60 protein-coding genes and 1 riboswitch (2 of these 61 cut by a window edge) are annotated in these 57,671 nt (G+C 41.6%); of the genes, 37 read left to right on the plus strand and 23 right to left on the minus strand.

All coding sequences use genetic code 11. The features are described 5' to 3' along the window. The 3 genes from FCL54_RS00885 to FCL54_RS00895 all read right to left on the minus strand — a co-directional run. Positions 1-964 carry the 5' end (the start) of a heavy metal translocating P-type ATPase gene (locus FCL54_RS00885; RefSeq protein ID WP_138122196.1) on the minus strand. 1,178 nt of this gene lie to the left of the window's left edge, so only the first 964 of its 2,142 coding nucleotides appear in the window; it begins with the start codon at positions 962-964; its stop codon lies beyond the left edge, outside the window. A 29-nt stretch (positions 965-993) separates the two neighbouring features. Beyond that, positions 994-1,311 (minus strand): ArsR/SmtB family transcription factor, encoded by a 318-nt coding sequence (locus FCL54_RS00890; RefSeq protein WP_138123201.1) that lies wholly within the window; start codon positions 1,309-1,311, stop codon positions 994-996. A 297-nt stretch (positions 1,312-1,608) separates the two neighbouring features. Continuing rightward, positions 1,609-2,409: a cytochrome c oxidase assembly protein gene (locus FCL54_RS00895; protein ID WP_171016617.1), complete on the minus strand. Its 801-nt coding sequence runs from the start codon at positions 2,407-2,409 to the stop codon at positions 1,609-1,611. 372 nt (positions 2,410-2,781) lie between these two features. Here FCL54_RS00895 and FCL54_RS00900 point away from each other — a divergent pair, with 372 nt between their 5' ends. Continuing rightward, the gene (locus FCL54_RS00900; protein ID WP_138122200.1) at positions 2,782-3,684 is read left to right on the plus strand and encodes a cation diffusion facilitator family transporter; all 903 of its coding nucleotides are present in this window, start codon (positions 2,782-2,784) and stop codon (positions 3,682-3,684) included. Positions 3,685-3,828: 144 nt separating this feature from the next. On the opposite strand, the gene FCL54_RS00905 is transcribed toward FCL54_RS00900, so the two are convergent. Further along, on the minus strand, positions 3,829-4,953 hold the full coding sequence (locus FCL54_RS00905) for a 5-methyltetrahydropteroyltriglutamate--homocysteine S-methyltransferase (RefSeq protein WP_138122202.1): 1,125 nt from the start codon (positions 4,951-4,953) through the stop codon (positions 3,829-3,831). A gap of 339 nt (positions 4,954-5,292) precedes the next feature. Here FCL54_RS00905 and qoxA point away from each other — a divergent pair, with 339 nt between their 5' ends. From qoxA to qoxD, 4 genes are all read left to right on the plus strand, one after another. Then, the gene (gene qoxA, locus FCL54_RS00910; RefSeq protein ID WP_138122204.1) at positions 5,293-6,225 is read left to right on the plus strand and encodes a cytochrome aa3 quinol oxidase subunit II; all 933 of its coding nucleotides are present in this window, start codon (positions 5,293-5,295) and stop codon (positions 6,223-6,225) included. A 61-nt stretch (positions 6,226-6,286) separates the two neighbouring features. Then, the gene (qoxB, locus tag FCL54_RS00915) at positions 6,287-8,230 is read left to right on the plus strand and encodes a cytochrome aa3 quinol oxidase subunit I (RefSeq protein WP_138122206.1); all 1,944 of its coding nucleotides are present in this window, start codon (positions 6,287-6,289) and stop codon (positions 8,228-8,230) included. Between the two features lie 2 nt (positions 8,231-8,232). Beyond that, complete coding sequence (qoxC, locus tag FCL54_RS00920; RefSeq protein ID WP_138122208.1) at positions 8,233-8,829, plus strand: cytochrome aa3 quinol oxidase subunit III; 597 nt, start codon at positions 8,233-8,235, stop codon at positions 8,827-8,829. Between the two features lies 1 nt (position 8,830). Beyond that, positions 8,831-9,115: a cytochrome aa3 quinol oxidase subunit IV gene (qoxD, locus tag FCL54_RS00925; RefSeq protein ID WP_138122210.1), complete on the plus strand. Its 285-nt coding sequence runs from the start codon at positions 8,831-8,833 to the stop codon at positions 9,113-9,115. Between the two features lie 156 nt (positions 9,116-9,271). On the opposite strand, the gene FCL54_RS00930 is transcribed toward qoxD, so the two are convergent. From FCL54_RS00930 to FCL54_RS00950, 5 genes are all read right to left on the minus strand, one after another. Then, positions 9,272-9,523 (minus strand): hypothetical protein, encoded by a 252-nt coding sequence (locus FCL54_RS00930; protein WP_138122212.1) that lies wholly within the window; start codon positions 9,521-9,523, stop codon positions 9,272-9,274. Positions 9,524-9,897: 374 nt separating this feature from the next. Next, positions 9,898-10,560 carry a transcriptional regulator gene (locus tag FCL54_RS00935; RefSeq protein WP_138122214.1) on the minus strand — a complete coding sequence of 221 codons (663 nt, stop codon included), beginning with the start codon at positions 10,558-10,560 and terminating at the stop codon, positions 9,898-9,900. Positions 10,561-10,793: 233 nt separating this feature from the next. After that, entirely contained in the window at positions 10,794-11,996 is a 1,203-nt protein-coding gene (locus FCL54_RS00940) for a cytochrome P450 family protein (protein ID WP_138122216.1), read from the minus strand. Positions 11,997-12,176: 180 nt separating this feature from the next. Continuing rightward, the gene (locus FCL54_RS00945) at positions 12,177-12,812 is read right to left on the minus strand and encodes a redox-sensing transcriptional repressor Rex (protein ID WP_138122218.1); all 636 of its coding nucleotides are present in this window, start codon (positions 12,810-12,812) and stop codon (positions 12,177-12,179) included. Positions 12,813-12,945: 133 nt separating this feature from the next. Continuing rightward, positions 12,946-13,278 carry a helix-turn-helix domain-containing protein gene (locus tag FCL54_RS00950; protein WP_138122220.1) on the minus strand — a complete coding sequence of 111 codons (333 nt, stop codon included), beginning with the start codon at positions 13,276-13,278 and terminating at the stop codon, positions 12,946-12,948. A 277-nt stretch (positions 13,279-13,555) separates the two neighbouring features. Between FCL54_RS00950 and FCL54_RS00955 the strand changes: the two genes are divergently transcribed. The 4 genes from FCL54_RS00955 to kynA all read left to right on the plus strand — a co-directional run bounded on the left by FCL54_RS00955 (position 13,556) and on the right by kynA (position 19,053). Then, positions 13,556-14,383, plus strand: coding sequence for an ERF family protein (locus tag FCL54_RS00955; RefSeq protein WP_246055097.1), 828 nt, complete (start codon positions 13,556-13,558; stop codon positions 14,381-14,383). 288 nt (positions 14,384-14,671) lie between these two features. Then, positions 14,672-16,576, plus strand: coding sequence for an ABC-F family ATP-binding cassette domain-containing protein (locus tag FCL54_RS00960; RefSeq protein WP_138122222.1), 1,905 nt, complete (start codon positions 14,672-14,674; stop codon positions 16,574-16,576). A gap of 261 nt (positions 16,577-16,837) precedes the next feature. Continuing rightward, the gene (gene kynU / locus FCL54_RS00965; RefSeq protein WP_138122224.1) at positions 16,838-18,118 is read left to right on the plus strand and encodes a kynureninase; all 1,281 of its coding nucleotides are present in this window, start codon (positions 16,838-16,840) and stop codon (positions 18,116-18,118) included. Positions 18,119-18,201: 83 nt separating this feature from the next. After that, complete coding sequence (kynA, locus tag FCL54_RS00970) at positions 18,202-19,053, plus strand: tryptophan 2,3-dioxygenase (protein ID WP_138122226.1); 852 nt, start codon at positions 18,202-18,204, stop codon at positions 19,051-19,053. Between the two features lie 148 nt (positions 19,054-19,201). On the opposite strand, the gene FCL54_RS00975 is transcribed toward kynA, so the two are convergent. Beyond that, positions 19,202-19,987, minus strand: a complete 786-nt coding sequence (locus tag FCL54_RS00975) for a SurA N-terminal domain-containing protein (protein ID WP_138122228.1) — start codon at positions 19,985-19,987, stop codon at positions 19,202-19,204. A gap of 517 nt (positions 19,988-20,504) precedes the next feature. Next, positions 20,505-21,281, minus strand: coding sequence for a TerC family protein (locus tag FCL54_RS00980; protein WP_138122230.1), 777 nt, complete (start codon positions 21,279-21,281; stop codon positions 20,505-20,507). 222 nt (positions 21,282-21,503) lie between these two features. Here FCL54_RS00980 and FCL54_RS00985 point away from each other — a divergent pair, with 222 nt between their 5' ends. The 3 genes from FCL54_RS00985 (at position 21,504) to FCL54_RS00995 (ending at position 23,043) form a co-directional block, all read left to right on the plus strand. Further along, positions 21,504-21,791 carry a GNAT family N-acetyltransferase gene (locus FCL54_RS00985; RefSeq protein WP_138122232.1) on the plus strand — a complete coding sequence of 96 codons (288 nt, stop codon included), beginning with the start codon at positions 21,504-21,506 and terminating at the stop codon, positions 21,789-21,791. 109 nt (positions 21,792-21,900) lie between these two features. Continuing rightward, the gene (locus FCL54_RS00990) at positions 21,901-22,179 is read left to right on the plus strand and encodes a YrhK family protein (protein ID WP_138122235.1); all 279 of its coding nucleotides are present in this window, start codon (positions 21,901-21,903) and stop codon (positions 22,177-22,179) included. Between the two features lie 207 nt (positions 22,180-22,386). Then, complete coding sequence (locus FCL54_RS00995) at positions 22,387-23,043, plus strand: SIMPL domain-containing protein (RefSeq protein WP_138122238.1); 657 nt, start codon at positions 22,387-22,389, stop codon at positions 23,041-23,043. Positions 23,044-23,077: 34 nt separating this feature from the next. Here FCL54_RS00995 and FCL54_RS01000 read toward each other — a convergent pair whose 3' ends face one another. Beyond that, positions 23,078-23,515 (minus strand): RrF2 family transcriptional regulator, encoded by a 438-nt coding sequence (locus FCL54_RS01000; RefSeq protein ID WP_138122241.1) that lies wholly within the window; start codon positions 23,513-23,515, stop codon positions 23,078-23,080. Positions 23,516-23,709: 194 nt separating this feature from the next. Between FCL54_RS01000 and hmpA the strand changes: the two genes are divergently transcribed. The 3 genes from hmpA to FCL54_RS01015 all read left to right on the plus strand — a co-directional run bounded on the left by hmpA (position 23,710) and on the right by FCL54_RS01015 (position 26,347). Further along, a complete protein-coding gene (gene hmpA, locus FCL54_RS01005) occupies positions 23,710-24,939 on the plus strand; it encodes an NO-inducible flavohemoprotein (RefSeq protein WP_138122244.1) in 1,230 nt (409 codons plus the stop codon). Positions 24,940-25,046: 107 nt separating this feature from the next. After that, positions 25,047-25,376 carry a hypothetical protein gene (locus FCL54_RS01010; protein ID WP_138122246.1) on the plus strand — a complete coding sequence of 110 codons (330 nt, stop codon included), beginning with the start codon at positions 25,047-25,049 and terminating at the stop codon, positions 25,374-25,376. A 65-nt stretch (positions 25,377-25,441) separates the two neighbouring features. Beyond that, complete coding sequence (locus FCL54_RS01015; RefSeq protein WP_425467080.1) at positions 25,442-26,347, plus strand: acetamidase/formamidase family protein; 906 nt, start codon at positions 25,442-25,444, stop codon at positions 26,345-26,347. Positions 26,348-26,602: 255 nt separating this feature from the next. On the opposite strand, the gene FCL54_RS01020 is transcribed toward FCL54_RS01015, so the two are convergent. Next, positions 26,603-28,144 (minus strand): BCCT family transporter, encoded by a 1,542-nt coding sequence (locus tag FCL54_RS01020; protein WP_138122249.1) that lies wholly within the window; start codon positions 28,142-28,144, stop codon positions 26,603-26,605. Positions 28,145-28,284: 140 nt separating this feature from the next. On the opposite strand from FCL54_RS01020, the gene FCL54_RS01025 reads away from it, so the two are divergent. Continuing rightward, complete coding sequence (locus FCL54_RS01025; RefSeq protein WP_138122251.1) at positions 28,285-28,779, plus strand: GNAT family N-acetyltransferase; 495 nt, start codon at positions 28,285-28,287, stop codon at positions 28,777-28,779. An 87-nt stretch (positions 28,780-28,866) separates the two neighbouring features. Here FCL54_RS01025 and ade (FCL54_RS01030) read toward each other — a convergent pair whose 3' ends face one another. The 8 genes from ade (FCL54_RS01030) to FCL54_RS01065 are packed head-to-tail and all read right to left on the minus strand — an operon-like array spanning position 28,867 to position 37,506. Beyond that, entirely contained in the window at positions 28,867-30,615 is a 1,749-nt protein-coding gene (ade, locus tag FCL54_RS01030; RefSeq protein WP_138122254.1) for an adenine deaminase, read from the minus strand. 52 nt (positions 30,616-30,667) lie between these two features. Next, on the minus strand, positions 30,668-32,035 hold the full coding sequence (locus tag FCL54_RS01035) for an NCS2 family permease (protein WP_138122257.1): 1,368 nt from the start codon (positions 32,033-32,035) through the stop codon (positions 30,668-30,670). A 38-nt stretch (positions 32,036-32,073) separates the two neighbouring features. Then, on the minus strand, positions 32,074-32,391 hold the full coding sequence (locus FCL54_RS01040) for an XdhC family protein (RefSeq protein ID WP_138122259.1): 318 nt from the start codon (positions 32,389-32,391) through the stop codon (positions 32,074-32,076). Continuing rightward, entirely contained in the window at positions 32,388-33,200 is an 813-nt protein-coding gene (locus tag FCL54_RS01045; RefSeq protein WP_138122262.1) for an XdhC family protein, read from the minus strand. Before FCL54_RS01045 ends, FCL54_RS01040 begins: the two co-directional genes overlap by 4 nt. Positions 33,201-33,208: 8 nt before the next feature. After that, the gene (locus FCL54_RS01050) at positions 33,209-35,539 is read right to left on the minus strand and encodes a xanthine dehydrogenase family protein molybdopterin-binding subunit (protein WP_138122265.1); all 2,331 of its coding nucleotides are present in this window, start codon (positions 35,537-35,539) and stop codon (positions 33,209-33,211) included. Next, positions 35,529-36,413 (minus strand): FAD binding domain-containing protein, encoded by an 885-nt coding sequence (locus FCL54_RS01055; protein ID WP_138122268.1) that lies wholly within the window; start codon positions 36,411-36,413, stop codon positions 35,529-35,531. Before FCL54_RS01055 ends, FCL54_RS01050 begins: the two co-directional genes overlap by 11 nt. 11 nt (positions 36,414-36,424) lie before the next feature. Continuing rightward, positions 36,425-37,015 (minus strand): nucleotidyltransferase family protein, encoded by a 591-nt coding sequence (locus tag FCL54_RS01060; RefSeq protein WP_138122271.1) that lies wholly within the window; start codon positions 37,013-37,015, stop codon positions 36,425-36,427. Next, positions 37,012-37,506 carry a (2Fe-2S)-binding protein gene (locus FCL54_RS01065; RefSeq protein ID WP_138122274.1) on the minus strand — a complete coding sequence of 165 codons (495 nt, stop codon included), beginning with the start codon at positions 37,504-37,506 and terminating at the stop codon, positions 37,012-37,014. Before FCL54_RS01065 ends, FCL54_RS01060 begins: the two co-directional genes overlap by 4 nt. A gap of 309 nt (positions 37,507-37,815) precedes the next feature. Then, a riboswitch (purine riboswitch) is annotated at positions 37,816-37,914 on the minus strand. A gap of 172 nt (positions 37,915-38,086) precedes the next feature. On the opposite strand from FCL54_RS01065, the gene FCL54_RS01070 reads away from it, so the two are divergent. The 19 genes from FCL54_RS01070 (at position 38,087) to FCL54_RS01160 (ending at position 53,845) form a co-directional block, all read left to right on the plus strand. Continuing rightward, positions 38,087-38,443 carry a Na-translocating system protein MpsC family protein gene (locus FCL54_RS01070; protein WP_138122277.1) on the plus strand — a complete coding sequence of 119 codons (357 nt, stop codon included), beginning with the start codon at positions 38,087-38,089 and terminating at the stop codon, positions 38,441-38,443. A 255-nt stretch (positions 38,444-38,698) separates the two neighbouring features. Beyond that, complete coding sequence (locus FCL54_RS01075) at positions 38,699-40,030, plus strand: nucleobase:cation symporter-2 family protein (protein ID WP_138122280.1); 1,332 nt, start codon at positions 38,699-38,701, stop codon at positions 40,028-40,030. An 83-nt stretch (positions 40,031-40,113) separates the two neighbouring features. Further along, positions 40,114-41,589: an allantoinase AllB gene (gene allB, locus FCL54_RS01080; RefSeq protein ID WP_138122282.1), complete on the plus strand. Its 1,476-nt coding sequence runs from the start codon at positions 40,114-40,116 to the stop codon at positions 41,587-41,589. Positions 41,590-41,604: 15 nt separating this feature from the next. Then, positions 41,605-42,195, plus strand: a complete 591-nt coding sequence (locus FCL54_RS01085) for a cysteine hydrolase family protein (protein ID WP_138122284.1) — start codon at positions 41,605-41,607, stop codon at positions 42,193-42,195. Continuing rightward, positions 42,176-42,766 (plus strand): UbiX family flavin prenyltransferase, encoded by a 591-nt coding sequence (locus tag FCL54_RS01090; RefSeq protein WP_246055098.1) that lies wholly within the window; start codon positions 42,176-42,178, stop codon positions 42,764-42,766. The genes FCL54_RS01085 and FCL54_RS01090 overlap by 20 nt, the downstream gene beginning before the upstream one ends. Further along, on the plus strand, positions 42,763-44,100 hold the full coding sequence (locus FCL54_RS01095) for a UbiD family decarboxylase (protein WP_246055099.1): 1,338 nt from the start codon (positions 42,763-42,765) through the stop codon (positions 44,098-44,100). The genes FCL54_RS01090 and FCL54_RS01095 overlap by 4 nt, the downstream gene beginning before the upstream one ends. Positions 44,101-44,129: 29 nt before the next feature. Further along, positions 44,130-44,393: a BMC domain-containing protein gene (locus FCL54_RS01100; protein ID WP_171016619.1), complete on the plus strand. Its 264-nt coding sequence runs from the start codon at positions 44,130-44,132 to the stop codon at positions 44,391-44,393. 16 nt (positions 44,394-44,409) lie between these two features. Beyond that, entirely contained in the window at positions 44,410-45,393 is a 984-nt protein-coding gene (locus FCL54_RS01105) for a hypothetical protein (protein WP_138122290.1), read from the plus strand. A 50-nt stretch (positions 45,394-45,443) separates the two neighbouring features. After that, positions 45,444-45,821, plus strand: coding sequence for a BMC domain-containing protein (locus tag FCL54_RS01110; protein WP_138122292.1), 378 nt, complete (start codon positions 45,444-45,446; stop codon positions 45,819-45,821). A 23-nt stretch (positions 45,822-45,844) separates the two neighbouring features. Further along, on the plus strand, positions 45,845-46,129 hold the full coding sequence (locus FCL54_RS01115) for a BMC domain-containing protein (protein WP_138122294.1): 285 nt from the start codon (positions 45,845-45,847) through the stop codon (positions 46,127-46,129). Positions 46,130-46,131: 2 nt separating this feature from the next. Then, a complete protein-coding gene (locus FCL54_RS01120; protein WP_138122296.1) occupies positions 46,132-46,860 on the plus strand; it encodes a hypothetical protein in 729 nt (242 codons plus the stop codon). A 12-nt stretch (positions 46,861-46,872) separates the two neighbouring features. Next, positions 46,873-47,151 carry a EutN/CcmL family microcompartment protein gene (locus FCL54_RS01125; protein ID WP_138122298.1) on the plus strand — a complete coding sequence of 93 codons (279 nt, stop codon included), beginning with the start codon at positions 46,873-46,875 and terminating at the stop codon, positions 47,149-47,151. A 3-nt stretch (positions 47,152-47,154) separates the two neighbouring features. Then, positions 47,155-48,963 (plus strand): adenine deaminase, encoded by a 1,809-nt coding sequence (ade, locus tag FCL54_RS01130; RefSeq protein WP_138122300.1) that lies wholly within the window; start codon positions 47,155-47,157, stop codon positions 48,961-48,963. A gap of 18 nt (positions 48,964-48,981) precedes the next feature. After that, on the plus strand, positions 48,982-49,665 hold the full coding sequence (locus FCL54_RS01135) for a cyclase family protein (RefSeq protein ID WP_138122302.1): 684 nt from the start codon (positions 48,982-48,984) through the stop codon (positions 49,663-49,665). A 52-nt stretch (positions 49,666-49,717) separates the two neighbouring features. Continuing rightward, complete coding sequence (locus FCL54_RS01140; protein WP_138122304.1) at positions 49,718-50,341, plus strand: DUF1989 domain-containing protein; 624 nt, start codon at positions 49,718-49,720, stop codon at positions 50,339-50,341. After that, positions 50,341-51,510, plus strand: coding sequence for a M20 family metallopeptidase (locus tag FCL54_RS01145; protein ID WP_138122306.1), 1,170 nt, complete (start codon positions 50,341-50,343; stop codon positions 51,508-51,510). The genes FCL54_RS01140 and FCL54_RS01145 overlap by 1 nt, the downstream gene beginning before the upstream one ends. Continuing rightward, on the plus strand, positions 51,507-52,844 hold the full coding sequence (locus FCL54_RS01150; protein WP_138122308.1) for a 5'-deoxyadenosine deaminase: 1,338 nt from the start codon (positions 51,507-51,509) through the stop codon (positions 52,842-52,844). The genes FCL54_RS01145 and FCL54_RS01150 overlap by 4 nt, the downstream gene beginning before the upstream one ends. Positions 52,845-52,962: 118 nt before the next feature. Further along, entirely contained in the window at positions 52,963-53,349 is a 387-nt protein-coding gene (locus FCL54_RS01155; protein WP_138122310.1) for a hypothetical protein, read from the plus strand. Between the two features lie 13 nt (positions 53,350-53,362). After that, entirely contained in the window at positions 53,363-53,845 is a 483-nt protein-coding gene (locus FCL54_RS01160; RefSeq protein ID WP_138122312.1) for a hypothetical protein, read from the plus strand. A 6-nt stretch (positions 53,846-53,851) separates the two neighbouring features. Here the strand turns inward: FCL54_RS01160 and FCL54_RS01165 are convergent, their stop codons facing one another. Further along, on the minus strand, positions 53,852-54,517 hold the full coding sequence (locus FCL54_RS01165) for a helix-turn-helix domain-containing protein (protein ID WP_171016620.1): 666 nt from the start codon (positions 54,515-54,517) through the stop codon (positions 53,852-53,854). Further along, positions 54,501-55,073: a sigma-70 family RNA polymerase sigma factor gene (locus FCL54_RS01170; RefSeq protein ID WP_246055100.1), complete on the minus strand. Its 573-nt coding sequence runs from the start codon at positions 55,071-55,073 to the stop codon at positions 54,501-54,503. Before FCL54_RS01170 ends, FCL54_RS01165 begins: the two co-directional genes overlap by 17 nt. A gap of 174 nt (positions 55,074-55,247) precedes the next feature. On the opposite strand from FCL54_RS01170, the gene FCL54_RS01175 reads away from it, so the two are divergent. Both FCL54_RS01175 and FCL54_RS01180 read left to right on the plus strand, forming a co-directional pair. Further along, complete coding sequence (locus FCL54_RS01175) at positions 55,248-57,059, plus strand: cation:proton antiporter family protein (protein WP_138122316.1); 1,812 nt, start codon at positions 55,248-55,250, stop codon at positions 57,057-57,059. Positions 57,060-57,168: 109 nt separating this feature from the next. After that, positions 57,169-57,671, plus strand: the 5' portion of a protein-coding gene (locus tag FCL54_RS01180; RefSeq protein WP_138122318.1) for a hypothetical protein. It continues 25 nt past the right edge of the window; only the first 503 of its 528 coding nucleotides appear in the window; its start codon is at positions 57,169-57,171; its stop codon lies off the right edge, out of view.

Raw genomic sequence — 57,671 nt, forward strand, 5'->3', positions numbered from 1 at the left:
CTGAAATGACCATGATTAAAGGTGTGTAATACTTTGAAAATCGGTTTATAAAAAGCTCCGTTGGCGTTTTTGTATCCTGGGCTTCTTCTACAAGGTGCAGTATTTTTGCCAGTGAGGAATCTTCATAAGCCTTTGTAATCTGGACTTTTAAAACTCCTTCGTTATTAATGCTGCCTCCAAACACTTCTTCGCCAACTTGTTTTTCAACAGGCATCGACTCACCAGTAATAGCTGCTTCATTTACAGAGCTAGTGCCGGATACAATGGTACCATCTGAAGGGATTTTTTCTCCCGCCCGTACCAAAACAGTATCATTTATCTTTAACGATTGAATAGATACTATCTTTTCCTGTCCATCCTGTATAATAGTAGCTTCTTTTGGAGCGATATCCAGTAGTTTTTCCATCGATTTTCGGGCTTTTTCCATCCCGTAACCTTCAAGTAATTCATTCAATCCAAACAGGATCGCAACAAGGGTTCCTTCCTTCCATTCCCCGATCGACACTGCTCCGATTAAAGCGATCGTCATTAATGTTTCGATATTAAATTTTAACTGAAAAAGATTTTTTATCCCTTTTAGGAAAGTCTGGTATCCGCTTAGTGCCATCGCTAATAAATAAAAGATTGCTAACGATGCATCTACTTTACTTTCCGTGAAAATGGCCGCTAAAAAGATAGCTGTTGAAATAGACAGTAAGAGGATAAGCGTTTTTTGATTACCGTGGTCGTGATCGTGTCCGTGGTCATGACCATGATCGTGATTCTGCTTCTCTTTAACAAGGGATGCATTATCTGATGCGAGGATCTTTTCTACTTCATCCAACTTTATGTTGTCATCTACTTTCAACTTGCCGGAATTATAGCTTAGTTTAGCAGATTCGCCGTTCTCGAGTTTCTTTATCTGATCTTCGAGGTCCTGGGCACAGTTCGGGCAAGACAGTCCTTGCAAACGGTATTCCTTCATAACCCTGAGTGCCTCCTTTCTGTCATCTTTTAGTCGTGAAGTGCATGGTCGATCGATTGGTTCAGTAGTGACAAAACGTGTTGATCTTCAGGAGAGTAGTAAATCGATGTACCGGCTCTTCGGAATTTCACTAATCGGAGATTTTTCAAGAATCTTAACTGATGTGAAACGGTTGACTGACGAAGAGAAAGATCTTCCGCGATTTCGTTAACAGAGCATTCCTTTTGTGACAATAAGAAAAGAATGCGGATTCTTGTAGGATCCGATAATGCTTTAAATGTTTGAGAAACCATAAATAAGGTTTCTTCATCAAGTTCTTTTAACTCAATGGTTGATTTTTTTTCCATATTTTCGTTATTTTCCACTGGATTAACTCTCCTTTTATAAAGGTATGCACTTAATGTAATATATGTTCATCTGTTCATATTGTTTCTATCGTAAATGTTACTGGAGATATTATTGCTTGTCAATGGATCAGATAACATAAAGGAAAATTGCAATCGCCAGTATCTGGATTTTCCAAACGAATACAGGATAATCAAAAAAATCCGCCTCATACAAGGTGATTTTTCATTTTAATAGTTTTAGTTTGAAGAAATCGCAACTTCCAATATGGTTAAAAAAGGAAGGAAACACTTCTATACTTATTTTCCTTCCAATTTAACGTTTTCCATACGCTGCTCGTAAACTTTCATTTCTGATGTTACAGATTCATCCTGGCGCTTTTCTTTTTTAGCCCACTGGAAAAAAATGATTCCTAATGCTGTTCCATAAACAATTTCCTGAATGATTTTCATTATGATCCCAGCTGCTTGTTGATCATCAAGTAACTGAAAAACAGAAAACACTCTTGGTGCATTTAGATAAGTCTCATACAATATATCTTTGGCAAAAATGATTAAGGCACATGCGGGTGTTAACAGTACACCAGCAGCAAAGATATATCCAAGCTTTTTTAGATTTGATATCTCATTTAGCTCAGGGAGAGGGGTGACAAGCGGCCACCAAAATAAAAATGCCAATAGCAGTAGGACATAAAAAGCAACATTCATTAGCAGCATGTTATTCATAAGGTAGTCAAAGATTGCTGGCACGTGATAAAAGGAAAACACCGCATTGAATAAAACGACAGACACTAGCGGAAAAGTGAAAAATGAAAACACTTTTTTTACAGAATGCTTTTTTAGTATCGGATCAAAGAAAGGTTTTGGTAAACTAAGTAAAATTAACGGAGGAACAATTAAATAAACGATGGCCATGCTCGTCATATGAAAACTAAATAAATAGTGGCCATACGCTTTTAATGGGCTTCCTTCAGCAATAAAGTAAAATACTAAGGCAATTGCAAAGAGAACTTTGCGTCTTTTTACAGTTAGAAAAGCATTTGAATAGCTTTTAGTGTACTTATTTAACGTTTTGAAATAAATGAATCCTAATAGTATCAAAATAACTAATAAATATGGGTTCCATAAGTCAAAGAAGGTTAGTGGATGATTAATGGTAACTCTCTCCTTTCAATAAAATAACTTATATGCACATATTATCATATATAGGTGGTCGTTGGGAGGGTACTAAAAGAGTAGGGTAAAGATTTTAATCTATTTTTCTGTAAGTAGTTAATTAAATTTCCGTAGTGATCAGCAGTAACTTACGCCGCATTTCATCTCTCATGCGAAGCTTTTTAGGCAACAAAGTATGCGAAAAGAGCCATTTAAATTAAAACAGGTTACTGTTTAAAAAAGTATGAATACATGCTCATCTATGGATTAAAGATTGGTTTTATTGGGGAATAGTATAGGTGAGGGAGGCGAGATGAAATGGGAGCAGAACATGATCATTCTCATAATGCAAACAAACGGACATTATTAATTAGTTTTCTACTAATTGCAATCTTTATGGTGGTAGAAGTCATCGGAGGCATTGTTACAAACAGTCTAGCGTTACTATCAGATGCTGGTCATATGCTTAGCGATGCTGTAGCACTTGGACTCAGCTTACTTGCATTTGCATTAGGGGAAAAATCTTCAGATGCTAGTAAAACCTTTGGATATAAGCGTTTTGAAATTCTGGCTGCATTTCTAAATGGGATAACTTTGCTGGGGATCTCTATATATATTTTCTGGGAATCCTATAACCGGTTCATTACTCCTCCAGAAGTAGCCAGTACTGGTATGTTGATCATAGCCTTGATCGGCTTTGGCATAAATATTCTTGTCGCGTTTATAATGTATAAAGGCGGAGATACTTCAGAAAACATCAACTTAAGAAGTGCGTTTTTACATGTCCTGGGTGATTTACTGGGTTCAGTTGGAGCGATTGTAGCAGCTTTGCTAATTATGTTTTTGGGGTGGAGCTATGCAGATCCAATCGCAAGTATAATAGTAGCCATTCTTGTACTTGTTAGCGGTTGGCGCGTAACTAAAGAGTCTGTTCACGTTTTAATGGAAGGCAAGCCTTCAAGCGTCGAAGTGGAGAAAATAGAGAAGGCTTTATTGAATATTGATGGGGTAAAAGATGTCCATGATCTTCATGTATGGACAATTACATCCGACTTTCCAAGTTTGACATGTCACTTAGTCATCATAGAAGAAGAGCGCCAAAATGACATTTTAGAAAAAGCAACGGAATTGTTACAAAAGGACTTTAACTTAAAACATACTACTATCCAGGTTGAAGTCGAAGGAACTATTCTCCATCAAGAATGCGAATACTGTCATTAAAGCGTTTACCTACCTTAGAATCTTCAGTTTTTTGGCTAACTCCTATATTTATACATTTTAAAGGAAGCACCGGTACTTACTGATGCTTCCTTTTTGCAATGGTTTTGTTAATTCTTGCAAGACTAGCTTAAAAAGTTGATGGTCCTATTTCCAAATATCCCTCGCTATATTTACAACATGCTCCAACTTGGCCCATTGTTGTTCTTCTGTTAATAAGTTTCCTTCCTCAGTAGAAGCGAATCCACATTGTGGGCTTAAGTTTAGCTGGTTTAAGTCAACATAGTGAGAGGCTTCCTCTATCCGCCGCTTGATTTCATCCTTATCTTCCAGTTCTCCGAATTTAGAAGTGATTAAACCGAGTACGATCTGAAGGTCCGGGCGTTTTACAAAGCGTAACGGTTCAAATCCACCTGCTCGTTCGCTGTCATATTCAAGGAAAAAACCATCGATATTAAGGCCGTCAAATAATGTTTCTGCAACAGGCTCGTACCCCCCGGAAGAGATCCAGGTCGAGCGGAAATTCCCACGGCAGATATGCATGGTGATCTTCATATCACTCGGACGTTCTGCGATCGCTTCATTGATTGTTCGGGCATATAAACCGGTCAATTCATCGGGATTCATGCCGCGAGCACGCATTTTTTCCTTTTCTTCTTCTGAACAGAAATATGCCCATGAAGTGTCATCAAGCTGTAAGTAACGGCATCCTGCATCATAAAAAGCCTGGATGGCTTTTTGATAGGCTAGTGCAAGGTCATGAAAGAACATCTCCTGTTCCTGGTAAGCAGCCGGGTCGATTTCTCCTCGAAAATGAAGCATGCTAGGGCTTGGAATCGTCATTTTTGCGGTATGGTCGCCAGCAATGCTATGTAAAAACTTAAAATCCTCTATCATGGGATGATCACTAAAACCCAGTTTACCTGTTACTTTAATAGAACGAGATTTCGTTTGCTTTTGCTGAAACTGGATACCGCTTCCGGTTTCGCTCCCCTCAACTCCATCAAGCTTTTCGAGAAAATCAAAATGCCACCATGCCCTGCGAAAATCCCCGTCAGTCACAGCCTGCAAACCAATTTCTTTTTGTTTGTTAACAATTCGAATGATTTCTTCATCCTCGATTTTTCGCAGCTGTTCTGCGCTTATTTCCCCGCTATTCTTTTGTGTTCTTGCTTTCTTAAGCCGTTCAGGCCTGAGAAGACTGCCTACCTGATCAGCACGAAAAGGCGGGTGATTGTCTTGTTGTAGTGAAGTTTTATAATTGTCAGCCATGGTATACCTTCTTTCTACTAATAAGATTTAAGAAATTTCTGTTTTTTAAATAGTAACATAGAATGTTTTTTAAAACCTAAAATATGCCCCTATATGTATAACGGCAGGGTAAGGAATTTTTGCATATCAACCCACAAACTGGCTTTGAGCCGCTTTTCAATTGAAGTATTTAGTGACAATGTTCTGATAACTGACAAAGGTTTGTCAAATATTTTTTGCGAATTTGTGACAAAGTTCACTACTTCACAATCCGATCAAATAATCCTGTTAAAATGTGAACTATAAGATTACTAGTTGAGCTTGAAGATAGATTTTCTCAGAAAGAAGAGGTGTGCTTCTATGAAGTTCAAATGGGCTTTGATAGCAGTAGTTTTAAGTATTGTTACTGTCCTGACAGGATGTGAACCATTAACAGTTTTAGATCCAAAAGGACCTCAAGCTGAAAGGCTTGCCGGTGACATTATGCTTACGATTTGGATCATGTTAGGAATCGTACTAGTCGTTTTTACATTATTAATTGTCATGTTAGTGAAGTACCGCGCTTCCAAACAACCGGAAGAATATGAACCACCTCATATTGAAGGTAACAAATGGGTGGAAGGAATTTTTGTTGGGATCCCGATTATTATCATCGCAGTTCTATCGTTTATTTCTGTCCAGAGTAACTATATCGTTGAAAGTGCACCGGAAGGATACGGGGATAAAGAACCTTTAGTCGTTTATGCTTCATCTTCTGACTGGAAATGGCATTTTAGTTATCCGGAACAGGGAATTGAGACGGTTAACTATCTTAATGTCCCAACAGATCGTCCGCTTGAGTTTAGATTATATTCATACGGCCCGATCACAAGCTTTTGGATTCCTCAGCTTGGCGGTCAAAAGTATGCGATGAACGCCCATGTAACAAAGCTTCATCTTGCAGCTGACACTCCTGGCGAATATATGGGTCGAAATTCAAACTTCAGTGGTGAAGGTTTTGCTGAAAATAAATTTGATGTGACAGCGATGACGCAGGACGAATTTGATGAGTGGGTAGATGAGGTAAAAGATACTGCAAAACCTCTTAGCGAAGAAAAGTTTGAAGAACTGTTAGAACCAGGTCATCTCGGAAGGTTAACGTTCACCGGTACTCACTTAGACTTCTCTCCGGCTCCGGAACACCACATGGATGGATCTGAAGATGGGGAAGACGGCCACATGGAAGCCGATGAACATCAATCAGCTTCATCAGAAGAAAGTTCTAGCCAGGGCCACAACAAACATAACGAATAAAACTTACTGGAAAGTGACCAGTTTTTAACTAAGATTTTATTTCCGAAGGGAGTCAATACGTATGGAGTTCTTTGAACGGTTTGCCATACCGAATCCAAGTTTTGCTATATATGCATCGATGGTGGCTGCTGGTATTACAATGATTGCTATCGTCGCTGGTTTAACATATTTTAAAAAATGGGGTTACCTCTGGCGTGAATGGTTAACAACGGTTGACCATAAGCGGATCGGTATCATGTATCTCATCTCTGCTTTGTTAATGCTATTCCGAGGTGGGGTAGATGCGATCATGATGCGTGCCCAGCTTGCTGTTCCAGATAACACCTTGCTGGATGCACAGCACTATAACGAAATTTTCACTACCCACGGGGTCGTAATGATCCTGTTCATGGCGATGCCATTTATCATGTTCTTTATGAACCTTGTAGTTCCGTTGCAAATTGGGGCGCGTGACGTTGCGTTCCCACGCTTGAATGCACTTAGCTTCTGGCTGTTCTTCATGGGTGCGATGCTGTTTAACATCTCATTCATGGTCGGCGGTTCTCCTGATGCAGGGTGGACTTCCTACTTCCCGCTTGCAGACAACGAATTTAGTAAGTCTGTAGGAACGAACTATTATATGATCGCGATTCAGATTGCTGGTATCGGTACATTGATGACAGGGATAAACTTCATCACTACGATACTTAAAATGAGAGCACCTGGTATGAAGTTAATGCAAATGCCTATGTTCACCTGGTCTTCTCTTATCGCGAACGTCATCATCGTTTTTGCATTCCCGGTGCTAACCGTAGCACTTGCGATGGGAACGATGGACCGTTTGTTTGGAACCAACTTCTTTACAATTGATAATGGCGGAATGTCCATGCTCTGGGCCAACATTTTCTGGGTATGGGGACACCCTGAAGTATATATTCTGATCTTACCGGCCTTCGGTATTTACAGTGAGATCTTCTCAACGTTCTCTCGCCGTAATCTATATGGCTATAAGTCTATGGTCTGGTCCATGGTGCTTATCTCGCTTCTATCATTCTTAGTCTGGGCTCACCACTTCTTTACAATGGGGCAGGGAGCTTTCACAAACAGTATCTTCTCCATTACAACAATGGCGATTGCTGTGCCGACTGGAGTTAAAATTTTCAACTGGCTGCTTACGCTCTGGAAAGGTAAGATCGAGTTTACGACACCGATGCTCTATGCGATCATGTTTATTCCGCTTTTCACACTTGGCGGGGTTACCGGGGTAATGCTTGCGATGTCTGCGGCTGACTATCAGTATCATAATACGATGTTCTTAGTCGCTCACTTCCACAATGTAATTATTCCTGGTGTCGTATATGCGATGCTTGCTGGCCTAACGTATTACTGGCCAAAAATGTTCGGATTCATGTTGAATGAAAAAATCGGTAAATGGACAGTATGGACGCTTTCAATCGGCTTTGTATTAGCCTTTATGCCGATGTACATCACAGGTTTAGACGGTCAGGCTCGTCGGTTGTACACCTATTCAGAATCAACTGGATTTGGTCCGTTGAACATGGTTTCGTTCGTCGGAGCAGCCATCATGGCAGTCGGATTTGTCTTGATCGTATATAACATCTATTATAGCGTTCGGTACGCTTCAAGAGATATCAGTGCTGATCCGTGGGATGCACGTACGTTGGAGTGGGCTACACACACACCTATTCCTGAATACAACTTTGCGATCACACCTGAAGTGAAATCAAGTGAAGCTTTCTGGGATTCTAAGAAAAACGGCCATGTGTTGTTCAAAGGAAACTATGAAAAAATCCACATGCCAAATAACAGCGGTATGCCGTTTGTTATGAGTATTATTTTCTTTATATGGGGCTTCTCACTCATATTCAGCCTATGGATTCCAGCGATCGTTGCAACACTAGGAATCTTTGCATGCTTGACGCTACGTTCCTTTGAAAAAGATCACGGCCATTATATCTCTGTGAAAGAAATTGAAGACACAGAATCAGAATTGCGAGGTGCCTAACTATGGATATTAATCACTCGCTGCCATTAGAATATAGCACGGAAGAGAATCGGTTAAAGATTTTTGGCTTCTGGATTTTCCTTGGTGCGGAGATCATGCTGTTCGCTACACTTTTTGCAGCCTATTTCACGCTGTATAACCGTACAGCTGGAGGTCCGGACGGAGCTGAAATCTTCCAGATCACGCCTGTATTCCTTGAGACGATATTGCTTTTAACAAGTAGTTTTACGATTGGGCTCGGAATTCACGCGATGCGTCTTGGAAGGGTAAAAGCGATGATGGGATTCTTCATCGTCACCCTGTTACTTGGTCTTGGGTTTTTAAGCGTTGAGGTTTTTGAATTCATCACGTATGTGCATGAAGGTGCAGGAATTCAAACAAGTGCCTTCACTTCTAGCCTGTTAGCAACGTTAGGAACACACGGGGCACACGTAACGCTTGGTTTCTTCTGGGGATTATTCATCTTGATCCAGGTGAAAAAGCGCGGGTTAACTCCTGCAACAGCTAATAAGTCCTTTATCTTTTCGCTTTACTGGCACTTCCTGGACGTAGTATGGATCTTCATTTTCAGTTTCATCTATTTGAAAGGAATGATGTAAGATGAGTGAATTGTTTCCCTTCAAACAGGTAATGGGATTTGTCTTTTCAATGGTATTGACGGCAGTTGCGTTGGGCGTGTATTTCTTTGACATGTCATTTGCAGTCGGTATGACAGTACTGCTTGTCACAGCATTTTTGCAGGCCGGCCTTCAGCTTGTCGTGTTCATGCACGCAGGTGAAACAGAAGACAAGGGTGCCATTTATACAAACGTATACTATGGCCTCATCATAGCACTGGTTACCGTATTCGGTACATTGCTAGCGATGGTCTGGGATATGGGATAAAATAAATTTTAAGGGGAGTACCTTTACGGTGCTCCTTTTTTCTGCTTAAAAACAAAAAATTTGCAGCATGTCGTTACGTAACGCAGCAGCAAATTTTATAGATTAAGTATATAGGCAGCTTACACCTTTTGGTTCGTTAAAAGGCTTGCCGTATAATCAGTTCTTTTTATGTGGAAGTGGAGTTACAGGGACTCCTTTGTAACTTTTCTCAAGCATTTCTTCCGTAGCAGCAAAGAAAAGTCCGATGAGGAAGATAAATACTGCACCTGTTACCGTTCCGATTCCGATCGACATTAAGAAATCGAAACCGCTTACAACAAATCCGGTTAGAAACATAATGATTCCCAATGCAAGGACTGATCCGCCAACGAACTTTGTAGCATTTACTATGTTTGTTCTAGATTCCATAATCTTCATCCCCTTTGTTACAATTATCAGATTTATTCACAAATTTGTCAAATACTTTTCATGGTTTGTACATATTTATTTTATCTTTTTTTGTTTTGGTTAGTATTGGGTTTGGGAATTGGGGGAGATCGGTGCTGGGATATTGAAGGGGATGGGAGAGTGGAATGGATGCAGGCTCCTGGCTAGCGGAAAAGGACATCTGTTCCGCTATTTCTCGAAATGAGAGTGTTTTTTGAATGAAAGAGGACATCTGTTCCGCTATTTGCCGATTTGGCCAGGAAAACAGACGGTTTTAGTGAAATAAGTGATCATATGTCCTATAATTTTTCAAACAGAGGATATTTGCTTAAATAGAGGATCATATGTCCTATAAATTAGTCAGCAACGGTCTCTGTTCTTAATTTGTAAGTTCTTGCTCGCGCTTTTCCGTTTGCAATGCACAAAACTTGCCGGTCAAGCATCTTATGCAAAATTCTTCGGGTGTGACGATCGCTTACTTTGAGGTGTTTGGCAATCTCATGCGGAGTAAATGGACGCGGCAATCGGCGGGCAAAACGGACGATCTCAGCTTCCACCCAGGACAACTGCAATTGAACTTCATCTGACAAAAACTTTCCAATGAAAGCTAAAATAAGCTGCTGGCATCTTTTGGGTTCATCCTTTATAGATAAATAAGCGATCGGCAATATCGTCCATCCGTCGAGTGCTAACAAGGAATGCCGCCAGCAAAGATCTTTAAACCGCCTTACATCAAGATCCCTGGCATGAGGTCCGAATCCCTGGATCTCAATACATCCTTTACTGTCTTTTGGCTTATATGCAAGGTCAAGGTAACGGTAACCGTCATGGAAATCACGAACTTCCCATTCAGGGTATAAATGGTCTAAGTTTCCGACTGTTGGATACCAGACTGCACGCAAAAACTCAACAGTTCCATGTCCAAGTCCTTTTTCTAAGAACTCAAGCCTTCTAGGGTTTTTCTCTTCTAAAATATTTGCCTGAAGCCATTCTTCATATGCTTGCTCAAATTTAATCATTACTTAACTCCCTTCTTTTCTAAAATTTTTTTGTGAAAATCGCATCAAGACTCTCTCAGTTTTCAATAAAGAAACTTCGTAACTACTTTTCTACCATTTACTACAAATTCCTTTATTTAAATTGTTATAGTGAAAATAGGAGAGCGGCAAGGTAAAAGGTAATTGCCGTGAAAATATGAAAAGGCCCCTTAGTGGATTTAATCCACTAAGTGACCTCGTTAAAAAATTTCTAGTTAAGTATCCAACTCTACCTCAAGCACTCCAAGCCCTCTCAGTAAAAACACCTGTCTAAATTGAGGCGGGGATGTGTTTTCTGCTAAATGGATATCTGGAAAAGCGATTAGCAGTTTCTCGATTGCGATTTTTCCTTCTAAACGCGCCAGTGGAGCACCCAGGCAAAAGTGTATTCCGAACCCAAATGCAACGTGCGGATTATTTTCTCTAGTTATGTCAAAATCCCCGGCTTTGTTAAACTTTTCTTCATCACGGTTTGCTGAACTTAAGGATGCTAACACAAGGTCGCCACGCCGAAATGTTTTTCCGTGAAATTCCAGGTCTTCTTCGGCCCAGCGAGCAGTCGAGAAGTCAACAGGGCTATAATAACGAAGCCCTTCTTCAACAGCCGTTTCAATAAAGGAGAAATCTTCTTTTAGTTTTTCTAGCTGATCTGGGTGTTCAAATAGAGCAAACATGGTGTTAGCGATTAAGTTAACTGTCGTTTCGTGACCGGCGATGATAAGCAGCACAATCATGGAATATAGCTCATCTTTGTTTAACTGTTCGCCTTCTTCCTCTGCCTGGATCAGCTTTGATATTAAGTCATCTCCCGGATTATCTTTTCGTTCTTCAAAAAGGTAGGTCAAATATTCAATGAAAGCCGTTACATCTTCTTCAAAGGTGTTGGCCAGATTATCGACCGCAGCTACAATCGTGTTTGACCATTTCCTGAATTTGTCGCGATCTTCGGAAGGTACTCCAAGTAGTTCACTGATCACGATAATCGGAAGCGGAAATGCATAATCATTTATTAAGTCGATCGGTCCTTTTTTTTCCTTCATCTTTAGCAATAATTCATCAGCTATTTCAGCAATTCTTGGTTCTAGATTCTTGATGGTTTTGGGGTTAAAGTATGGCTGGACAAGTTTTCGGAGTCTTGTATGGTCAGGCGGATCAACATCTAGCATCATGTTTCGGAACACAGATAATATCTTGCTCTGTTCTTCATCAGAAGAACCAGAAAAGAATTTAGATTGGTCTTTTATGAAACTCGATTTTTTCAGTACCTCTTTAACATGGTCGTATTTCGTAACGATCCATGAGGTTTGGCCGTTTTCGTGAGACATGGCAAAAATCGGATCTTGTTGGCGCAATTTTTCGTAAAAGGGATACGCTCCTACTTTAAAGTTAGATTTAAAAACTGTTTCCGTATCTATCATCTAGTATCCTCCTAACAGTGGTATGACTGGCTAGTCAGTCTGGCTTTATTATAAAAGGCTGGAATAGGAAACACAAATATAAAAGGCTGCTTAAGCAAGAATTAAACAACTTCACTAAAGGTAAATTAGTGTAAAATTCTTCGCTTTAAGACAGCCTCGTTAATTAGACGTAACCTCAAGTCACATCGGCAAATTATTAATAAAATAGATCAATGTCTGCAATTCAGCAGCAAGGTCGATCTGGTGAAGTTTTATTTGGTCCGGTACAGATAGCCTTGCGGTTGTAAAATTTAATATTCCCTTAACGCCAAGATCTATCATTCGGTCTGAAATAAGTTGGGCTGCAGCAACTGGTACGGTTAAAATTGCAACGGTAACATCCGGCTTAAGCCGATCATTTATTTCGTTAATATGATAAACGGGTACTCCGTCAATTTCTTTTCCTACCTTTTTTGGGTCAACATCAAAGGCCATCTCGATTTTTGGACTGTTTCTTTTTAATAGACTGTACTTTAAAAAAGCGGTCCCTAAATGGCCGACTCCGATCAATGCTGCTTTTGTCTCTTTATCCTCTGCAAGCAGTTTTCCTAAAAGCCTGATTAACCTGGATACATTATAACCGTTTCCTTTACTTCCCTTTATTTGAAAATAAGAAAAGTCTTTGCGAATAATAGCTGAGTCAATTTTTAAAGCATCGCTTAATCCGCTGGACGAAATGAATTTAGTACCGTTTTCTTTTAGTTCTTTGGCATACTCATAGTACATTGGCAGACGCTTAATAGATGCATTAGGTATTTTTATGGCCTTTTTTCTCATGAGGAATCCTCCAACAAGATTACAAGAATTATTACTGGTAGTTAAAAATGCATACCGCATCTTCTATTATATTCCTCTTGATGCTAGTTTCACAGTGAATTTTTTTAGAAGATTTGTAGGTCTCTTCCGGCTTTTACTGTTTTTTCTTGGCGAGCATTTCAAGAATCTCACGAAACGGTTTTAACTCTTCCTGTGAAAGCGGGGTTCCACCATAGTGCAAATCGTTTCTGTTTAAAATTTCCCTAAGGTCTAAGGGGCCTGTATCAGGGGCTTCTGTTAATCCCAGTATGTAATCAACAGAAACCATGTATAAAGAAGCGAGCTTGAGACATTTATCTATCGGTGGCTGGCGAGTCTGAGATTCGTATCCGGCATACGAGGACTTAGCGATTCCAATTTGGCTGCATACATAATCCATTGTCCAGTATCTAGATTTTCTTAACTCTCTTAAACGTTTTCCGTACAAACCTTTTCCTCCATTCCATTGCGAATATTCTTCTTGTAAAAAGTATAAAACAAAAATTCGCTTAAAGTAAACATAGAATTATATTTAGCATTTGTTTAAAATACTAAAAAACCTATATAATCATTGATTTATTGGGCGTTTTGGTATATAATGGGTATGTAGGTTTTTAAAGGTAACCTATAGATGAGTGGATCTTTTTGTTCACTTTTAAGATAACTACTAGCGTGTGAATATTCATGCTTTGCTATATATATTTTCTTATCAGGGAGGCAATACAATGGCTGAAGCTAGAAAATCAAGCAAGACCTCAGCCTCTCCAGCAAAACAGGTGGAGCAGGTTGCTGAGCATAAAGCAGAGGAGAGTGTTGTTAAAAAAGCTCCTCACGAAATGAGTTTGTTTGAGAAACTATTGGAGGTTCGTAAGTCTGTTCCTTATTTGCGAAAAGAATCCAGAGGGCATCAATACAGCTATGTAGGAAGCTCGCAGGTGCTTGGTGCAGTAAAGGTTAAACTGGACGAGCTTGGAGTGCTATTGTTCTCTAATGTTATAGATAAACAGCTCCATCAAAGTACGAACAGCAAAGGTGCTACAACTTATTTTACGGAATTGACGATTGAGTTCACCTGGGTGAACGTTCATAATCCGGAGGACAAGCTAACTCTTCAATGGTACGGTCAGGGATTGGATACAGCAGGAGAAAAAGGTGTCGGAAAAGCCCTTACCTATGCAGAGAAGTACTTCATGCTGAAACAGTTTAACATTCCTACTGACCAGGATGATCCAGACCGTTTTCAGGAGAGGGCAATGCGGAACGTCTTCCTTGGGGACGATACGGAAGAAGTCGAAACACAACCGCTACCGCCACAGACGACGAATGCAAAACCGGTTACCGAAAAGCAGCTTGCTATGCTTAACGGATTATGTTCAGATATCGCGAAGATAAGTGACTCACATGTAACAGAGGACATGGTTAAAGACTGGCTTAAATCCCAGTATCTTTACGAAGGGACATTTGACGAACTAACAAGCAAACAGGCAGCATATATGATCAAGACCGCTGTTGAACTAAAACAGAAAAAACAAAAAGAACCGGTCTTGATGTAAGAGGAGGAAATCTCCTCTTTGTACATAACTCTTTATCCCACTTCACATTTTCATTTCTACACCTTTCTTTTCACTGATTTTTCCCATTCATTTCGAAATCCCTTATCCAAAAATAAAACCACAAAGCGACACATCTTTGCTCTCCCAAAAAAATGATTAGTAAATCTATTTTGTAAGAGTATATCCGCTTCTTTGTTCCCTTTTCACTGGAAAAATGAAAAGACTGGCTGATATCCCTCCAAGTACTATACAATAGAAGAAGTGAACTTAGAGATAAGGATTGATAAGATGAGTATTCTATCTGTTGAAAACCTATATAAAACATACGGAGATAAAGTGTTGTTCGACCACATTTCCTTTGCGATAGCTGATGGGCAAAGAACAGGCTTGATCGGCGTTAACGGAACTGGGAAATCTACTTTCCTAAAAGTACTGGCTGGTATTGAATCAGCGGAGGAAGGCGAGATTGTCCATTCCAATGATTTTCGCGTGGAATATTTGCCTCAGGAGCCAGAGTTGAACGGGAACCTGAACGTTCTTGAACAAATCTATTACGGCGATTCCTTGATGATGCAGGTTATGCGGAAATACGAAAAGGCTTTGGATGAACTTGAAAAAGAACCGGAAAATCCCGAGAAACAAAATCAATTGTTAAAAGCACAGCAGGAGATGGATGAGAACGAAGCATGGGAAGCGAATACAACAGCTAAGACTGTCCTTACTAAACTCGGCATCACTGATTTCACAAGAAAGGTAAGCCTGTTATCCGGCGGACAGAAAAAGCGTGTTGCGATCGCTAAAGCGCTTATCCAGCCCGCAGACTTGCTGATCCTTGATGAGCCTACAAACCACCTTGACAATGAAACGATCGAATGGCTGGAAGGATTTTTGTCCCAGTATAAAGGGGCATTCCTGCTGGTTACCCATGACCGTTACTTTTTAAATAGGGTTACGAACAAGATCTATGAGTTAGAACAGGGGAAGCTATATACTTACGAAGGAAACTATGAAGTATTCCTGGAGAAAAAAGCAGAGCGGGAAGAACAAGCACAGGTTAAGGAAGAAAAAAGGCAAAACTTGCTTAGAAGAGAACTTGCATGGTTGCGGCGGGGTGCCAAGGCCCGTACAACGAAGCAAAAGGCCCGGATACAGCGGGTAGAAGGAATTCAGGAACAAAAGGGGCCATCTGCAGGCGGAGCGATTGAATTCGCTGCTGGGACCAAGCGGCTCGGAAAAAAAGTCATTGAGCTTGAAGAAATCAGCAAGGGTTTTGAAGGAAAACCATTTATTAAAGACTTTAACTACCTTGTAACTCCAGGAGATCGGTTAGGCATTATTGGGCCGAATGGAAGCGGCAAGTCGACTTTATTAAATATCCTGGCAGGACGCATCAAGCCTGATAAGGGTTCGCTCGATGTCGGGGTAACGGTTAGTATCGGATATTATACCCAGGATCATGACGAACTGGATGGCAACCTGAGAGTTGTTGAGTATATAAAAGAGATCGCCCATGTTATCAATACAGCCGATAATCAAACGATTACAGCAGAACAGATGCTGGAACGCTTTTTGTTCCCGAGATCCATCCAGCATACTTATATTCGTAAGCTGTCCGGGGGAGAACGCAGGCGCTTGTACCTGCTTGGTGTTTTAATGAAAGAACCAAACGTTCTGTTTCTGGATGAGCCTACGAATGATTTAGATACAGAGACATTAAGCATACTTGAAGATTACCTCGACCAATTTCCTGGAGTCGTCATTACCGTTTCCCATGACAGATATTTCCTTGATCGTGTTGTTGATCACCTTTTAGTTTTTGAAGGAAACGGGGAAATCACAAGGTTCCAGGGAAGCTATTCGGATTTTATGGAAGAGCAAAAGCTTTTAAAAGAAACAGAAACGAAACAGCAAAAGAAGCCTCCGGAAAATGTTCCTCCTAAAAAAGAAGTGCGCAAGAAGCTATCCTATAAAGAACAGCGCGAATGGGAACAGATTGAGGATAGGATCGCTGAACTAGAAGAGAAAAAGGATGAACTTGAGCAGGGAATCGCTGAATCGGGAAGCGACTACGGCAAGATCCAGGAATTTATGGAAGAACAGAAAAAAGTAGAAGAAGAGCTGGAACAGGCAGTCGAGCGATGGACGGAGTTATCTCTAATGATGGAGGAAATTGAAAATAATAAAAAAGCCTGAAAAAAGAGCAAAACCTAACTGTTAGGATGGGTTTTGCTTTTTTCTATACTTCTCCCATTCATAAGGAAGCAGTAACTCGAAGCTGTTCTTCTCATTATTAATAAAGACAGCCCAAACAATCTAGCTGGATGAAAGAAAAAATAGATTCAAAATTAACTTCGTGTGAGATTCTTAAATCTTTTTACCAAATGATATAATATGCGTGATAGAGTTTTGAGCAGAAGTTTTAATATATAAATTGGTATTACGGGAGGTTATATGATGTCTGGCCAGAAATTTACACTTGATCATGCAAAACAACTCGACAATAAGGACGAGCTCGCAAGTTTTCGAGAAGAGTTTTATATAAAGGAAGACGGTGTTTATCTAGACGGAAATTCCCTTGGACTTCTCTCCAAAAGAGCAGAAAAATCTTTGCTTGAGCTTCTTGATTCATGGAAGAGCTATGGGATCGATGGTTGGCTGGAAGGTAAGCATCCGTGGTTCTACCTTTCAGAGGCCCTTGGGAAAATGAGTGCTCCTCTTGTGGGGGCAGAACCTGATGAAGTAATTGTAACCGGTTCCACGACGGCTAACCTTCATCAGCTTGTTTCGACGTTTTATAAACCTGAAGGAAAGAGAACGAAAATTTTAGCAGATGAAATTACGTTCCCGACTGACATTTATGCTTTGAAAAGCCAGATTGAGTTAAAAGGCTATGACCCGGAGGAACACCTGATCCGCGTGAAAAGTACAGACGGCCACCTGTTGGCCGAAGAAGACATTATCGCGGCTATGACAGATGAGGTATCGGTTGTTGTATTATCCGGCATACTTTACAGAAGCGGCCAGGTACTGGATATGGAGCGATTAACGAAGGAAGCATACAACCGAAATATTATCATCGGGTTTGACCTGTGCCACTCCATCGGTTCTATTCCCCATGAATTGAGCAATTGGGGTGCTGACTTTGCATTCTGGTGCAATTATAAGCATTTAAACGGAGGACCGGGTGCGGTCGGAGGGCTTTATGTCAACAAACGGCATTTTGGAAAAACGCCCGGTCTTACCGGATGGTTTGGTTCCAGAAAAGATAAGCAGTTTGATATGGAACATACTTTGATCCCTGCAGATGATGCTGGAGCTTATCAGATGGGTACACCGCATATCTTTAGTTTAGCACCTCTGCTCGGCTCGCTTGAAATGTTTAATGAGGCAGGTATGGATAGAATCAGAAAAAAATCGATGCAGCTAACAGGTTATATGATGGATCTTATCGCTCATGAACTTGATGGATATGATTTTGTCGTCCGTAATCCAATAGAAGATGAAAAGCGGGGAGGCCATCTGTTCTTGGAACATCCTGAGGCAGCACGTATCTGTAAAGCATTGAAGGCTCATCACATCATTCCCGATTTTCGCTCGCCAAACGGAATACGGCTTGCACCTGTCGCGCTTTACAATACGTTTGAAGAGGTATGGCGAACGGTACAAAAGCTTAAGAAAATTATGGACGATGAAGAATATAAGCAATTTGAAAATAAGCGCGGGGTAGTAGCTTAATATAGTTTTTAGCACGTAAGAACGGATGAACGCATCGAAACGTAACAAAAATTAATCGAAGTGCAAAGAGGGGGAGGCTGACTATGACAGAAAAAAATGAAAGCAAACAAGATGGTGTAAACGAAAAAGGAATTCATACCGATTTTTCCAACAATATGACTTACGGGGAATATTTGCAGCTGGATAAATTGTTGAATAGCCAGGACAGGCTCTCGGGACATCATGACGAGATGCTCTTCATTATCATTCACCAGGTGAGTGAACTATGGATGAAACTAATTTTGCATGAAACGAATTCCGCGATCCAATCCATTGAAGATGATGACCTTCAAACAGCGTTTAAAATGCTCGCGCGTGTTTCAAAAATCCAGTCTCAGATCATCCATGCATGGGATGTGTTGTCTACATTAACACCTGCTGAATATATGGAATTCCGGGATTATTTAGGGCAGGCGTCAGGGTTCCAGTCCTATCAGTATAGGATGATCGAGTTTGCGTTAGGCTATAAAACGCCTCATGTATTAAAAATCTATAAAAAAGACGCGGAACTGCATAAAAAGCTGGAAGAAGCATACAATGCACCCGGCCTGTACGATGTTGCGATCAAAGCTCTTTCAAAAGCAGGGCTCCAAATTAATGAAGATGTGCTGAACAGAGATTATTCTAAACCGTATAAAGCAGATGAATCGGTAAAAGAAGCCTGGATGGCTGTTTACAAGAACGTTGATAAGTATTGGGAATTGTATCAGCTTGCAGAGAAGCTCGTTGACATTGAAGATTGGCTGCAACAGTGGCGTTTCCGTCATATGAAAACAGTTGAAAGAATTATCGGATTTAAGATGGGTACCGGGGGTTCATCTGGAGTAGGCTATTTGAAAAAAGTTCTCGATCATCGCTTCTTCCCTGAATTATGGGATATTCGTACAGAACTTTGATAAGAAATAGGACAGGTTATTAAGGGGTTATGAATCAAAAAAAGAAGTGTCAAATCAATACGATTTGGCACTCCTTTTGATGTGTTATTTTTCAGTTTTGTACTCGAAATAAGAACCCGTTTATCCCCGGGAGGAAGAGTCAACTCTTTTATATCTTTATTTCAATATCTGCATCTTTTTTAAGTTCATCTACTTTTGTCTGCAGTTTTTCTTGTTGTTGCTCACTTTCTAGCTGTTGCTTTATCTTTTCTTTTACTTCTTCATACGGTGGTATCTCTTGCTGGTTGGACTGTGAGCTTGACTGGGCCTTAATCTGTTCATAGTATTCTTTCATTTCTTTTTCTGACACGTCATCTGTCTTAATTTCCTTATCCACATATGTCTCGATCATAAGGGATTGGGAAATCTGTTGTTTAAGATCTTCTTTCGTGAGATTATTCTTTTCTAATGCTTTGTTAAAAGCATCTTCACCACCATATTGTTCTTTTAAATCGTTTATTTGTTTCTCGACTTTATCAGAAGAAGCTTCATATCCTTTCGAGTTAGCTTCCTGAAGTAGCAACTCCTGGCCTACAAGTGTATCGAGGACTTGTTTTTTTAACTGGCCTGCAATTTTTTCTGAAGTAGGATCCTGCCCCATTTGGTGATATTGCATTTGATTCTGAGATAGTAGGGAGTTATATTTACTGCCTTTTATCTCTTCTTTATTAACGATGGCAACGGTCTTGTCTTCATCCACTTGCTGTTCTTCCATTTTCTTTTGGATTTCCTTAGCCTGCTTTTGTTGATCTTGTTTATTTCCTTGACTGTCTTGCTGTTCTTGTTTATTTCCCTCTTGATTCCCTTTTGCTCCCTCAGACTCTTCGTTTCCTCCGCAAGCCGCTAAAAGCAGAACGAAACATGCGGTCACTACTAAATATGATAACTTTTTCATTACTTGTATTCTCCTTCCAACGATTCGTTAGTGGCTATTATGGTATAAATCTAAAAAAAATGAAACCCCTATCCAGAAGTATGGGAGAATTCACATATTCCAGAATCGAGATGCAAAACCCAAAAAATCGCTATGATTGATGTTATCGAACAACTGAGCAGTTGATGTAACAGGTTTGAAATAAAATCACACTCTGAGATAAAGGCGATTTAACTCATTTTAGATTTAATGAAACACACACTTCGTATGTTTCCGGATATCTTAAAGTCTTCTATTTTGCCCGAAAAAATAACATCGAAACAAAATGGAACCCCATGCCCTTAGCATGGGGTTCCTACTTAAAAAGGAGGAAAAGGTTGTTCGGGCCTTTTCGATTAAAATCATAGCACGCGATAAAGAAGATAATTTAAAATATGGGACATTTTATAGAATGTTTTAATAATGTAAAACTATATTTTTTAATTTCATTATTAATAGAAAATATCAATAAACAACATTGTTATTTCGGCATAGCAGTTTAGAGTTCATTATTTTTCTGTGTTGAGTTATTCCCCGGTGCAAACCATCCGAATAAAGCAATAGCAACGAGAATGCCGTAGAATGTAAGAGTCCACACTGTACTGTGAGGGAAATCATGGTCAAGTACCCCAACATCATCATGGGCAAGGGTGATGACAGCTAGCTTGACTCCTACCCAGGCTACAATAGCATAAGCCGTTGTTTCTAAAGCAGGGCGTTTTTCAAGCAGTTGCACAAACCAGGTTGCAGCGAATTTGATTAAAATTAATCCTGCGATGCCCCCGAGTACAACGACAATAAACTGTCCACCGTCCATGCCGCCAAAATCTCCGAGCTGGGAATCCGGAAGACCGAGCGCAAGTGCAACAGCTGCGAGAATGGAATCAATTGCGAAAGCAAGATCTGCTAAAGCAATCTTACCAACTGTTGGCCAAAAGCCTTTTCCAGCAGATTCTTCTTCTTCATCTTTGTGAATGTTTTCGTTCTTCTTTCCGAAGCGAGCCTGTATCACATGTTTTAGACCAAGATAAAGAAGATAAGCAGCTCCGATAGCCTGTATTTGCCATACGTTCGCAATAAAAGAAATTGCAAATAAAGCAACAAAACGAAAAGCGAAGGCCATAAAGATTCCGTATGTGATCGCTTTTTTCTTTTCTTCTTCTGGCAAGTGCTTGGCGATAACAGCCAGGACAAGCGCATTATCAGCTGACAACAACCCTTCCAGACCGATCAAAATTAATAACGTCCATCCGTATTCTACCCACATGGATTCCAAAAACAACTCTCCTTTATATAAAGTCCTTTTTATTCGATATCATACCTGCCTACAGTTGAAACTAAACTTTTCAATATAATTCTTCCTTGTTTATCTTTCCACTATCCAATTGTCTAATTCCTTTTTGAAACATACATTTTATGTTCATTGCTTAACGAGGAAACGTGTAATTCCCCAAAAAAATGGGAAGATAAAGTTTAGCACCGATAAAAATAAAAGGAGATGATTCCAATCGCTGAATATAGAGAAGAAGAAAACCGCCTCTTTTTTGAAGAAAACGGCGAGCTTATAGCAGAACTTCATTTTGAAAAAGAAGACGGTAACAGGCTGAACGCTGATCATACGATGGTGGTAGAACAATATCAAGGCCAGGGGTTTGGAGAACAGCTTGTTGAAAAACTCGTAGAATATTCCCGAGAAAAAGAGTTTACGGTCGTTCCAACATGTCCGTTTGTGAAGCAAAAACTCGAGGAGAACAAGCAATATCAAGATGTCCTGCATAATAAATAATTAGTTCCCAAATAGAGGCTCCCTCAATCCATTTTATTGGAAACATTATCCTCGAGCAATATAGAATCAAAGTTTATTAAACAGGGAAGAGGATAGCAGGAGGGAAAATATGAGTAAAAGGAAAGAACGTCCCGATATAGAAATCAATGTAGGGGGACACGAAATAGTTATAACAAAGCGCTATGCACTATTAGCAAATTTAAATGATATTTTAATCGGTCTCTGGTTTCTGATCGGCAGTATTTTGTTTTTATGGAAAACGACTCATCAAATTGGTGTCTATTTCTTCATTGTAGGAAGCGCTCAATTGTTGATCAGGCCGCTGATTCGGATCGTCAGAAACATACACTTAAAAAGGATAAACCCAGACTATGAAAGTTCTTACTAGGAAGGGACTGACATTTATGAGTCAGTTCCTTCTTTGTTATAGAATCTGATTTTCTTGTAATCCGCTATATAGTAATAAAGGTCATATATACCTTCAGTAAATCTCCTTTCCAGATACACAATTTGAATATCTAAAAATAAACTATAATCAAAGCTAGATCGCTAATCAGTTGTTGCTATTAAAGCATCCGGAAAGGCAGGCCTTAACATGCACGAATACTGGGTGAATCCTTCTTATTACAGGGACCAGTCTGTTTCTGATGAAGAAAAAAGGATAGAAGTAAAAGGAGAGGGGTCTGTTCTGGCAGTGCCTGATCGTGCCTCTATAACAGTCGGCGTTATCACAGAGGATGAAAATTTAAGCATCGCACAACAGGAAAACAGCCGGGCAATGTCAAATGTGATCAATGCTTTAATCGGGATAGGAATTCCAAGGGAGAATATCCAAACCAGGGAATATAGAGTAACGATCCTTTATGCTGAAGAGGGGGAGAAAGTAAGGGGATACAGGGTTATAAACCAGGTAGAAGTCGTGATTGACGAAGTTGCTGATACAGGTCTCCTGGTAGACACTGCAGTAAATAATGGTGCGAATTCCGTTTCAAACATTGAATTTACGCTATCAAATCAGGATGACTATTACAACAAAGCGCTTTCAATCGCCGTTAAAAATGGGCAAAAAAAGGCGCGAACGATTGCTAATTCTCTCGGAGTGATCTTGAACCAAATCCCTCTGCAAATAAAAGAGATCTCTCAACCTTCAAGGATAGTTCCGTTCCAGGCAGTCATGGCGGAAGGAGCCCCGATTCAACCCGGCCAGTTAAAAATAACCGCAGCAGTACAGGAAGAATTCAGCTTTCGATAAAGAAAAGCAGGGGCGCCATTTTGCGCTCCTGCTTCTATGAATCCTTCATCATCTCTTTCAATCTATCCTTATTTAAGATCAAGTCTCCAAGCGTGTAGTCATCCAAAACTTCGAGAAACGAATTCAGTGCGTTATTTAAAACACCCCGCAAACGGCAAGCATCGCTTAAAATGCACTTATCGTTTACTTTATCAAAGCACTCAACGACATAAAAGTCCTCTTCTGTTTTTCGGACAACTTCCCCGATATTAATTTCTTCAGGTGGCATCGCAAGCCGAATGCCGCCGTTTCGCCCTCGAACAGTTTCAACATACCCTGATTTCCCTAGATCATAAATGATTTTCATCAAGTGGTTTTTCGAGATGTTATAGATTTCGGATATTGTTTTTATGTTAACGAGCTGGCCTTCCTGCCTGGTGGCAAGATACATTAATACTCGCAATGAATAATCTGTGTAACGTGTTAGTTTCATCCTGGCTACCATCCTTTAAGAGAAGGTATTTATTTAATCCATAATTGAGTTTATCATACTTTGTTCCTAAAAAGAAAAATTGAAACCTGGTTAAAATGTGTCAACTTTTTTAAAGATGTATTTAAAATATTGCTTTAAGTCCCCATGTATGAAAAGATGTATTTGAAATAAATCTTTTGTGGGAGGAATTTAAAATGCTTAGCCAGAAAACAAAGGAAATTGTAAAATCAACAGTGCCGGTATTAGAACAACATGGAACAACAATTACAAAACGATTCTATCAAATGATGTTTAGCAACCATCCTGAACTTTTAAATATATTTAATCATGCAAACCAAAAACAGGGACGCCAGCAGCAGGCGCTCGCTAACACGGTATATGCTGCAGCAAAATACATCGACAATCTTGAAGCGATTGTACCTGTTGTAACCCAGATCGCCCATAAACACCGCAGTCTTGGCATCAAGCCCGAGCATTATCCAATCGTCGGGGAACACTTGCTTTTAGCTATTGAAGATGTGCTTGGGGATGCAGCAACAGACGGAATTTTAGAAGCATGGGGCGAAGCGTACGGAGTCATCGCAGATGTGTTCATCCAGGTAGAAGACAACATGTATAAACAAGCGGAAGACCAACCGGGTGGATGGGAAGGCTTTAAACCGTTTATTCTTGACAAAAAAGTAAGAGAAAGTGATGTCATCACATCGTTTTACTTAAAGCCTGTAGATGGCCAGCCTCTTCCAACCTTTAAACCTGGTCAATACGTTAGTGTGAAGATGAATATTGAAGGAGATCAATTTACTCATATTCGTCAGTACAGCCTTTCTGATGCGCCGGGAAAACAGTACTACCGTCTCAGCGTCAAACGTGAAGAAGGCAATAACACGCCTGATGGCAAAGTATCAACATACTTACATGACTATGTGCAAGAAGGAGATAAACTTGAATTAAGTGTACCTGCGGGAGATTTCTATATCGATCTGGACAGTGACCGACCTGTTGTCCTTCTTGCAGGCGGAGTTGGATTAACACCGCTTATGAGTATGTTTAACACTGTGATTGAACAGCGAACAGACCGTCCGGTAACATTTATACAAGCGGCCCAAAACAGTAAAGTGCATGCGATGAGAGATCATTTTAAGAAGGTTGCGCAAGAAAATGAACAAGTGAATTATTATGTCGCATATGACAATCCAACAGAGGAAGACCGAGCGAACCAGCATTTTGATAAAGAAGGATATATCGACCTTAACTGGCTTAAAGAGGTACTTGAAACGAAGGATGCAGACTTCTATTTCTGCGGTCCGGTTCCATTTATGAAAGGTGTCCTGAAAGCTCTTAAAGAATGGGAAGTACCGGAAGAAAGAATCCATTTTGAATTCTTTGGCCCAGCGATGGATTTAGAAAAAGAATTAGTTAATTAAAATTAAGAGAAGGGGAGCTTCCCTCTTCTCTTTTTTTATGGACTCAATGGTTTTTCTTTTGCCTTCACGGGAAAAATATAGAAAAGAGATTTGAAAGGAGTGATAGAGTGGATGAAAATACATTTAAAGTGACGAAAGAAATCGAAAAGCTTAATGACCAATACACGAACCTTGCCCAGCAAGAAGCAAGTGAGAAAACAGACGATGCCTACAGTAAGATTTCGGAAGACCTTACAAGGCTTCGCTCCATGCTTCTTCAGACCGATGAATATTCTTCAGGGCATGAAGTGAACAGAGAGACAACGATGGCTACCCTCAGCGGCGACCTTCCTTCTTACCAAAAGGTGACCGTTATATATGAATATGACAATGGTAAGGCACTGGTGGAAGATACGGATGGGATAAAACATCTGGTTGACCAGGAAAGCTTAAAATAAATCGTTCTAAATAAAATGAAAAATCTGGTAGAATAGACACAACCGACCAAAAAGGGGGAAACGTTGTGTCTATTTTAATTAAAGCAAAGAAGCCTTTTTATTCGTTTGACCGCAATCTAGAGCCCGTGGAAAAGGTACGGTCTGGAGCCGAACTTGAAATCGAAACCTATGATTGTTTTGAAAATCAGATTCAATCAGAAGATACAGAAATTAACAAAATAAACTGGGATCGTATCAATCCAGCTACAGGACCTGTCTATGTAGAGGAAGCAAAGCCTGGCGATATTTTAGCAGTACATATTAATAATATTGAACTTGCCAACCAGGGCGTGATGACAACTGGACCAGAGCTTGGAGTAATGGGTCATCGCGTTGAAGAATTTACAGTAAAAATGATACCGCTTAAAGACAATAAAGCAGTTTTTAATGACAGGCTGAAACTTCCTCTTAACCCTATGATCGGGGTTATTGGCGTTGCACCTGAAGAGGACCCTGTTTCATGCGGTACCCCGGACAGGCATGGCGGGAATTTAGACACCACATTTATTACAGAAGGAGCAACGGTTTATTTTCCTGTTTTTGCAGAAGGAGCGTTATTTGGACTTGGGGATATGCACGCGGCGATGGGAGATGGAGAGATCGGCGTTTCTGGAATCGAGATTCCCGGAAAGGTTTCTTTGAAGCTTGAAGTGATCAAAGGAAAAACGATCAAACATCCAATGGTAGCAAATGAAGAAGGCCTTGCTATCCTGGTCTCTGCAGAAACGCTTGATGAAGCAACGAAAACGGCTGTAGAAGAGATGATCGATTTGCTTCTTCCACATACAGATCTGTCACTTGCTGAATTAACAATGCTGATGAGCGCGATCGGCCAGACCCAAATCAGCCAGGTTGTCGATCCAAAATTAACAGCGAGATTTTTTGTTCCTAAATATTTTCTTGATGAATACAATATAGATATTTTTTCTTAATGAACATGAAAGAATGATAACCAAAATGAAGTGTTTATCCTTTTTTATTGCGGTTTCTTTTGTAAAAAGACTTAAAGGGGCATAAGGTATAAGACTCCCAGTCTATCAAGACATCAACAGTCAGCTTTCTGATCTTATACCTGGAAGGTTCACCGGCCACCTGCGGAAAACGAGCAAACTGGAGCGGAAATCAACCACTCCCTTAACAACAAATTTTATAAAAAGTCAAAAAGAAGGGTAAGCAAATCAAGATGCTTATCCTTCTTTACTTTTTTGATCTTTCAAGTCATTTTTTAAAGCTATTGTAATCGATACGCTCATCGCAATAATCACAACTGCAAACGGCAATGCGCTTGCAATAGCTGCAGACTGAAGTGCTTCTAATCCTCCGCTCAATAACAGGATAGCTGCGATACCCGATATCAAACTTCCCCAGATTATCTTTACTAGTTTCTTTGGATGAAGGGTCCCTTTAGAAGAAAAAACACTTAAGATATAGGTGGCAGAATCAGCGGATGTAACGAAAAAGATTGAAATAAGCAAAAGGCCCAAAAAGCTTAATATAGTTCCGAACGGCAATTGTTCAAGGGTTGCAAACAATGCTGTTTCAACATGTTTTTTAGCCTGTGCTGCGATTTCAATATGATCGTATATCTGCATGTGTAGTGCTGTTCCGCCGAAAACAACGAACCAGATTGCTCCCAGTAAAGAAGGAACCAGGAGGACTCCCAGCACAAATTGCTGGATGGTTCGCCCTTTTGAAACCCGGGCGATGAAGGCTCCGACAAATGGACCCCAGGCTAATCCCCAGGCCCAAAAGAACATCGTCCACTTCCCTCTCCAGTCTTCATTGTCATATGGGCTAAATGAAAGGCTTAACTGTAAATAATCGCCAAGATATTGTCCTGTTGCAGTAATGAAGTTCTTTAGAAGAAAGACGGTTGGCCCTGTAATAAGAACGAATAATAACATAAATCCTGCGATTCCCAGGTTAGTCATACTCAAATAGCGGATTCCTTTGTTTACTCCAGATAAAGCTGATATCATAAACAAAACAGTTACTACCGCTATGACAACAAGTTGGGTGACCGGAGTGTTAGGAAGTCCGAACACCTCGTTTAATCCGCCGCTTACCTGCATTGAGCTGAGACCGAAAGTTGTTGAAACGCCAATAATTGTAGCAAGTGTCGCTACAATGTTTATCCCCTTTCCGATTGGTCCTTTCACTTTTTCTCCGAGCAAAGGTTCGAACGCCGAACTTAATAAAGAAGGACTTTTCTTTCTGAACCCAAAGTATGCTAACGTGAGGCCGATTATCGTATAGACTGCCCATGGTTGCAACCCCCAGTGAAAGACACTGTAGGTTAACGCCGATTCAGCTGCCTCTTGTGTCCTGGCCTTGATTCCAGGGGCAGGATTAACATAATGTAATATTGGCTCCGCAACACCATAAAACACCAGGCCGACACCCATGCCTGCAGCAAATAGCATTCCTAGCCAGGAAAAGTAGGAGTATGCCGGTTTGCTGTCAGGCTCTCCAAGTTTAATATGCCGGTATGGGCCAAAAGCAAGGAAGAGGGCAAAACCAACAAGAAGAGTGTCGACTAGCATATAGAACCAACCGAACGTATGATTAATCCAATTTAACGTTGTCTTCATCGTTAGAGATAAGTTATCCGGAAAAACGAGACCCCACAAAACAAGGAGTAGTGCTAAACTGACAGTGGCATAGAAAACCAGGCCAAGCTTTTTATCTGAAGAAGAGATAATACCACTTCTTTCTGTTAAAGTTTTCATATAAAACTAGTAGCACAAAAGACAAGGAGCAAAACTGGATTATATTACTAGTTTCAAAGTTCGAAGTTGAAAGAGGATAATCCGTACTGCCGTTGAAGGTAACAACAACGAGTCCAATCCATATTTTTAGGAGTGAAAAAATGGTAAAAGTAACACCCAGAATATCGGTTAGACCTTCAAAGTCTGAGGATGCACCACAGTTATTAGCACTAGACCACCTTGCCTGGAACCATTTTACGGCTCCATCTGAGACCAAATGGACATCCCCGGAAGAATACCTGGAAAAAAGTCCGCCCGGAACCCAATTGGTCGCAGCAGTGGAAAAAACAGTATTCGGTTATGTAAGTGTTAGAAACCCGACTCCGCTTAAAAGTAATTCACATGTTGGAGAACTAACTATCGCTGTTCACCCATCCTATCAAGGACTGGGTGTTGGCAAGGCTTTAATGGAAGAAGTTGAAAAGAGAGCCTATGAAGAAGGGAAATCCAAGCTGTCATTACGAGTGCTTGCAACTAACCCTTTTGCGGCAGCTTTTTATAAGTCGCTTGGTTATGAAGAACAGGGAAGACTCGAGAATGAGTTTTATATAGATGGAGAGTATGTTGATGACTTGCTGATGTATAAATTTTTATAAGAGAATCAGGTTTGTATATAGGAAGGAATGGCTTCTCCTTCTACATCACGTAATAAAGCGGAGCCTGCAATAGTTGCAGGCTCCGCTTTATGTTTGAAAATATTCTACTGCGATATGCTGAAATGTTTTGACATTAAATAATCCGATGTCTGTCAATTTTAGTTCGGGAATTACCGGAAGTGCTAAAAAAGAAAGGGTTAAAAATGGATTGAATTCATGTGAGCAGCCGATTTCGGCCAGTGCTTTGTTCAGTTCTTTTAATCTTGCATAAATCAGATGTGAATCCATATCTGACATCAATCCCGCGATTGGTAGCGACAGGGCAGCAAGCGTTTCACCCTCCAAGACGACTGCAAGTCCGCCCTTCATCTGAGACGTTACTCTTATAGCGGTCAACAGATCTTCATCGCACGTTCCTGCTGCAACAATATTGTGGGAGTCATGTGCGACAGTGGAGGCGATAGCACCTTTTTTTAATCCCAGTCCCTTTATGATTCCCAGTCCAATATTCCCGGTGCTTTTGTGCCTTTCAAGCACTGCAAGTTTTAAATGGTCTTTTTCTGTACAGCTTGTAAAAAGTCCATCCATTACTGTTACTTTTTCAATCAGGTGTTTCGTAACAATACTGTTTGGAATAATGCCGATTATGTTAGCTTCGGTTTTATTATCAAGCCTTATTTGCAAATCCTTGACGGAGATTTGCTTGGCTTTTATACTATCTAAAATTGGAGCGGAAGGTATAAGAGACTGTTCGGAAGGAGAAACCATTTTTGAATTCTTTGCAACTAGAACGCCTGACTTATATACGCTTTCTATCGTGACATTTTCTAAGTCGCTTATCAATAAAAAATCAGCTTCATAACCCGGTGCAATCGCTCCTTTATTTTTGAAACCAAAGCATTCCGCCGCATTCAGGGTAGCGATTTGTACAGCAAGAAGAGGGTCTATTCCTTCCTTGATCGCCATCCTAATATTATGGTCGATGCTTCCTTCTTCGATTAAATCATCAAGATGTTTGTCGTCCGTTACAAACAAACAGCGCCGTGCGTTTTCCCTGTTGATCGCTTTTAATAATGCCTTCAAATCCCTGGCTGCAGACCCTTCTCTTAACATCACATGCATACCTTTTCGTAATCGATCAAGTGCTTCTTCAGCATTGACACATTCATGATCTGTGCGAATACCGGCTGCCATGTAAACGTTAATGCCGTCTGAGTTGACCCCGGCGGCATGTCCGTCAATACACTTACTTTTGACAATCGCGGACGATAGTTTTGCAAGCATATTTTCGTGATTATGAAAAACAGCAGGAAAGTCCATAACTTCTCCAAGTCCTATAACTCTGGGAAGTAAATACAGAGGTTCCAAATGTTCAAATTCCAGCTTCGCTCCCGCATTTTCAAAAGGCGTCGCAGGAACACAGGATGGGAGCATAAAAAACACATCAAGAGGAATATTGTTCGATGAATCGATCATAAACTTGATTCCTTCTATGCCGCAAACGTTGCCGATCTCATGCGGATCGGCAACCACAGTTGTCACTCCGTGCGGTATTACTACGTTAGAAAACTCAGAAGGCGTAACCATTGCTGATTCAATATGAACATGACCGTCGATGAACCCTGGGGTTAAATATTTTCCTTCTGCATCAACGGTCATGATACCTTCATAATTCCCGATTCCTGCAATATAGCCATCCACAACAGCAACGTCTTCCTCTATAATCTCAAGCGTGAAAACGTTTACGATTTTACTATTTTTAATAACAAGATCTGCCGGGGTCCTTTTTGCTGCAACATCAATTCTTCTCTTAAGTTTTTCCTTCGTATGCTCCAATAAAAAGCCCCCTTTGTAAATGGAGTTGTTAAAAAGGCCTCGAATGGCACGATTAATGACCGCCCATGATAAAGTTGATAATGAACGCTACACTTACGAAATACATGATCCAGTGGATTTGGTCCCTTTTCCCGGTAAGCAGCTTTAACAGGGTATAGGAAATAAATCCGAATGCAAGCCCCTGGGCAATACTGAAGGTTAAAGGCATCAAGACAATCGTTAAAAAGACAGGAATAACATCGGTATAATCATCAAAGCTAATATGTTTGATTTCACTAAGCATTAAAGCACCGACAAGAATTAAGATTGGAGCGGTAGCAACAGAAGGTATGAAATAAATTAGTGGAGCGAAAATGAGTGTCAGGAAAAACAATATGCCGACTGTTAACGCTGTTAGGCCAGTCCTCCCGCCTTCAGAGATACCCGTAGCATTTTCAACATAAGCGTTAAGTGCCGTGCTTCCGAATGAAGCACTTGCCATCGTTCCTACCGCGTCTGCCTGAAGGGCTCTGTCCAGGTTTTGGATTTTACCATTTTCATCAGTAAGGCCAGCTTTTCTTGATAAACCGATCAATGTAGCAAGGTTGTCGAACAATTCAACGATTGTGAAAGAGAAAATAACGGAGACGATCCCATATCCGACTGCCCCCATAATATCCATGGCGAAAAATGTTTCTGACATGCTTGGAAGGGAAAAGGAAACGACATCGCTCAGCGCTTTTGGAAAAGCGATAAACCCAACGATCATGGAAAGGATACTCGTGCCAAGAATACTTATTAAAAGAGCCCCTTTAACGCGCTTTGCCATCAAGAAAGCCGCAGTGATCAATCCGAATATTGCCAGGAGGGGACCAGCGCTCGTGAGATTTCCGAGTCCTACAAACGTCGCTTCATTTGCGACGACCAGTTCAGCGTTTTTTAATCCGATAAAGGCGATGAAAAGACCGATTCCGACACCTATAGCAGACTTTAAAACGTCCGGTACACCGTCAACAATTTTTTGCCGGACACCTGTGAGGGTTAAAATTAAAAATACAACACCGGAGATAAAAACTGCCCCTAACCCTGTCTGCCAGCTTAATCCCTGTCCTAATACAACCGTATAGGCAAAGAATGCGTTCAGTCCCATTCCGGGGGCTACGGCAACCGGGAAATTTGCCCAGAGGGCCATCAGTAACGTACAGAACACACTCGCATAAATGGTTGCTGCAAGGGCCGCCTCTCTAGGAATGCCTGCATCTGAAAGAATGATAGGGTTAACAAATACAATGTAGCTCATTGTCATAAAAGAGGTGATTCCGGCCAAAAGTTCGGTTTTTACAGTTGTTTGCCGCTCTGTTAACTTAAATAATTTCTCTAATATTTTCGGATTATTGGAGGAAGGGAGTCCAGGCTGCAGGTCTTTTTCGATCATTGACATCAAAGATCACTCCTAACATAGTTTTGTAAAACTGGCTTTTAGGAAAGCGGTTCAATAAAAACATCCATAATTCCGCCGCAAATCCCGCCGTCTTCGTAAAACAATCCCCTGGTTAAATCAACTGTTTGCTTTTCAGGCTTGTTTGTTTGAATTACCTTAAAAGCTGTTTCAATGACTTCTGCTTCTCCACATCCTCCGCCGATCGTCCCTTCGATTTTTCCGCAGGGAAAAATAATCATCCTGCTTCCTGTTTTCCGTGGGGTTGAACCTCGCGTCTTGATTATTGTTGCCAGAGCGGCTTTTTCACCCCCTTTCTTAATTTCTGTTGCCCTTTTAATGAGGTCGATTTGCTTCATTTAACTGCCCCCTCATGAAAGCCCATCTTTGCGTAACGACGTATTTTGCTGCTTAAGGAATTCCCTGATGCTCCATTCTTTATTTTTAAAATCTCTGCCATGATGCTAACAGCGATCTCAGAAGGTGTTTCAGCCCCGATATCAAGGCCAACAGGTGTATAAATATGATCAAAAGTTTCATCAGGAAATTCTTGTTTTACCTGTTCAAAAACACCGGATATTCTCCTCCTGCTTCCGATCATTCCGATATAAGCTGCTTTTTCCTTACGGCGGAGCAATTCCTGCAGGCTGAGAACATCGTATTTATGGCCTCTTGTAAGAAGAAGGATATAGGTGTGATCGGTTAAAGGAACGTCCCTGAAATAATGCATGAAAGATTCACAGATGACTTCATCAGCAATAGGGAACCGTTCCAGGTTTGCATAGTCAGGACGGTCATCGATAACTGTCACATAGAATCCCAGCATCTTTCCTATCGAGGCAACTGGCTCACCCACATGGCCTGCACCAGCTACGATTAAATGGACAGGGGCAGGAAAATACTCAGCAAAGCACTCGACCTGATTGCCTTTCCAGGAGAATTGAAATACTCCGGAACGCTTTTTCTTAAGTAAGGGTTGAGAGTACAAATTTATTGACTCCATAAGGGAAAGGGGAATCTCGCCTTCATCGAAAGCAGATTTTGAAGGCCATAACAGAATTTTTTTACCAATAAGGCGGTGCTCCAGACACTCCGTTATCGTTACTAACACTGTTTCCTGGCGAAGCTGAAGGGATTGAGACAATTTTTTATACATAGTTTGGCTCATCATTATTATCACCTCGCAGGCTGGGCTTCCTGTTCTTTTAATTGTTTGATAGCATTATAGATTCGTTCCGGTGTTGCCGGCAGATGCTTGATTCTTGCTCCTGTCGCATCATAAATAGCGGACATAATGGCTGCGATAATCGGAATCATCACCACTTCCCCGATTCCTTTTGCACCAAAAGGCCCTGATTCTTCCGCTTCTTCTACAGGAAATGTTTCAATAATCGGCGTTTCCCGGATCGTAGGGATGATATAGTCAGTGAAGTTGCGGGTCTTATGATAACCCCCTTCGATCAACACGTCTTCAAACAAGGTATAGCCGATTCCCATCACGGCACCGCCTTCGGTCTGTCCCTCAAGCCCCTGTGGATTGATAACTTTTCCGGCATCAGGAATGGAAACTACGCGAAGGACATCCGTTTCACCAGTTAATGTGTCCACCTCAACCATGACAACATGAGTCAGGTAACCATAAAGGTGGTGAGGTGCTCCACCTGAGCCTTTAATTTCTTCTTTTTCTTTCGGTAGCATGAAATGCCCTTCTACTTTTGTTTTCCGGCGGTGTTCATATAAGTAGTCGAATAGCCTTTTATAGCTAATTGTTTCTCCTGCGGCAACAATCCTGTTTGGCAACCATTCGATTTTCTCCATGACAACGCCTGTCATTTCGGCAGCTGTTTCTGTCAGAAGGCTGACCATATTCGGTGCGGCTGTAGCTACTGCTCTTCCGCCTGTATAAGTCGAACGGGATGCTGTGACAGTACCGCCATCGAGCGTTTGGGAAGTGTCCCCCTGGACAACCACAATGTTGCTTATATCGCACTTTAGCATTTCTGCTGCCACCTGTGCATACACCGTACTGTTTCCGCCCCCGATTTCTTCGCAGCCAACCGCAACCTTAAATTTTCCTTCTGGCAAAAGTTCAATTGAAGCAGCACCATAATCCGGTAGTCCGATTCCCATCCCGATTCCATGGAAAGAAGTGGCGAGGGAAACCCCCCGTTTTTTCCAGGGCTCACTGGCTTCTGCTTTATATTTTTCCCGGTTTTTCCACAAGTCGCAGTTTTCAGCAACTTCAAGCGTTTTGTGAGTTCCGACACTTGATTTGACCACATGTCCCATGCTTGAAACTTCACCCTGGTGATAAACGTTCTTTTTCCGTATCTCGACTGGGTCGATGCCGAGTTTTTCTGCGATCATATCCATATGGGTTTCGATGGCCATGCAAACCTGATTTACGCCAAAGCCTCTGAACGCTCCAGCGATGCCGTTGTTCGTATAAACGCAAAAGCCTTCCAGATCAACGTTCGGTATTTTATACGGACCGCAGGAATGCTCGATCGCAAGTGCGATTACAGCTCCGCCAAGTGATGCATAAGCACCGGTATCTCCGACAGCTCTTACTCGATTGGCAAGCAGTGTTCCATCTTTTTTTACAGCGGTCTTCATTTGAACTTTAAATGGGTGCCTTTTCATACCGGCGACAACGGATTCTTCACGGCTATAATGAATCTTTACTGGTCGACCGTTCGTATGCATCGCAAGGAGAGCGAGATATATTTGTACGGTGATTTCATCTTTTCCACCGAAAGCTCCGCCAATAGGACTAGAAATCACGCGGATCCGCTCGGGATTATAAGCAAGCGCCCGGGCAATTTGCATACGGTCCCGATAGGCATACTGTCCCGGGCACTTGATTGTTATGAACCCTTCCTCGTCCATTTTCCCCCAGCCGCCCTCAGTCTCAATAAAAGCATGCATTTGCCGGGGAGAGTAAAAAGTGTTTTCAATAATAAGGTCAGCTTCCTGAAAAGCGTCTTCGACATTGCCGTTTTTAATTTTCACATGGCTGTGGATGTTCCCGTCAGGATGAAGCTGAGGTGATGTTTTCCCCATTGCTTTCTCTGGATCGGAAACGACTTCAAGCAATTCATATTCCACATCGACAAGGCCCAGAGCTTGCTCGGCAATTTCGGAAGTTTCTGCTGCTACGAGTGCTACGGCATCACCGGTACAACGAACAACATCCGAGCATAAGACAGGCTGGTCAGGAACGACGATTCCAAATCCATTAAAGCCTGGTATATCTTTATGGGTAAGCACAGCAATCACACCGGGAAGGCTTTTTGCTTTCTCGACATGGATCTCCTTAATCCTTGCGTGAGGATACTTTGCTCGAAGAACCTTGCCCCAGACCATGTCTTCATATTGATAATCTGTCATATATTTCAATTCGCCTGTTACTTTTTCTGGGCCATCGATCCTTCTTACCCTTTTTCCAACCCAGGTGAAAGGGGTATTGCCACCATTGCCTTTTTCGTTTTTTGCTTCAGCTTTCATAACTTTCCCACCTCCTCATCAACCGGTACAACCCCCGGTGTAAAAGTGCGCTTGCCATGTCCCGTCGATAGGAAGCGGAAGCTCTGACATCCGTAATCGGCATTACTTCTTTCCAGGCAACTTTAGAGATATTTTCTATCATGTCATCTGTTATGGGAGCGATTTTTAACATTGACTCGCATTTTTTTGCACGAATGATAGTTGGAGCTACTGCCCCAAAAGCAATTTTTCCGCCAAGGCATTGCCTGTTGTTCTCACCCATGATTAAGTTAACGGCCACATTAACGATGGAGATAGATTGTGCTTTTCTTGGCCCAAGCTTCTGGAAAATACCGATTTCATTTTTCTCCTGTGGCTGGATGATTATATTGGTGATCATTTCATTTTGCCTTAACACGGTTTTTCCGGGCCCTATGAAGAATTCCTCAATCGGAACAAGCCTTTTGTTATTACATGAACGTATTTCCAGAACAGCTCCGAGTACAAATAGGGCGGGAATCGTGTCGCCCGCAGGTGACGCGGTTCCGATATTGCCTCCGATGGTTCCCATGTTTTGCATCTGGGTAGCCCCGACTTCTCTTGCTGCTTCTACAAGCACATCTGCTTGCGTTTGAAGGAGCTGAGAACGAATAATGTCACTATGTGTCGTCAAAGGGCCGATGTGTATAGCCCCGTCTTTCTTGACTATATAACGAAGTTCGTTCAAGCCTTTCACGTTGATCCAAACGTTGGGACGCCATTTCCCATCTTTCATTCTCACAACAGCATCCGTTCCTCCGGCAAGTAACCGGTGCTGGATGCCTTCCCTGGAAAGAATGGTAAGGCATTCATCCAGGTCGAGAGGGGAGATCACATCGATTTCACTGACAAGCATGTACCTACCTCCTAACTTTGCTTTTGAACCGCACTCTCGTAATCTTCCGGTGTGTTTAAATTTAGGCCAATTAACGGACAGTTGACTGGTACCTCCAGCACTCTTTTTCTGTGTTTTTGAAGAATACGACGCAATCCCTGTGTTTCTTCTCTAATAGAAAGCAAGTCTTTCATAACAGCGCTAGAAAAAAGAACAGGATGACCTCTTTTCCCTTTATAAACAGGCACGAGGACAGGCGGCCGATACTTCTTCATGGAATCGGCCATTTTGTTCAGGACATCAACTTCAACTGGTTGATCAACAGACACGATAAAAAGGGCATCCGCATTGTCTTTTACAGCGTGAACACCTTTAAGGATAGAAGAGCATTTGCCAGTCTGATAGTTTTCGTTGACAACGATTGTGACCGGATGGCTTTTGGAAATTTTTAAAAACGAATCAGCATTCCTGCCGAGCACAACAACAACTTCGGAAAGCGATGTCTGCTTAAGGGTAACCAGCTGGTGCTCAAACAATGTTTTGCCTTTCCAGGGGAGCAAGCCTTTCATTTTTCCCATTCGGTTGGAATTTCCCGCTGCTAATAGGACGGCAGAAAACTTCATCTTAAAGATAACTTTCCTTTGTTTTCTAACTGGTGCTTTGCTGCAGTTTCGACGGCGCGAATAATTTTAGCGTAGCCCGTGCAACGGCAAAGATTCCCTCCGAGCGCTGTTTTAATTTCAGAAACGGAAGGAATATGCTCGATGCTGTTAAGAAATGCTCTCGAGGAAACGATCAGTCCAGGTGTACAATATCCGCACTGGGTAGCTCCCTCACTGACAAAAGCCTCCTGGACAATATCCATGTTCGCAGTGAGTCCTACCCCTTCACAGGTTGTGATATCCATTCCTTCTGCCTGCCCTGCAAGAACGAGGCAAGAACAGATAACTTCCTTATCAACAAGAATGGAACAGGAACCGCACTCGCCTTTTCCGCAGCATTCTTTACTGGCAGTAAGGTTTAAATCTTCCCGCAAAACATCAAGCAATGTTTTTGAAGGGTGGCAGTTGACCTCACGAGGCGAGCCGTTAACAGTAAAGCGAATTGGTTTCATTTTTTACCTCCTTGAATACGGCTCTTAACCGGAATAAAGAGACGCAAAGTAAGTCGAAAAGAAATAAAATGTTGGATTCTGTCATCGTTTGTTGAAGGCATTTACATGAAGATAAATGTGTAAGAAAATAGTTTGTAAGACAAACAAAGCGATTCTCTTTAAGCGATCCAGGATGATGGTTTCCCGGAGCAAAAAAGAGTCTGATCGAATGCAAATTCATGGATTAGTATAGGCTTTAAAATAATTTAATGCGCCTTTTTACCTAAATAGACTTTTGCATAAAAAAATCCTCTACAAAAAGGTCCCAGGACACTCAAAGAGCCTTTTCGTAGATAGGAATTTACGGTTCCTGGTAGAGACCCTCAAACCAATTATTGAGGTTATACGAAAGGAAAAAATATTATTTAACTTTTGAATCAGGAGGGAAAACAGATGGCCGATTTGCCATCGAGAAAGATAAGGGGGGAATTGATTTGTAGTGTAATCGGTGTTTAAAGATTTTGTCAAGTCCAAAAATTCAGAAAATATATTGACGGATGCCGAAGTCTTGTTTTATCATATTACCTAACAGGAGGAAAAAATGGCTACAATCGCTACTCAATTCCAACAAACCCTGAAGAAGAACCTTGCACAGTTGTATAATCGAGTAAACCAGGAGATTTATGGTGTAGGAGTAAAGAAGCAGCGGATCGAGTTTATCGAAAACAAAGCGTTGATCTTTGCTCAACATAAAAGGGTGCAAGCGTTGCAGATGCTAAGCCATCATTTTCATTCTCTCACTATTTCGGTTGATTCAGCATTAATTGTTGAATTCAAGTCGATGCTAAAAGAGCAGATTGAAGAAACACTCCAGCTTAACGTAAAGACAATTTTAAAGGATTATGACCCAATCACTGAAGATGCATGTACCATTATCTATTTTGAAGATAAATTTTAAACGAATCGACAGTCCGGGACCTGAGGGAGTTGTGCAATGCCGCAACTGCATCAGGCTCAAAAAATGAGGGCGGTTACGTTTGCTTTTGTTAAACGAAAGCGATATGAAACCGCAGTAATAGGCCATCTCTAATCTGAGATGTCTTCTATTGCTGCGGTTTTTTTATATTCCATCACACATGAGGAGGTGAGGCTTTTCTTTCTGTCTATCGTCATGTAAGAGCTTGTCAAAGAAAGAATCCAGGAGGGGAATTCTTTGGAAAAGCTAAACTCGTGGAAGATAGGGACTCTGGGGTTTCAGCATGTTTTAGCAATGTATGCAGGTGCTGTGATCGTGCCGTTGATTGTCGGCCCGGCAATCGGAATGAACGCTCAACAGCTCGCATACTTAGTATCGATTGATCTATTCACTTGCGGGATAGCAACTCTTTTGCAGGTTATCGGGGGGAAACACTTTGGGATTAAACTGCCTGTCATATTGGGTTGTACCTTTACCGCAGTTGGGCCGATGATCGCTATCGGAAATTTGCAGGGTATCACAGCAATTTATGGTGCGATAATCGCTTCGGGAATAATTGTTATGATCCTTTCTCAATTTATGAGTAAGATCTTACGCTTTTTCCCACCTGTTGTTACAGGTTCTGTTGTAGCCATCATCGGAGTATCTTTAATACCTGTGGCAATGAACAATGCTGCAGGAGGGCAGGGATCGCCTGATTTTGGAAGTCTTCAAAATCTGTTTTTAGCTGTATTTACGCTTGCGCTCATCATCTTTATGAACCGTTTCTTCACAGGGTACATGAGAGCGATATCTGTTTTGTTTTCTTTGATCCTCGGAACTGCTGTTGCTTACTTTATGGGAATGGTCAGTTTTGAAGAAGTATTAAACGCATCATGGTTTCATTTGGTCCAGCCTTTTTACTTTGGTTTCCCTACGTTTAACTTTTCAGCTATTCTTACGATGACACTGGTTGCCATCGTAAGCATGATTGAATCAACAGGGGTGTTCCTGGCTCTTGGAGATGTTTGTGAACGGGATCTAAAATCAAACGATATTAAAAAAGGTTTAAGAGCAGAAGGACTTGCTGTAATAATTGGCGGTATATTTAATTCATTTCCATACACTTCTTTTTCGCAAAATGTGGGCCTTGTTGCACTAACAAAAGTGAAAACAAGAAACGTTGTGATTTCTGCGGGTGTAATCTTAATGATTCTTGGGCTATTGCCTAAGGTCGCTGCACTCACAACCATTATTCCGATGGCTGTCCTGGGTGGAGCAATGATCCCGATGTTTGGCATGGTCATTTCCTCAGGAATCAGGATGCTGTCAGTTGTTGATTTTTCAAGGAATGAAAATCTTCTGATCGTTGCCTGTTCCATCGGAATTGGGCTTGGTGCAGCTGTTGTCCCGGCTGTCTTTGCCAATCTCCCAACAAGTTTGCGTTTACTTGTGGAAAACGGAATTGTAATCGGAAGCTTAACAGCTATTTTTCTAAATCTAGTATTTAATTTTAAAGAATTAAGTGTTAATAAGGATGATCGAATGGAAAGGCTGAAGGGCGATCATTCTGCTGAAGCAATCGGTTAAATTATAGCCCTTGTTAATCGGCCCGCCTGATATAAAGGAAATGAGGCAGGTAAAAATAAATTATTTTAGAAGGGGAGAGGAAAATGGATTTAATTCTGAAAAATGCGAATATTCCGCAGGGAGATCGTCAGGTGCTGACGAATATTCTAGTCAATGATGGCAAGATCGTCGGGTTTTCTAATGATATCAGCTTTTTAAACGCAGACAAAGTGATGGATGTTGAAGGAAAACTAGTCGTTCCTGGTTGTATTGATCCGCATACTCATTTTATGGACCCGGGATTTACCCACAGGGAAACATTCGCGACAGGAAGCCGTTCTGCAGCAGCAGGGGGACTGACAACTCACATTGATATGCCTTGCTGCAGCAAGCCTTCCGTACGTGATGGTGACAGCTTCCATAAGAAGATTGGACCTATTCGTGACCAGGCTTATATCGATTATTGTTTCTGGGGTGGAATGACAGGTGAGGATGCACGTGAAGGATGGGTTGATAACATTTATCCTCAAATTGATGAAGGTGTTGTTGCGTTCAAGGTTTATATGACTCCTTCTGTGCCAACCTTCCCGAAAGTTTCTGATGCAGAAATGCTGGAAATCTTTACACATGTAGCCAAAACGGGTTTACCGATCGGAGTACACGCTGAAAACTATGATATTTGTACGTTCTACTCCAAGAAGCTGGAAAAAGAAGGCCGAATGGATGGGCCAGCATGGGCAGAAGCGCGTTCGAACCTTGCGGAAAAAGTTGCGATCGAGTTGATCCTTAGCTTTGCTGAAGCAACTGATGCACGTGTTCATGTTGTACATATGAGCACAAAAGAAGGCGTAGAGCTTGTAAAAGCGGCAAAAAAACGAGGCGTCAAAGTTACCGCGGAAACGTGCCCTCACTATCTTGTTCTGAATGCAAAAGATGCAATGACTGAGCGCGGCACTTTCGCCAAAATCGCTCCACCGTTGCGAGGAAAAGAGGATAATGCGGCACACTGGCAGGCACTCGCTGATGGCACAATTGATTTTGTTGGAACAGACCATGCCCCATATGAAATCGCAACTGAAAAGGATGCTCCAGATTCCACAATCTGGAACAGTTTCCCTGGAATTCCTGGAGTAGAAACAATGGTTCCGATCCTTGTTAGCGAGGGGTTAAACAAAGGTCGATTATCACTATCCCGTTTTGTGGAGGTAACGAGTCGCAATGCCGCCATCCATTATGGCATCTATCCGAAAAAAGGCTCCATGGAAATCGGCACTGATGCTGACTTTACGATTATCGACCTTAACAAAGAGTATGTCATTGACGAGCAGAAAACAGAATCGATGGCAAAGTATAACCCGCTACACGGCATGAAGTTAAAAGGAAAACCGGTACAAACGATTATTCGAGGCAGGCTCGTTTATGACGATGAAGCCGGCGGAATCGTAGGAGAAGCAGGTTATGGAGAATATGTACCACGCCAGAGCATCCAGCGTTTAGAGCGAACGCTTAAATATGAAAAGTATGAGGAAGTGAAAGCGGATTCAAACCAGGCGATCGAACAAAAAGAATTAATTAAATAAGAGGGGATGAGTTGGATGGAACTTAGAGGAAAGAAGCATTGTGTCGTCATTATCGATATGCTTAATGATTTTATCGGAGAAAAAGCAGCACTAAGATGCGAGAACGGTGAAAAGATTGTTCCGAAAATTAAAGAGCTTGTCGATTTTGCCCATGATCAAAACATCCAGGTCGTCTTTATTCAGGAAGCCCACAGAAAGAATGACAGAGACTTCAGGGTTCGCCCGGTTCATGCGATAAAAGGAACATGGGGGTCTGAGTTTATACCAGAATTACAGCCGGATGAAAGCAAAGGAGATTATGTGGTTCAAAAGAGACGCCATAGCGCTTTTAGCTATACAGACTTTGATCTGTTTTTACGCGAAGAAGAGATTGACACCGTAGTCCTTACCGGTGTTTGGACAAATGTGTGTGTCCGGAGCACAGCGTCTGATGCGTTATACCACGGGTACAACGTTATCTGCATATCGGATGGAACAGCTTATCAGGATGATTCCATGCATGCTTCTGGTATAAGGGACATCGATCTGTTTGGGGACATCTTAACGACAGAGCAATATAAAGAAGCAGCTAAAAAGAAATTCTCCCATGATGAACAGGTTGTCTAGCAAAGAGAAGAGAAAACGAATTTTAGTGGGTATTACCGGGGCTAGCGGATCATTGTATGGTTATACATTGATCCGTGCCCTCCATCAATTAGGAATCGAAACGCATGTGATTGCAACGGAGATGGGAGAAAAAGTAATGCAATTTGAATGCGGAGTGAAGATGGAGGAGCTGAAGGAATATGCCACTATACATAGCAACCGAAACTTGTTTGCATCTGTGGCAAGTGGATCGTTTCAAACAGATGGGATGGTGATTGTTCCATGTTCGATGAATACACTTGGAGCTATAGCAAACGGCGTTGGCGATACGCTGTTAAGCAGGGCTGCAAGTGTAGTGATGAAAGAAAAACGGAATTTTATCATTGTACCAAGAGAAGCACCGTTTCACTTGATTCATCTTAGAAACATGACGAGCCTTGCCGAGGCGGGGGTGTGTATCATGCCAGCTTCACCGGGTTTTTATCATAAGCCGACAGAGATCTGGGAACTCGCAAACTTTATGGTAGCACGCATACTGGATATGCTCGGGATCGACCACAGTCTATTGGAACGATGGGGGGAAAAGGCGTGAATCCTGTGACCATGAGGGGATTATTGGACGATTGGGAAAACAGGGGGCTGTTATATCGAGTAAAACGGGAAGTCGATCCCCGTTATGAATTAGGCGCAATCATTAACGCTAAAAATGGGGCACAGCCTTTTCTGTTTGAAAAGATTAAAGGATATCAGTCATCGTTAGCCGCCGGTCTCGGAGGGGACAGAGAGCTTTTAGCTGACAGCATCGGAATTTCTCCGTCGGATTTTGTTCCAAAAATCATAGACTCTATCGTGAATCCGATCAAAACCACTCTCAAAGAAACAGGACCTGTCCATGAGAATGTCGTAACTGGAAAATTTGATTTGCTAGACCTTTTTCCGATCCCAACTTTTCATGCAGACGATTCGGGAGCTTATTATGTGTCTGGCATATTGGTTGTAAAGGACCTGTCGGGGCGTAAACGGTACACTTCGATAAGAAGAATGCAATACCTTGGCGGAAACAGAACAAACATTTTAATTACTTCTCCGGAATTGCAAGAGCAGTATGCGCAGTTTGAAAAGCTGGGAGAGCCGATGGAAGTCGCAGTTATGTTCGGCGTGGTCCCTGCTGTTGTTTTAAGTTCACAAATAAGCACTCATTTATACCATACAGACAAGCTTGACGTTGCAGGAGCGCTGTTGGGCCAGTCCCTCGATGTTGTTAAGTGCAAAACCATCGATCTGGAGGTTCTGTCAGATGCTGAAATCGTTCTGGAGGGCCGGATGCTTCCTCATGAAAGAGAGATGGAAGGTCCGTTTGGTGAACTGGCCGGTTATTATGGCTTCCGTTCACCGCAGCCAGTCGTTGAATTTTCTGCCGTAACTTTCCGTGATAATGCGATCAACCAGACTATTTTTCCATCGAGCTATGAAGAGAGACTGCCGATGGCTCTAGTAAGAGAAGCCACCCTGTTCAGTACCGTAAGGCAGGTTGTTCCTTCTATTAAAGCCGTACATATACCGATGGGGGGAGTAGCCAGGTACCATGCAGTGATACAAATCGAAAAAAAGACTGAAGGAGACGGAAAGCAGGCTGCACTCGCAGCGTTTGCCAGCGATAAAGATTTGAAGCATGTCGTCGTGGTGAATGATGATGTAGATATTTTTGACTCAGAAGATGTGGAATGGGCAGTTGCTACAAGAGTACAGGCAGACAATGACGTGTTTATTGTACCCGGCGGAAAAGGGTCTCCTCTTGAATCCTCCCATAATTTACGAGGAGTCACTGCCAAGATGGGTATTGACGCAACCTATCCGCTTGGTCAGGAAGAGATGTTTAAAAGGACTTCAGTTCCATTCGAGATTAATCTGGAAGACTATTTATAAACAAGGCGATTTGATGGGGGAGGATAACAATGAAAGCAATCGGCATGATAGAGACCAGGGGCTTAACAGCAGCCATAGAAGCGCTTGACTCAATGGCAAAAGCAGCCAATGTTAGTTTAGTTGATATGAAACGGGTAGGCTCGGGCTTAGTCACCGTTATTGTTGAGGGCGATGTTGCTGCTGTAACAGCAGCGGTGGAAGTTGGCAGGATGGCTCCTAACAAAACGGGTGGAGAACTTGTCTCTTTTAATGTCATTCCTCGTCCGCATTCTGAACTCAGCAAGATTTTGTAATGGAGGTGAATGAGGTGTGTCGGAATTTATGAAAAATGTGGTGGAAGAAGTTTTAAAGCCTTACCAAAAACCAAAAGAAAATCCGCTTAATAAAAGGGGAGACCAGAGGCCGCCAAAGCCTGCAGTCACAGTGTCGACTGACAAAAGGAAACAGGAGATTCCGGGGATTAAACGTCCTAATTATCAGCGGGACCGGATAAAGAAAAGGTTATCAGTAGGGAAGGCAGAGAAGGTAAACAGTAACTATACTACCCCTGGTGATACGCGTCCAACCGGTAAAACTTTCGAAAAGCCAGAGGTCTCTAGAGAATTTGTGGAAGGTCCGCTCGCGGCGTTACAAACGATGTCCCTTGTGCAGGGGAGTTCTACAACTCGAGGGCATCAAAGGCAAGTCCCGAGATACCTGTCTTCGAATGAAAGCAGTCAATTCATAGGCCGATCAAGGGATGGTGTGAAGGCATGGCTCTTTTCAGAGATACACCCCCAGCTCGAAGGTGCCTTTCAGAGAGCTGCCCAAACATGCTCAGTCGGAGTTATAACCTCCTCAGAATGTACTGTCGGGCAATTATTTTTAGTTAATGAAGTGATGAGAGAGTATGCTTCCCTTAAATACTACCTGACATGGGATAAAGACAATCAAGGGGGTTTTCTCCTTGAGTTATATGACCAGGATAGGGAAAGGCTTTTGAAGGTAACGAAAGGATTATTTCAAAAGCTATCCCAGAATTCTTATAAAACTTTGAAGCTACACAATGCTCTTTCTCCCAGTCCCTGGTTGACAAAGCAGCTGGACCTGAAAACTCCGGTAAACGGGATAGCAGTAATTGAAGGTGTTGACTATTATACCAGTGTTTTACTGATGGACCGGTTGTTTAAAAGAACAGGTGAGAAAAACTTCGGATATAAAATTGAAAAGCATTATCTCGTTTTGCACGGGAACTATGACCTTGTTATAAAGGTTTCGGATGAACTTCAAAAGGATGCCGACAGGGTCAGATGAGCTTTCTTCAAATTTTTAGTTAAGTGACTGGCGAAAGGAGGAAAGCCGGGTTGTATGCATTGGGATTGATTGAAACTGTTGGTTATTTAACGGCTGTTTCTGCAGCGGATGCTGCAGTAAAAGCCGCAGATGTTGAGATAGTCGGAATAGAAAAAGTAATCGGTGTGGATGGATATCTCGGTGTCACTATTCATTTCAGCGGTGATGTTGCAGCTGTAAAATCGGCGGTGGATGCAGGGACAGGTGCTGCTGAACGAGTAGGCAAGGTTGTTTCAGCACATGTAATACCAAGAGCGCACAATGAAGTAGCGGGAAAGCTGCTTCCTAAATTTAAACTCAAGCCTCCTGAAAATCAAGTGACGGATATAACCGAGGGTAACACCACTCCAGAAACAAATGAGCAAACGGATAATCGAGATGAACATTAACAAAAACACGAGGAGGAAAAACGATGGGTGAAGCGTTAGGACTAGTAGAAACAAAAGGGTTAGTAGGTGCGGTGGAAGCGGCAGACGCGATGGTAAAAGCGGCGAATGTTGAAATTTGCGGTTATGAAAAAGTAGGGTTCGGGCTTGTGACCGTAATGGTAAGAGGCGATGTTGGCGCTGTTAAAGCTGCAACGGATGCTGGTGCAGATGCTGCGAGCCGTGTTGGGGAGTTGGTTTCTGTCCATGTAATCCCTAGACCTCACAGTGAAATCGAGCGCGCTATCTTATCTAAAACGAAAGGTGAATAAACATGGGCAACAAAAAGCAGAGTGCGATGATGGAGCATACTCTGCAGCTGTTGCTTAACCGTAACGGCAGTGCCGACCAACAACAAAAACCTTTTGTCCTGGCTCTATTAACCTCTCATTTGATTGGAATGGAACCAGGTTTTTCTTACTTAAAAGCTATCAAGGATAACGCTATGCTTAATGTGGTACTCGAAGAAGCGGTACTGGAGCAATATGAGAAGCAAGAGATTCTCAGGCTGACAGGAGCCGAGAAGGTACAGATAGACAATGAAGTGCAGGAGATTCCTTTTCACAAACTGGATACGGTCTTGTTACCTGTTCTATCATTTTCACTGGTGTCAGATATTTTGGCATTAAATGAACAGAGGCCTTTGGTACGTATCATCCTTTCTGCTTTGCTTGCTGGAAAAAAAGTCATCGCTCTAAGGGCAGGAGCAGATCCATTCCATCCGATTTGGAAAATGAAGGGGATGGATAAGGGGGCAACTGCTTTAAAGGGCAAGTTAAACAAGCGGCTAATAGAATTAAAAAGTTTTGGCGTTATCCTTGTAGACTATCAAGACAAAATAGACTTGAAAAAGGAAAACAGTAAAACACTGGTGACCGAGGAAACCATTCGTTTTGCATACCAGCAAGGAGAATCAGTTATTTTCATTTCTAAGAACACAATTGTCACACCGCTTGCAAAGGATACTGCAAAAGAGCTTAATATCGCGATAATTACAGAATAAGGAGAAGATTATATGCTAATGGGAATAGTGGTCGGTCGCGTAACTGCCACGAGAAAAGATGAGAACCTTGTCGGCACAAAACTATTAATAACGCAGCCTATCAACATTGATGGCAGTGTATTGTCGAACCCCATTATTACCGTTGATACAGTTGGAGCGGGTATTGGTGAAAAGGTGATCTACGTTATGGGAAGTATGGCCTCACGAGCTGTACATAATAAAGATGCGCCGATCGATGCAGCGATTGTTGGCATCATTGACAGTTTAGAAGGAGAGACACTGGGAGGTTAAAAAATGGACGCAACCAGGATCAAGGAAGCTTTGCAAATGAGGAAGATGATCGATGTATTGCTAGACCCTAATCTATACGCTGACCTCGTGTTAAAAGACGGCTATTTCATCAATGTAATCACTCGCGAAATTTATCAAGCTGATGTAGCGGTCAAGGGGGAGCACGTTTTAATGGTTGGTGATGCCGGAGATTTAGTAGGCCCGAAGACTACTGTTGAAAATATAAGAGGGAAATTTGTAAGCCCGGGTTTCATCGATTCACATATGCATTTTGAAAGTGCGATGCTGACCTGCACGGAATTTTCCAAGTTATCGATTCCGACGGGCACGTCTACATTGATCGGTGATCCCCATGAGATCGGAAATGTCCTGGGAGTAGAGGGGATGAAAGCGATGATTGAAGAGGCGAAGACCCTTCCCAATCGAATTCGCTTTACGGTTCCGTGTGCTGTTCCGGATGCACCGGGACTGGAAACTTCCGGCTATGATGTGAATTCAAAAGATATGAAAGACTTACTTCCGGATCCTTATGTACAGGGAATCGGAGAGATACAAAGCTTCAGTAACATCAAACCTGTATATGACCATGCCCCTGAACTCATCGATGACCTGGTAGCGGCTGTTTCGTATGCAAACAGTATCGGTAAAACAGTAGAAGGGAATGCGCCTGGCCTATTCGGGAAAGAGCTTGCTGCACATATAATAAGTGGAGGCACCCATGTGTCCTGCCACGAAACAACCACAAAAGAGGAGACAGTCGAAAAGCTTCGATACGGAGTAAGCGTATTTATGCGGGAAGGTTCTTCACAACGGAATATGGCAGATTGCATCCGGGCCATTACAGAAGAGGGGCTTGATTCTAGAAGGGCTATCCTGGTTTCGGATGACATGGTTCCTGAAGATCTTTTGAAGTACGGTCACATGAACGATATTATACGGCGTACCATCGCTGAAGGGATCGACCCTGTTGAAGCAATACAAATGGCAACGATCAATCCTGCCACTCATTTTGGGTTTAAAGATGTCGGCGTGATTGCTCCCGGGAAAAGGGCTGATATTGCGGTGATAAGTGATCTAACCGAGATGACGGTCGATCAGGTATATCTAGGCGGGAAAAAGTTTGCTGAAAAAGGAGAGCTCACCGTTGATATCGCTCCTTATATTTATGCCGAACATGTTAAGAACTCGGTAAAACGGAAACCTGTTACAAAAGAAGAACTCGCTATTACTGCTTCTGGCAGCAGGGCACGTGTCCGGGCAATCGAGGCTATCCCTGATCAAAACTTAACGGGGGGAAAAGAGTTTACGTTAAACGTGAAAGAAGGAATAGTTCAACCCTGCCTGCAGCAAGATGTATTGCCGCTTCTTGTGATAGAGAGGCATGGCCGAACTGGTAAAATTGGAAAAACATTTCTTCACGGCTTTGACCTGAAAAGCGGTGCGATAGCGGAAAGTGTTGCCCATGATACACATAATATTATCGTCACAGGCACTAACTATGAAGATATGGTAACAGCGGTGAATCGAGTAATTGCAATGAACGGTGGTATCGCGATGATCAAGGACAGCAAAGTTGTCGGTGACCTGCCGTTAAAAATCGGTGGTTTGATGACAGATGAATTAACAGGAAAAGAGATGAGTGAAAGAGTTTCAGAGCTGTCGAGGCTTGCAAAAGAAGTACTTGGCTGCGGTATCCATGTACCGTTCATGCATTTATCGTTCTGGTCCCTTGTTACAAGCCCTAAGTGGAAAATCACAGACATGGGCTTAATCGATGTTAACAAATTTGAGGTTATCCCAACGATCGTTTAATAGGTAAGGAGGTGCAGCATGGGAGTCAAACTTGTTGACCTTTCACAGGAAATCTATCAGGGGATGCCAGTTTTCCCCTTACATCAAAAGACGATGATTTTCCCTAACATCAGCCATGAAGAAAGCGAACAGCAAATCGGTTTCGGATTTGCCACAAACAATCTCTTGATCAATGAACACGGGCCAACTCACAGTGATGCGACCTATGAATACGACCCGAACGGAAAATTCATCGATGAAATGCCGCTTGAATATTTTTATGGGCCGGCGGTTTGCCTGGATCTTTCCCATATATCGACTGATCATTACATAACCAGCCATGATTTGGAGATTGCATTACGGCGTTCAAATCAAACTTTGCATAAAGGGGATATTGTGCTGTTATATACCGGCCACTACAACAGATCTTATGGGACTGACTTATGGTTAACTACGTACACGGGCCTCGATTATAGCGGAGCAAAATGGCTGGCAGAAAACGGGGTCGTTAACATTGGCATCGATGCTCCCGCTATCGATCATCCGGAAGATCCAAAGTTTTCTGGGCATCTCGTATGCAGAGAATACGGGATAACGAATACTGAAAACCTTTGTAATCTTGATAAGGTTGCCGGCATGCGCTTTTTATACTTTGGGCTGCCGCTTCGAATTCGAAAAGGAACAGGATCGCCTGTCAGGGCTGTGGCCGTTTTTCTTGAATAGAAGCGATTAGATTTTCAGCCTGACCTTAGAATACGCAAAGGAGGGTGCTAGCATGGAGAATGTTTTTAAAAAAGAAAGAATTCGAGAGGAAATCATTATTCCGCCTTATGAAGGGAGAAGTACTCTTGTACGAAAAGGCGAAGAGCTTATTGTGATTGATGTTGAGGGGAAACAGGTCGGTGATTTTGTCTGCTTTAATTACAATGACCCGAAAGAACATGTTTCTCCTGTCCATATGAGAGCATCGTTAAGCAGCATAAGAATTAAGCCAGGGGATATGCTTTACAGCAATATTCGCCGGCCTTTGATGCAGCTTATGGCGGATACCGTTGGGAAGCATGATTTCTTCTTTCCGGCCTGTGATTATTACCGTTACAAAGTTGATTTCAATGTAGATGATCATCCAAACTGCCATGATAACATTGAGAAAGCATTAAAAAAGTATGATGTTTATCCTGCAGTGATACCGGATCCGATCAATCTATTCATGAACAATGTGCTGGATGATCTGGGGGATTATAAGATCGAGGAACCTCTGTCAAAGCCAGGGGACTACGTAAGGTTCAAAGCCCTTGAAGATGTCGTTGTGGCATGTACGACCTGTTCGCAGGACATGGCTCCTGTAAACGGGTGGAAGGTGACCTCATTGAAAATGCAAGTCATAGGGGCCGAATGATGGATGCTGTTCAATTTCTTCAAACGATTCTTAAAATAAACAGTTCAAATCCGCCTGGCAACGAACACAGGGTAACAGAAGTTTTTGTGAAACGATGCAAAGAAAAAGGATTGCCATATAAGGTGAATTATCTTGAACCGAATCGAAGTAATTTCGAAGTGACGCTCCAGGGGAGTGGAACAAAACAACTGTTTTTATGCGGCCATATGGATACGGTTTCTCCCGGAAAGGCAGAATGGGATTATCCCCCGTTTTCCGGTGAAGTTGTAGAAGGAAGAATATATGGCAGAGGGGCCTCTGATATGAAGAGCGGTTTAGCGGCCATGTATCTAGCCATAGAATCCCTATATCTTGAAAAGAAAGTTCCGGCAGCTTCCGTTACTTTTCTGGCGACTGCAGGAGAAGAAGTGGATAGCTGTGGTGCAAGAGCGTTTATTGAAGATAATGATGACCGCAGGATCGATGCCCTTGTAATAGGAGAACCAACAAATGAAAAAGTGGTGATTGGACATAAAGGAGCATTGTGGCTTGAGATCACAACGTTTGGGAAAACCTCCCACGGATCGATGCCTGAACAGGGAATCAATGCTATAGATCATATGGCTTCCATCATCGGTTTACTGGGCAGACTTAAAATTGACTGGAAGATAGAAAAGTATCCACTTGGTGAGAGCAGCCTGGCCGTTACAATGATTGAAGGTGGAGTCCAAACGAACGTAATACCAGACCGATGTACTATGAGAGTCGATATCAGGTCGGTTCCTCCACAGTCTCATGAAGCATTAATAGCTGAACTAAACAGGGAACTCAGTATGTTAATGGTAAAAAACGAAATTTTTCAATATAAGATACGTAAAGTGTTAGACCGTCCTTCGATTATGACCGATCCTTCAGAAACTTTGATTCAAACAGCTTTATCTATTAAGAATGAAAAAACCTCCAGTTGTTATGGAGTTTCTTATTATACTGATGCCGCTGTCCTCAATCCGAGAAGCAAAATACCGACTTTAATATACGGTCCAGGGAATGAAAAATTGGCTCACCAGCCGAATGAATGGGTAGACATCGATGCTTATAAGCGTTCGATCGAATTTTATAAAACCCTTGTACTAGCATATGGCCATAAAAGCACTGCCAAAACAAAAACGCTCAGAGGAGGGGTTCTATGAGCAGTATTCTGATAAAAAATGCCGAGATAATAACGATGAATCAGAATGAAGATATTGTCACGGGAGATATTTACATTACAGATGATCGGATTATCGAAATAGGGCAGAACCTTTCATATCATGCTGAAAAAGTGATCGATGCAACAAACCGGACGATTATTCCAGGGTTTGTTCAGACACATATTCATCTTTGCCAGACCCTTTTTCGGGGGCAGGCTGACGATCTAGAACTAATGGATTGGCTGAAACAAAAGATATGGCCGCTGGAAGCCTCTCATGATGAGGAATCAAGTTATTATTCTGCCATGCTAGGGATTGGCGAACTGATTCAAAGCGGCACAACAACGGTTGTTGATATGGAGACTGTTAATCATACAGACGCTGCATTTACCGCTATTGCAGAAAGTGGAATCCGGGCGCTTTCAGGGAAAGTGATGATGGACAAGGGTAGTGAGGTCCCTATATTACTAAGGGAAAATACGATCGAGTCGATCCAGCAGAGCGTTGACCTTCTGGAAAAGTGGAACGGTTATGATCAGGGAAGAATCCAGTACGCTTTTAGTCCCAGGTTCGTTGTTTCCTGTACGCAAGATTTGCTTACAACTGTCCGTGATCTCTCGGCCCGATATAACGTAAGGGTTCATACCCATGCCTCAGAGAATGTTAATGAAATTATGCTGGTAGAAAAAGAACATGGAATGCGAAATGTTGTCTATCTAGATCATATCGGCCTTGCAAATGAGAGGCTGATTCTCGCCCATTGTGTTTGGCTTGATGAAGAAGAAAAACGGATCATTAAAGAACGCGGCATAAAAGTCAGCCACTGCCCGGGCTCTAACTTAAAGCTTGCATCCGGTGTAGCAGAAGTTCCATCACTGTTAGACAGCAGGGCTTTTGTGAGCCTCGGGGCAGATGGGGCTCCGTGTAACAATAACCTGGATATGTTTAATGAAATGAGATTGGCTGCTATTATCCAAAAGCCTGTGCATGGACCAACAGCGATGGATGCCAGAACAGTGTTTCAGATGGCTACAATAGGCGGAGCAAAAGCAGTAGGGCTTGAAGATCAAATCGGAAGTATTGAAACAGGAAAGAAAGCGGACATTGCTATATTGAACTTAAATGACTTCCATGTGTATCCTTCATTCGATATAGATCCGATATCAAGAATAGTGTATTCAGCTACAAGAGCTGATGTTGAATCTACCATTATTAACGGAAAAGTAGTCATGGAAAATAGGAAGCTAAATACAGTGGATAAAGGCCTTGTTTTAAGAGAAGCAAACCGTTCGATCAAGCGGCTTTTAAAGAGAGTGGCGACAATAGCATACTGACTGCATGCGGCTTATGCCCGCATGTTTTTTTATTTTACAAAATAATTCCAAATACTTGTGAAACTTTTCTGCCATTTAGCCGTAATAAATAATAACTGAAGTGAAAGGAGGAAGCATAATGAAAAAGAGATGGACAATGGTCAGTGGAGTTTTGTTTTTTTTGTTTCTGATGTTCGGAATTGGATACGGGGTAGGAGCATCCGGAACAGTTACGTCTTCTAACTACATGTATTCAACATCGGGAGGAGATGTGAAGGCAACATCAACTAGCAATAGTTCTGCGGTGGCTTCAGCGATAAGTGCAAGCGTGTGGCTTTATAAAAATGATGTTTTGGTCAAATCGAATCGAAATTCCAGAGTTGGAACGAATTATGCATACACTGCTGTTACAAGCTATAATGCCGGGGCTGGATCCTATTACTCAGAATCTCTTGCAAAAGCAAGTTTTTATGATGGGACAAGTTATCAGGATTGGGATGCATATTCAATCTATCATTCTAATTAAACGGGAGGATACGATGAAAAAGAAAATAAGCGTTATACTCGCTGGAGGATTACTGGCAGGAAGTCTTGGTTTCACCGCACAATCGATAACTGCTGATGGAAATACTGGCACTTTTCAATCCCCGCAAAATGAATCACAGGAAAAGTTTAAGAAAAAGGCAGACGAGTCTTTAGAGTCATTCCGATCGGAAATAATTAATGAAATCAGCTCAACAACAGGATTTGCTTTAGGAAATTATGAACAACTGATGCGCGATGACCTGCATAAAAATATAGACCGTTATCCTGGCTTGATGGATATGATAGCCAAAATTCAAAACAAGCAGGCAGTGGGAGATGTAATCCCATATGTATTCTTACATAAGAACGGAAAAAAAGGACTCGTTTTGGAAAAAAAGGCTGACGGGTCAAACATTGCTTATCAAATCACAGTTAAGGATAATAAGTGGGAAATTACCTCTTCTAGAACGGTTAAAGGAAAAAAGTACAACCGATAGCCTCTGCTATCGGTTGTAGGCAAGCCTATGTTCTAATGTTGAAAGATCATCTTTTTTAGATGTTTTCTTTCCAGACCTAATCGCCTCCTTAATCCAATCTGATTCAGTATTTAATTCATTTATCATATCTCCGTCTTTATTGTATAGCTCGGTATGAATTGGGATACCGGTGGCTGGGTGGATCCAGCTTGCAAATTCAGTAACAGGATCTCCTGGGTATTCGTAGGAGCCTTTGATAAGCACTGCTTTAAAACCAGCATATCGTGCATTCCGATCGATGATTTTCCAGTTTTTCAGATCTTGCATGAAGACTGCAGCTAATTGCTTTACATGGCTATCCAGGATTTCCCCGGGTTTACCGTCGAGATAGTCCGGGGAGGTAGAGATTTTATAATAAAGTTCTTCTTGATAAGCTTCATTAGATCCTGTTGTTTTATCATTAAAAATACCTGCCTGTTCTATGCTGAAATATCCTGCCCCGATCAGCAATAAGAAACAAACTGCGTAACTGAGCAATGCCGAAAAAGAAAGCGAGAAGATTTTCCGAGAGCCTTGATCTTCATATTCCGTTTGGTTAAGCTTTCGGCGCACCATTTCTTTATGAACGCCTGTAAATTGAACAGCTTTCGTATCAGTCATACGTTTTCGTAGATCTTTAAGCCTTTCTTCCATCTTCTTCACTCCCTTCATACATCTCCTTCAACAGCATCCTTGCCCTGCGAAGCCGTGTTTTAACTGAGTTTTCTTTTACTTTTAAGAGGACGCTGATCTCATGTATTTTTAATTCCTCAAAATAATGTAAAAACAGGACTTCCCTGTATTTAACTGGAAGAGCCAACAGGTTCTTTGCCAGTTCATTATTTTCTTCCGATCCCATCAATTCCATTTCAGGAGTAGGTTCTTTTCTTTTGAAGGTATCCAAAATATTCTGAGCGAATGTGATGTTTTTGTATGACCAGCTTTTAAGAATATCTTTGCACTTATTTGCTGTTATGCGTAGAATCCAGGACTTTAGTGATGCGTCTCCCTTATAGGTGTCCAATTTTGTGTAACATGTCACAAAGACATCCTGGGCTACATCTTCAGCTTTGTTCTTATCTTTTAAATAATTGAAAGCGAGCCAAACAACGCTTTCGCCATATTCATTCATAATGTGTTCTAGAGCACTGTCTTTATCAGATAAATCAATTTCCTCGTTGTTCGGTGGAATATTTGCCGGCACTTCCACTTTTTCCCCCTTATGTCGCCCCTTCTAACAACCAAGACGATACTACCGTCGGTATGGTTTCAAAACTTATGATTATTTCTGTAAGGATTTTACTAAAGTTTAACCCTGGATGCTATCAATTTTTTCTATACTTTTGTATTCTAATAGGTAACAGATTTAAAAGAAGGTGAAGAATTGGAACAACATTCCTTAACTTCCTTAATGGTGGTTGTTGGGATAGCATTTTTTATCCCGATCATTTTACAAAGATTTAAGCTGCGCTTTATCCCGGTCGTGATAGCCGAGATAATAGCAGGGCTGATTATTGGACAAAGCGGATTTAACATTATAGCAGAAGATCCCTGGCTTGAACTGTTATCTTTGCTTGGGTTTATTTTTTTAATGTTTATCAGCGGCCTGGAGATTGACTTTACAGCCTTTGAGAAGAAAAAGCAAAACAGTTTAAAAGGGGTTCCAAATCCTTTGTTAATCGCATTCGTCATCTTCTTTCTAATCTTTGCTGTATCGCTTGCACTTTCCTATTTATTAGTTCTGTTTGGACTTATAAAGGATCCATATTTAATGACGTTGATTATATCCACTATTTCTCTTGGTATCGTCGTCCCTGTTTTAAAAGAAAAGAAGCTTACGGAAGGGACACTGGGACAGATTATTCTTTTAGTGACTGTCATTGCTGATTTTTCAACCATGATCCTATTGACAGTCTATGCTATGTTCAGGGACGAAAAAGGGTTGAAGGTTTTGTTGTTGCTCGTTTTATTCCTGGCTGTATTTTTAGCATATCGCTTGATTAGAAAGTATTTTAATATTGAACTCTTTGATAATCTTTTAAAAGGAACAGTTCAGCTTGGCACAAGAGGTGTATTTGCGCTTATCCTTTTGTTTGTGGCACTTTCGGAGTCGATCGGTGCAGAAAATATCCTTGGCGCCTTTCTTGCTGGTGTGATCGTATCGTTGCTGTCCCCTAAAAAAGAGTTCGTCCATCAGCTAGATTCGTTTGGTTTTGGGTTCCTCATTCCGATCTTTTTTGTAATGGTCGGAGTTAAGTTGGATATCTGGGAACTGTTTGTGGATGAGAAAATTCTGTTGTTGATGCCACTTCTGCTTTTATTTATGTATGTGGCAAAGGTTGTTCCGTCTTTAGTTCTTAAAAAGTGGTTTTCCTGGAAAGAAACGCTTGGAACCGGGATTTTGATAACATCTAAGCTTAGCCTCGTTATCGCCGCTTCAGCTATCGCACTTGAGCTAGGGGTGATCAGTGAGGTTTTAAATGGCGCGATTATTTTGGTATCGATCTTAACCTGCTTGATTTCACCAGTTGCATTTGCAAGAATGTTTCCTGCTCTTCTGCAAAAGAGTCCGGAAATTTCGATTATAGGGGCAAATGAAGCTACGGTGTATGTGGCGCGCGATTTAGCAGAGGAAAAATCAGTTGTGAGGCTGTATAGCACAGAACAGCCAAAAGAGGTTACCACTGAATTTCCTGTCATTGAAGTGAAAGAGCTAACCATTCCGCTTTTAGATCAAAAAGATGCTTTTAAGGCAGATAAGATTATCATTGCTTCAAATGAAGATAGCATTAATATTAGACTTGGAAAACATGCGAAAGAAGCTGGGATTTCAAGTATCGTTATGAAGATTGAAAATCCAGCGTACCATCGCAAACTAGATGAAGAAGGTTTCATTGTGTACTCCACTTTATCGTCAACCCGAACGCTTCTGAAAGCGCTTGTTGATAATCCTGGATTGGTCCAATTAATTACACAGCATAACAAAACGATAAAAGAAGTAACGGTCAATCATGCAAAATACGATCAGACTCCGATTACACGATTGGCATTTTTAGGAGAGGCGTTAATACTCCATATTTATCGAAACGGAAAAGTAGTTATCCCGCATGGGGATACGACGCTGCATCCAGGCGACCGGCTTCTAGTAAGCGGCAACTCGACGGACATTGAAAGAATTAAACTGGAGCTTGATTAATGAAATAGAAGTAACTGAAATGTAACAAAAATAATGGTATAACGAGGAAACCGCCGGGTATTGTACTTCCATACTTTATTAATCACATCCAAGAAAGGGAGGAAGTACAATGTTCGGTATTGATTTTGTTAGGTTTGTCCAGGCATTTTTCGTTATTTTTCCTCTCGTTACATTTATACATTTGTTAGGGCATTACACCTATATTAGGTTTTATGGCGGTAAAAAAGCAAAGATTGTGTTAGGATGCGGAAAACCCATCCTTACCATAGGACCGATAGAAGTGAGGTTGTTCTATTTCTGGTTTGGAGGTTGCGAATATAGTGAGTTAGCGAATGAGACCGTTAAATCGAAAGTTTGGATTTATACGGGAGGTTTCCTCTTTAATCTAATGAGCATCAGCGTGATATATGTTTTTATATACTCTAGTATCATTCCGGCGAACGGGTTTTTATATCAATTTGTTTACTTTTCGTTTTACGTTCTTTTCTTTGCTGTTCTTCCGATGGATTTTCCTGATGGAAGTCCTAGTGATGGTAAGGCGATCATTCAACTGCTTCGCAAAAAAAATATAGAATCTAGTGCAGACTGCATGGTATGCAGGCGTTCAGCTCT

The sequence above is a fragment of the Exobacillus caeni genome (assembly GCF_005747095.1).
Taxonomy (GTDB): Bacteria; Bacillota; Bacilli; order Bacillales; family Guptibacillaceae; genus Exobacillus; species Exobacillus caeni.

Coding starts and splice junctions, on each gene's coding strand:
- FCL54_RS00890 (WP_138123201.1), bottom strand. CDS start 1,311: ATGGAAAAAAAATCAACCATTGAGTTAAAAGAACTTGATGAAGAAACC.
- FCL54_RS00900 (WP_138122200.1), top strand. CDS start 2,782: ATGGGAGCAGAACATGATCATTCTCATAATGCAAACAAACGGACATTA.
- FCL54_RS00905 (WP_138122202.1), bottom strand. CDS start 4,953: ATGGCTGACAATTATAAAACTTCACTACAACAAGACAATCACCCGCCT.
- qoxA (WP_138122204.1), top strand. CDS start 5,293: ATGAAGTTCAAATGGGCTTTGATAGCAGTAGTTTTAAGTATTGTTACT.
- qoxB (WP_138122206.1), top strand. CDS start 6,287: ATGGAGTTCTTTGAACGGTTTGCCATACCGAATCCAAGTTTTGCTATA.
- qoxC (WP_138122208.1), top strand. CDS start 8,233: ATGGATATTAATCACTCGCTGCCATTAGAATATAGCACGGAAGAGAAT.
- qoxD (WP_138122210.1), top strand. CDS start 8,831: ATGAGTGAATTGTTTCCCTTCAAACAGGTAATGGGATTTGTCTTTTCA.
- FCL54_RS00930 (WP_138122212.1), bottom strand. CDS start 9,523: ATGGAATCTAGAACAAACATAGTAAATGCTACAAAGTTCGTTGGCGGA.
- FCL54_RS00935 (WP_138122214.1), bottom strand. CDS start 10,560: ATGATTAAATTTGAGCAAGCATATGAAGAATGGCTTCAGGCAAATATT.
- FCL54_RS00940 (WP_138122216.1), bottom strand. CDS start 11,996: ATGATAGATACGGAAACAGTTTTTAAATCTAACTTTAAAGTAGGAGCG.
- FCL54_RS00945 (WP_138122218.1), bottom strand. CDS start 12,812: ATGAGAAAAAAGGCCATAAAAATACCTAATGCATCTATTAAGCGTCTG.
- FCL54_RS00955 (WP_246055097.1), top strand. CDS start 13,556: ATGGCTGAAGCTAGAAAATCAAGCAAGACCTCAGCCTCTCCAGCAAAA.
- FCL54_RS00960 (WP_138122222.1), top strand. CDS start 14,672: ATGAGTATTCTATCTGTTGAAAACCTATATAAAACATACGGAGATAAA.
- kynU (WP_138122224.1), top strand. CDS start 16,838: ATGTCTGGCCAGAAATTTACACTTGATCATGCAAAACAACTCGACAAT.
- kynA (WP_138122226.1), top strand. CDS start 18,202: ATGACAGAAAAAAATGAAAGCAAACAAGATGGTGTAAACGAAAAAGGA.
- FCL54_RS00975 (WP_138122228.1), bottom strand. CDS start 19,987: ATGAAAAAGTTATCATATTTAGTAGTGACCGCATGTTTCGTTCTGCTT.
- FCL54_RS00985 (WP_138122232.1), top strand. CDS start 21,504: ATGATTCCAATCGCTGAATATAGAGAAGAAGAAAACCGCCTCTTTTTT.
- FCL54_RS00990 (WP_138122235.1), top strand. CDS start 21,901: ATGAGTAAAAGGAAAGAACGTCCCGATATAGAAATCAATGTAGGGGGA.
- FCL54_RS00995 (WP_138122238.1), top strand. CDS start 22,387: ATGCACGAATACTGGGTGAATCCTTCTTATTACAGGGACCAGTCTGTT.
- FCL54_RS01000 (WP_138122241.1), bottom strand. CDS start 23,515: ATGAAACTAACACGTTACACAGATTATTCATTGCGAGTATTAATGTAT.
- hmpA (WP_138122244.1), top strand. CDS start 23,710: ATGCTTAGCCAGAAAACAAAGGAAATTGTAAAATCAACAGTGCCGGTA.
- FCL54_RS01020 (WP_138122249.1), bottom strand. CDS start 28,144: ATGAAAACTTTAACAGAAAGAAGTGGTATTATCTCTTCTTCAGATAAA.
- FCL54_RS01025 (WP_138122251.1), top strand. CDS start 28,285: ATGGTAAAAGTAACACCCAGAATATCGGTTAGACCTTCAAAGTCTGAG.
- FCL54_RS01035 (WP_138122257.1), bottom strand. CDS start 32,035: ATGTCAATGATCGAAAAAGACCTGCAGCCTGGACTCCCTTCCTCCAAT.
- FCL54_RS01040 (WP_138122259.1), bottom strand. CDS start 32,391: ATGAAGCAAATCGACCTCATTAAAAGGGCAACAGAAATTAAGAAAGGG.
- FCL54_RS01045 (WP_138122262.1), bottom strand. CDS start 33,200: ATGAGCCAAACTATGTATAAAAAATTGTCTCAATCCCTTCAGCTTCGC.
- FCL54_RS01050 (WP_138122265.1), bottom strand. CDS start 35,539: ATGAAAGCTGAAGCAAAAAACGAAAAAGGCAATGGTGGCAATACCCCT.
- FCL54_RS01055 (WP_138122268.1), bottom strand. CDS start 36,413: ATGCTTGTCAGTGAAATCGATGTGATCTCCCCTCTCGACCTGGATGAA.
- FCL54_RS01060 (WP_138122271.1), bottom strand. CDS start 37,015: ATGAAGTTTTCTGCCGTCCTATTAGCAGCGGGAAATTCCAACCGAATG.
- FCL54_RS01065 (WP_138122274.1), bottom strand. CDS start 37,506: ATGAAACCAATTCGCTTTACTGTTAACGGCTCGCCTCGTGAGGTCAAC.
- FCL54_RS01070 (WP_138122277.1), top strand. CDS start 38,087: ATGGCTACAATCGCTACTCAATTCCAACAAACCCTGAAGAAGAACCTT.
- allB (WP_138122282.1), top strand. CDS start 40,114: ATGGATTTAATTCTGAAAAATGCGAATATTCCGCAGGGAGATCGTCAG.
- FCL54_RS01085 (WP_138122284.1), top strand. CDS start 41,605: ATGGAACTTAGAGGAAAGAAGCATTGTGTCGTCATTATCGATATGCTT.
- FCL54_RS01090 (WP_246055098.1), top strand. CDS start 42,176: ATGATGAACAGGTTGTCTAGCAAAGAGAAGAGAAAACGAATTTTAGTG.
- FCL54_RS01100 (WP_171016619.1), top strand. CDS start 44,130: ATGAAAGCAATCGGCATGATAGAGACCAGGGGCTTAACAGCAGCCATA.
- FCL54_RS01115 (WP_138122294.1), top strand. CDS start 45,845: ATGGGTGAAGCGTTAGGACTAGTAGAAACAAAAGGGTTAGTAGGTGCG.
- FCL54_RS01120 (WP_138122296.1), top strand. CDS start 46,132: ATGGGCAACAAAAAGCAGAGTGCGATGATGGAGCATACTCTGCAGCTG.
- FCL54_RS01125 (WP_138122298.1), top strand. CDS start 46,873: ATGCTAATGGGAATAGTGGTCGGTCGCGTAACTGCCACGAGAAAAGAT.
- ade (WP_138122300.1), top strand. CDS start 47,155: ATGGACGCAACCAGGATCAAGGAAGCTTTGCAAATGAGGAAGATGATC.
- FCL54_RS01135 (WP_138122302.1), top strand. CDS start 48,982: ATGGGAGTCAAACTTGTTGACCTTTCACAGGAAATCTATCAGGGGATG.
- FCL54_RS01140 (WP_138122304.1), top strand. CDS start 49,718: ATGGAGAATGTTTTTAAAAAAGAAAGAATTCGAGAGGAAATCATTATT.
- FCL54_RS01145 (WP_138122306.1), top strand. CDS start 50,341: ATGGATGCTGTTCAATTTCTTCAAACGATTCTTAAAATAAACAGTTCA.
- FCL54_RS01150 (WP_138122308.1), top strand. CDS start 51,507: ATGAGCAGTATTCTGATAAAAAATGCCGAGATAATAACGATGAATCAG.
- FCL54_RS01155 (WP_138122310.1), top strand. CDS start 52,963: ATGAAAAAGAGATGGACAATGGTCAGTGGAGTTTTGTTTTTTTTGTTT.
- FCL54_RS01160 (WP_138122312.1), top strand. CDS start 53,363: ATGAAAAAGAAAATAAGCGTTATACTCGCTGGAGGATTACTGGCAGGA.
- FCL54_RS01165 (WP_171016620.1), bottom strand. CDS start 54,517: ATGGAAGAAAGGCTTAAAGATCTACGAAAACGTATGACTGATACGAAA.